The organism is Lactococcus sp. S47, from assembly GCF_016517475.1.
GTDB lineage: Bacteria > Bacillota > Bacilli > Lactobacillales > Streptococcaceae > Lactococcus > Lactococcus lactis.
In genome coordinates this window covers 1-57,671 of record NZ_JACVUB010000010.1, presented here as the reverse complement: position 1 = coordinate 57,671, position 57,671 = coordinate 1, and the positions used below count along the sequence as shown (strand labels likewise).

Genomic DNA, 57,671 nt, shown 5'->3' with positions numbered 1-57,671 from the left:
TACTGATTTCCACAAAAAACAACCGATTATTTTTGGAAAATAAAAAATGGAATTTGACGAATTAATCAAGCGATTAAATGCAGTTGCTGATGCAGGACTTTTTTACGGGAAAGATGTCTTTGATATTGAACGTTATCATGAAATCAAAGCGATTTTACCTCAACTTTTAAAGCATTCAACTACCTTGGCTAAAGAGGAGCTGACAGATCTCTTTCGTCCAAATAATTCTTATCCGACACCGATGATTGATGTGCGGGCTTTTATTCAAAATGAAGAAAAAGAGATACTCTTTGTTCGGGATAAAATTCAGGGAGACTGGGCCTTACCAGGTGGATATGGAGAGATTGGATTTACGCCAAGTGAAAATCTACTTAAGGAGTTGAAAGAGGAAGCTGGAGTTTCTGGAGAGATTGAGCGCTTATTAGCGATTTTCGATACAGACAAATGGCAATCGCAAGGAAAGCAATATTATAAATTTGTTTTTAAGTGTAAAGCTTTATCCATTGATTTTCTGGAAAATAGTGAAACTTCAGAAACGAAATTTATAAAACGCTCAGAGCTGACAAACTTGTCAGTAAAAAGAACGACCATGTCACAACTTAGTTTGCTTGAAAAATTGTCAAAAACCGGAAAACAATATATTGACTAGGATAATTTGACTTTCTTAAAGAAAGTATCGGAGAAAATAATGAACTTTGAAACAGTAATTGGGCTTGAAGTCCACGTTGAGTTAAGTACAAACTCAAAAATTTTCAGTCCCGCCTCAACAAAATTTGGTGGAGACCCTAATACAAATACAAATGTGATTGACTGGTCACTTCCTGGTGTTTTACCAGTCATGAATAAAGGGGTAATTGATAGCGGAATTAAAGCGGCTCTTGCTTTGAATATGGATATTCACAAATCAATGCATTTTGACCGCAAAAATTATTTCTATCCTGATAATCCCAAAGCTTACCAAATTTCACAATTTGATGAGCCAATTGGTTACAATGGTTCCATTGAAATTGAACTTGAAGATGGCCATAAAGCGACGATTCGCATTGAGCGCGCTCATTTAGAAGAAGATGCTGGGAAAAATACGCACGGAACGGATGGTTATTCTTATGTCGATTTGAATCGTCAAGGAGTACCATTGATTGAGATTGTCTCAGAAGCTGACATGCGCACTCCTGAGGAAGCTTATGCTTATCTGACAGCACTTAAAGAAGCCATTCTTTACACAGGAATTTCTGATGTGAAGATGGAAGAAGGTTCAATGCGTTGTGATGCCAATGTTTCGCTCCGTCCTTATGGTCAAGAAGCTTTTGGTGTGAAGACAGAAGTTAAAAACATGAACTCATTTAGCAATGTCAAAAAAGCTTTGGACTTTGAAGTCGACAGGCAAGCTAAGATTTTGCGCGCTGGTGGCGAAATTCGTCAAGAAACGCGTCGTTTTAATGACAAAACGGGGGAAACAATTTTGATGCGTGTTAAAGAAGGCGCTTCTGATTACCGTTACTTCCCAGAGCCAGATGTCCCTCGTTTTGAAATTTCTGACGAATGGATTGAGCAAATGCGTGAGAGCCTTCCAATGACGGCTAAAGCAAGACGTGCACATTATATTAATGATTTAGCTTTGTCTGATTATGATGCTCGTCAATTGACCGCAACTAAAGAAGTTTCTGATTTCTTTGATCAAGCGATTAAATTTGATACTGACCCTAAATTGGTGTCAAACTGGTTGCAAGGTGAAGTGGCTCAATATTTGAATAGTGAGAAAAAAGAACTTCATGAGATTGGCTTGACTCCAGAAAATCTGACAGAAATGATTCGTTTGATTTCAGATGGAACAATTTCTTCAAAAATTGCTAAAAAAGTCTTTATTGAATTAGCAAAAAATGGTGGTTCTGCCGAAGAATTTGTCAAGAAAGCTGGTTTGGTTCAAATTTCTGACCCTGCAGTGCTTTTGCCAATCATTCATGATGTATTTGCTAAGAATGAACAATCTGTAGCAGATTATCGTGGTGGGAAGCAAAATGCGGCGAAAGCTTTGGTTGGTCAATTGATGAAAGCAACTAAAGGACAAGCTAACCCAACGGTTGCGCAAAAACTTTTGTATCAAGAATTGGATAATTTCTAAGGATCAGCTTTATGAAACAGCTATCCTACATTTCGTTCGGTCATAAGTTAGTGGAAGACAGTAATATGAAAACTTTATTTTGTTTTGCCAGTTATAATAATAAAAATATCCGTCCTAATTTGAAACGGATATTTTTTATTATGATTGATAAGTATGGTAAAATGTTGGCAGAATGAGTTTGTCAGCAGATATATAAAACTCAGCTTTTAAAGGAGAACCATGCTTGAAATTAAAGATGCAACTTATTGGGCGGAGCAATTAAAATCAGGAAATCTTTCTGCCAAAGCGTTATTAGAAATGACAAATGACAAGATTCAAAAGCTCAATCCGCGTTACAATGCGATTATTGCTTATGATTTAGAAAAGGCAAAAGCAGATTTAGCTTTAACGAGTCAAGGTTTTTTTGCTGGTCTTCCTTTTGCTTTGAAAATGTTGGGACAAACTCATAAAGGATTGCCTGATACGGCTAGCTCTCACCTCTTTTCAGAGAATGTGGCATCAGAGGATGACAACTATGTTAAAGGACTCTTAGATGCTGGTTTCACGCCATTTGGACAAACGAATTCTCCAGAGTTTGGCTTTAAAAACATTTCTGATTCAAAACTCTACGGAGATACACGAAATGTCTGGAATGAAGCTTATTATTCGGGAGGGTCTTCTGGCGGAGCGGCGTCTGCCGTGGCTTCTGGGATGTTTGCAATTGCTGGAGCTTCAGATGGCGGTGGGTCGATTCGGATTCCAGCCTCATTTTCGGGCTTGATTGGACTTAAAATGACGAGAGGGCGGATGCCACAAGGGCCTGATTCTTACCGAGGATGGCAAGGAGCATCGATTTCTGGAGCTCTTGCTGTATCTGTGCGAGATACGGCTCGTTTTGTGCTTGAAATGCAAACCCTACAAGAAGCAGCACCTTATCAGGCAAAATTGTTGGACGAAAAAGAACTTATAGCGCTCACTGAAAGTACTGGCCAAGCTGTCAGCAATAATTTATCAAGAAAGTTGAAAATTGCTTATTCACTCCAAAGCCCGATTTCTGAAATTGAATTATCAAAAGACGCCATAAATGCATGCCTAAAGGCAGTAGAGTTTTTAGAGCGTCAAGGTCATGAATTGACAGAAGTTGATTTTCCCATAGAAGCTCGTCCTTTGATTCAGTCTTATTATCGTATGAATGCGGCTGAAACAGTGGCCATGTTAGAACCTTGGGAACGGGCTGCCGGACGAAAATTGACGAGTCAAGATGTTGAACTTTTGACTTATGCGCTTTTAGAAGCCGGAAGAAAAGCTCCGGTGTCTTCTTATATCAACGCTTTAGCTCAGTGGGATCTTGCGGCTAGAGATTTTACTGACAAAATTTATAAAGATTATGATTTATTTTTGACGGCAACAACTGCTAAAACAGCCCCTAAAATTGGTCAGGAATTAATGACAGCGGAAGTATTAAAAGAAATGTCAGAAATTAGCCAATATGAATTTGAACAACAAATAGAGATTATTGAAGCCGCTTTTGAGCGTTCATTAGCTTTTACACCTTATAACTTCATCAGTAATTTAACGGGTCAGCCTGCGCTTTCTCTGCCCGTTTATGTTAATGAAGAAACGAATCTGCCACTTGGAATTCAACTTTGGGGACCAAAAAATTCTGAAATTGAATTATTGAAAGTTGCTAAAGAATTTGAGGAAGCGGGTCAATTTATTTTACCCAAAGCTTATCAATGAGTTTGATGTTATTTTACTGACAGAAATTTTAAATCAAATCTATCAGTAAATTTAAAAGAAAAACCACCCTAAGTGGCGGTTTTATGCTAAATCCTGATTTTGTCTAAAACGTTTAATCATGCGGATGGTTGTTGGAATTAAGATAGAGGTTGAACCCAGCCAAGCGGCAGGATTACTTGAGATAATTACCGTATAATTGAGTAAAAGAACACCAATGATAGCGACTCCTGCCCGCATGAAAAGCTCTGCAAAGCCACACAATGTTGGAATCTTGGCATTACCTAAGCCTTGAATTGTTGAGCGGGTAACGAATAAAATGGCTAACAACCAATAGAAACTTCCGTTCACAAGATAATAGTGACTCGACATCTCAATAACGGCTGTTTGGCTACTTGAAATGAAAGCAGTGGTGAAATAGAAGTGAGCAAGGTTTAAGATAATGGCAAAGATAATTGACCAACCGACAGCAATTGTAAGAGCCCGTGTTAAGCCTTGATTAATTCGTTTGTACTGTTTAGCCCCATAATTTTGTGCTCCAAAGGTTGCCATGGCAAGGCCGATTGAAATCATCGGGAGCATCGCAAATTGGTCAATTTTAGAAACGATGGCTTGGGTAGCGACAGCATTTGTTCCCATTTTATTCAAAGCGACTTGGAGCGTGATAGAGCCGATGGCAATAATACTTGATTGAAAGCCCATTGGAATACCAAGTCTAGCATGGTGGACAATTTCGGCACGATCTAGCCGCCATAAATTTTTTGAAATTTGAAATTCGGGAACTTTTCGTTTGATGTGCCAAAAAAGAAATAATACCGAAATCATTTGGGCTAAAATTGTTGCTCCACTTGCTCCAGCAATTCCTAATTTTAAGACTAAAATAGCAAAATATTCAAAGGCAATATTTAAAATTGAGGCAGCAATCAAAGCATATAATGGCGTTTTAGAATCGCCCAAAGCCCTTAGAGCATTAGACAGATAAGCGTAGAGATTAGTGGCAATCATTCCGCCTAACATAATGCTTAGAAAGGTCTTGGCACCTTCAAAAATTTGGCTTGGGGTCTGCATAACTTGAAGCAAAGGTCCCACAAAAATAAGGGACAATATGCTGAGCAAAATAGAAATCGCAATTGTAAAGTAGAGGCCCGTGACATAGGATTTTTTTATGGCTAACTCATCTTTTGCCCCGAAACGTTGGGCCGTTAAAATTGTCAAACCAGCAGTCATTCCTTGAGCAAAACCGACAATTAAAAAGTTGATAGAGCCTGTCGCTCCAACGGAAGCCAATGCATCTTTTCCCAAGGTTTGACCGACAATCAGAGTATCTGCCGTGTTATAGAGGACCTGAAAAAAGTTACCCATAAGTAAGGGCAAAGTAAATGCAATAAGTCCTGTTAAAATATTTCCTTTAGTTAAATCTTTCATTTTTTCCCTAAATACACTAAGTTGATTTCTTTATTTTAGCCCATTTTAATCGTTTTTACAATAGTATTTTTGATAAAATATGAATTATTTGTAAAGGCTTACGAAAAAATAGTCTGTCAGTAAAATTGACAATAAAAAAATCACTGACAAAACTGTCAGTGATTTTTATTTAAAGCTGTAATTATTTTTGGATGTTAACAGCTTGAGGTCCACGAGGGCCATCTTCAACGTCAAAAGTAACTTTTTGACCTTCGTCAAGTGTTTTGAATCCATCAGTTTGGATAGCTGAGAAGTGAGCGAAAACGTCGTTTCCTTCTTCAGTAGTGATAAAGCCGAAGCCTTTAGTTGCGTTAAACCATTTAACAGTTCCTTGTGCCATTTTTGGTACTTCCTTATTTATAAATTTGTAAATCTAATTTCTTGAATAGGAATGAACCCAAAAGCACAGAACTAATCGTAAAACAAAAACTTACACTTTCATGTTATCATAGTTAATATGGAAAGTAAAGCAGAAAACCGTAAAAAAATATTACAAATGTTAAAAAAATTTTCAGACTACGAGAAAAGGCGTCAGAATAAGGATGTTTTAAAGCAGTTAACCGCTTCCTCAAAATGGAAATCTGCAAAAAAAATAGCGCTTTATATGTCAATGCCAATTGAATTTAATTTGACAGAACTTTTCGACCAATCTGACGACAAAGAAATTTTGATTCCTAAATGCTTACCTGAGCGTCAAATGATTTTTGCCAAGTATGATAAAGAAAATCTTGTTCGCTCAAAATTTGGCTTGCTTGAGCCAAAATCTGAAATTGCAGTTGAGCCTGATTTTATCCTTGTTCCAGGCTTAATTTGGAATGATGAGGGTTATCGAATCGGTTTTGGTGGTGGTTATTATGACCGGTATTTGGCTAATTTTGAGGGAACAACGGCCTCTGTACTTTATGATTTTCAAAAAATGGATTTTGAGGCGGAAAGCCATGACATCGCAGTACAAGAACTTTTTATAGGGAGAAAAAATAATGAATTTTAATGAAATTAAACGAGATTTTACACGTTATAAGGCAACTTATATCTTATCAATTATCACACTCTTAGTTTGGTTATGGCAATTTTTTACTTACGGAATATCGGCAACTTCAGCAATCAACTTGTTCAATAGTGGAGCCATACTTGGTCAAGTTATGCTGTTTGACCCAAGCCAAATGTGGCGTTTGTTTACGGCACTCTTTATCCATATTGGTTGGGCACACGTTTTATTAAATGTGGCGACGCTCTTTTTCATCGGTCGGCAAATTGAAAATGTTTTTGGTTGGCTACGTTTTACTCTGATTTATCTTTTGTCAGGAATTTTTGGTAATGCCATGGTTTTTCTTTTGACACCTAGAGTGGTTTCGGCAGGAGCATCTACTTCTATATTTGGCCTCTTTGCGGCAGTTGTTGGTTTAGCATTTTTTACAAAACATCCATTTTTACAACAAATCGGTCGAATGTTTACTGTGTTGATTGTTGCTAACTTGGTTATGAATCTCTTTTCTTTAGGAAATGTAAGCATTTGGGCACATATTGGCGGGGCAATTGGTGGACTGCTTTTGTCAGCAATTTTTGCTCCTAAGGCTTTCATTCCATCTATTCCCAAACAATACCGTATTTTTGCAACAGGCGCCTTTGTTATTCTCTTGGTTCTCTTTATCGGTTTACCATTTTTCAAGTAAAAATATGTTTTGCTTTTGAAAACATGAAAGTGCTTGCAAAGAATCTTTAATCTTGTTAGAATAAACTTAGTTAAAAAACTTGCTGAGGGAGAAAAAAAGATGAGAATTGATAAAATAGTTGATGCCCCGAGAGAATTTATCTTTGAAAAAATAATTGATTCGTGTCTATTTGACATTGAAAAAAATACAGGGAAACGTCCGAAAGTTAGAAGCTTAAATGGTTATGAATATAGTAAGAGCTTTGGGAAAAACCAAAGAGGAAGTATTAAAATTACAGAACTGACAGAACCAAGCATTTACGCTTTTACGACTAAAACAAATCGCAATACTTTTAGTACTCGCTGGGAATTGCATAAAATTGATGACCGAAGCACTCAGGTGGTCATTGAAGAGAACCAAACATCAAATGGTTTTATTCAAATGATTAACGACAAAGCCGTTGGTTTTTTCTTGGGACGTTTTAAAAAGCGCCAAATGGTTGCTGTTTTGGATAATGTCAATCGAGCTTACAATGGCGGTAGAGCAAGATAAGTAAAGTGTCAGACAATGAAAATTTTAAGACTTTCAAATTTACAAAGAAATAAGTTGTTTTCATGCGCTTTATTTTCAGTGATAAGCTAGGCGGAAAGATTATAATACTAAACTGAATTTTCAGTTTTACTGTTTGACTTTACTGACAGAATCAGCCTTGAATGATGATTTTGAATTGGAAAGAATTAAAAAGTACTGATTGCTCTTAAGAACAAGATACTGAAAGCTGTCAGTAATTTTGGGCTAAATATTTGGTCTCGAAGAAATTAAAATTTGGATTTGAAACAGCCGATTTTGGCTGTTTTTTTACTGGAAGATTAGAAAAATCAAAAAAGTAAACGTTAACAAAAATGTTTTCTTATTCCTACAGATTTGTGTTAAAATGAACTTATGAATGCGAATACAAAAAATAATAAAGAATTTTTAGATTTGGCAACTTATGCCTTTCATAAGCCTAAAACAAAGGAACGGGCAAAAGCTTTTGACAAATTACTTGAATTTTCAACTCCTTATGGCCACTACGAAAATCAAAAACTCACGTCAATGGTGATTGACTCACACTTTAATGTTTATTGGAAAAATCAAGAAGTCAAAACTTCTGGAATTGGTTATGTTGCCAGTTATCCTGAGTTTCGAGGCAATGGAGCCATTCGACAATTAATGACCAAAAGTTTGCGAGATAGTTATGAAAAAGGAGTGATTTTTTCATATTTAGCACCATTTTCATATGCTTTTTATGAAAAATTTGGTTATCATTATGCTTTTAATCAAAAACATTATCGACTAGCAGCTCAAGATTTTCCTAAAGGTAAGAGAAGTGCGGGCGAAATTAGTCGAGAAAAGTTTGAGTTTGATGATGAAAATGCTAGTGAATTTTCTGTCAGTAAAAATACAGCCCTTTTTAAAGTACTGACAGAAGTTCATCAAAAGGCTGATAATCAGGGCTCACTTATTCGCTCTCCAGAACTTTGGTCTTACTTTTTCAGTTTTAAATCACAACCTCACTGTGCGATTTATCGCGAAAATGGTAAGGCTTTGGGCTATCTTCTCTATGAATTTTCAGAAATGACATTTGTTATCAAAGAACTGATAACTTTGACTGACGAGGCAAAACAAGCATTTTATCGTTTTATTTCAAGCCATGCTGGTTCATTTTCGGAAATTAGTTGGCAAGCACCCTCAGATATTCTCCTTGAAGAAGAACTGACAGAGCCACAGCGAGCAGAAATTAAACTTGTTCCTTATATGCAGGCACGAATTGTTAACTTACAGGAATTTTTAAAAGTACACGGTCAGCCCGATTTTTCAGTTGAAATTACTGACGAAATTATTCCTGAAAACAATATTAGTCTCGGAGAAGGAAAAAGAGAAAAAATGACCATTGGCCAATTTACGGCAAAAATTTTAAAAGAGAATCAGGCGATTCTTCGTGAATATTTTTAAAAAAGTTACTGACAGCTTTGTCAGTAACTTTTTTGATAAAAATTAAAGAAATTAAAAAATTAGAATATTGTGGGAGGAGTAGTTTGTTTGTTACACTGATATTACTAACAAAAATTGGTATAGGTCAATTCGCCTTATTTTAAAGATTTTAACGAAAGAAAGCGTTAAACCTATCTAAAAATGAGAATTTATCGTTAATGTTTCAATTTAAGAAACATGTTTTTTTTAAGATGATATCGCTTGCAAAAATGAAATGAAAGCCTTATCATAGACTTAAGGTTTATTTCAGAAATAAAAAAAGGAAATAAACAAATAAGAAAAAGGAGAAAAAAATGGGAAAATTAGGGGTATCTATCTATCCAGAACGCTCAAATTTTGAGGCAGATAAAGCTTATCTTGATTTAGCGCATCAATATGGATTTAAGCGTGTCTTCACTTCTTTACTCGAAATTGATGGAGATAAAGAAGGGGTTCTTGCAGCTTTCAAAAAAGTTGTTGATTACGCCAATCAGTTAGGAATGGAAGTCATGGTGGATATCAATCCAGGTCTCTTTACACAACTTAACATTAGTTATGATGACCTCAGCTTTTTCCATGAAATGGGTGCAGATGGAGTTCGACTTGACATAGGATTCACAGGAGCCGAAGAAGCCAGAATGACCCGAAATCCTTACGGAATCAAAATTGAAATCAACATGAGTCAGGGAACAACCTATGTTGATTCAATAATGGATTACTCACCTGATACTGAAAAACTGTTGGGAAGTCACAATTTCTACCCACATCGTTACACAGGATTGGAATTTAACCATTATCTTAAATGTACAGAAAAATTCAAGGGCTATAATTTAAACACCATGGCCTTTGTCAATTCGCAAGCAGCAACATTTGGTCCTTGGCCAACTCAAGATGGCCTTTGTACTCTTGAAGACCACAGAAGCCTTGAAATTGCGACACAAGTTAAACATTACAAACTCCTCGGTGGAATTGATGATGTGACTATTGCCAATGCTTATGCGAGCGAAGAAGAACTTAAAGCGATGAGCCAAGCATTTAACGCAAGCATGCCTGAGATTAAAGTCGTTCCACGTGAAACAATCAGCGAAAATGAACGCAAATGTCTTTTTGAAGCGACACATAGCTACCGTGGTGATAAATCAGCTTATATGCTCCGTTCAACAATGACAAGAATCACTTATAAAGACCTTGAATTCCCCGCTCACGATACTGATAAAATTCAACGTGGCGATGTCATTATTGACAACGAAGGCTATGGTCAATATAAAGGTGAGACTCAAATCGCCTTACGTGAAATGGAAAATGATGGTCGAGTCAATGTCGTTGGACGTATCGCAGATGATGAATTATTCCTACTCGATTTCCTAAAACCATGGAGCTCATTTAAACTTATCGAGAGCAAAAAATAATCGATAATCTATGCCTGTCAGTACTGACAGAACCTTAATTATGTTCAAAAAGTTTTTTTGAAAGTTATTTATTATTATATTATAAAGGAGGAATTCCATGAACGGAATTACTGCGTGGATGGAGAAATATCTCGTCCCTGTTGCGGCAAAGATTGGGTCTCAAAAACACCTAGTTGCGCTGCGTGACTCATTTATCGGTATGTTGCCAGCAACACTTGCTGGTGCCTTAGCTGCCATGATTTCAGCTATCGTGACAACATTCCCGTCAGCTATCCAACAAATGATGTTGGGAGCAACAGCATTCTCAAAATTAGCACCAGAGAAAGTCTGGACACTTGCTAATACACCAATCATTGGTGATTTGAACAATATTTCAGCCCTTGTTAACCAAGGAACACTGACAGTTATTGGTCTTATCTTTGCCTTTTCTTGGGGTTACAATTTGGCCCGCGCTTACGGAGTCAATGACCTCGCTGGTGGTATCGTATCAGTTGCAACCTTATTTGCAGGTTTGCCAAACCAAATGGGTAAATTTACAGCAGCCCTTGGTACAGGTAAAGCTGGTGTAGCAGCAACTGACAAGCTTAATGGCGTTCTTGGTGATCAAGGACTTGCCGCTTGGAAACCACTCTTTGCCTCAGCTCACCTCGATGCTGGAGCTTACTTCACAGTTATTATTATGGGTGCCCTTGCAGTTATTATTTATGCAAAACTCATGCTTGCTGACATCACAATTAAGATGCCAGAATCAGTTCCACCTGCAGTAGCAAAAGCTTTCTTAGCAATCATTCCTACAATTGCAGCACTTTATATCGTTGGTCTAATCTACTACATTATTGGTAAATTGACAAATGACTCTGTCATTAACCTGATTACCCACTATATCGCAGAGCCATTCCAAATTCTGTCACAAAATATCTTCTCAGTACTGATTGTTACACTCTTTGTTTCAGTCTTCTGGTTCTTCGGTCTTCACGGACCAAACGTTTTGGCACCAGTACTCGATGGTATCTGGGGACCTCTTGGACTTAATAACCAAGCCCTCTACTTCCAAGTTCACTCACAAGGTATCCGTGACTTGATTGCTAAAGGTGCGGTTGATAAAGCACATGCCATTAATGGTGACTACGTTAACCTTTGGGTACGTGGTTCATGGGACGCCTTTGCATGGTTTGGTGGATCAGGTGGTACAATTACACTTGTTATTGCAATCATTCTCTTCTCTAAACGTAAAGACTACAAGATTGTTGGACGTCTCGGACTTGCACCTGGTATCTTCAACATCAACGAACCAGTCCTCTTCGGTCTGCCAGTTGTCTTGAATGCAATCTTCTTTATTCCATTTGCAGTCGCTCCATTGATTTCTGTAATCATTGCCTACACTGCAACAGCCCTTCACTTGGTTGACCCAGTTGTCAATGCTGTGCCATGGGTAACACCACCAATTATGAATGCCTTCATGGCAACCGGTTTTGACTGGCGGGCAATTGTCCTTACAATTATCAACTTGATCATTACCTTTGTTATCTGGGTACCATTCGTTATCGCAGCTAACAAGTTGGAAGAAACTGAACTCGACTAAATTTGAAATTAATGGTAGAGCAAGTAAGAAAACTTGCTCTACACATTTTTTGTTAAATCTGGTAAGATTTATAATATAAACCTTATCAGATGTGATAAAAAACACTCATAGAGGAGGAAATACTATGATACTCGTAAATTCTGCAATGATGCAAAAAGAAATTATTCAACTTTTAGAAGAAAATGGCTTTAAACATACAAAAAAACAAGGATTAAAACTTTTCTTTGAAACACCGACAGATGATGCAACGACTGACGCAGCAATGGCTAAACAGCTAATTAAAGGAAGCTCATTTGGAGCAGCTGTCTTCTTTAATGTGAGTGTTGTATGAGTACCTGGGGCATCGCTTTTATCAGTTTAGGTCTATTGCTTGTGGCTTATCATAACTGGCTTGGTTTAGCAATCGTTTTAATTGGCTTGGCAATGATTCTTATTGCACGCAGCCAAAAAAAGAAAGCCAACAAAATAGAAGCAGAAAATCAACAAGCACATAAAGATATAAAAATAAAATCAAGAAAATAAAGTTGTCTTTTAAGACAACTTTTTTAGGATAATCACGTAAAAATAAAAAAACAAATTCCAAAAGATAAAACAAAATAAAACGGTTACAAATGTTATAATATAGACTATAAACAAGTAATGGGGGAATAAAATGGAGCACAAAAAATTAAAAGCATTTCCAAATGATTTTCTATGGGGTTCAGCTTCGGCAGCCTATCAAGTTGAGGGAGCACCTTTTGAAGATGGCAAAAAAGCCAGTGTCTGGGATAATTTTGTCCGTATTCCAGGCAAGACTTTTAAAGGAACGAATGGGGATGTCGCTGTTGATCATTATCATCGCTATAAAGAAGATGTGGCTTTAATGAAAGAGTTGGGCCTTAAATCCTACCGTTTTTCAATTGCTTGGACGCGGATTTTACCTGACGGACGTGGCGAAGTCAATCAAGCAGGCTTGAAATTCTATGAAGATTTGATTGATGAGTTGATTGCTAATGAGATTGAACCAATTGTCACGATTTATCATTGGGATTTGCCCCAAGCCTTAGAAGATTTATATGGTGGTTGGGAATCACGAGAAATTATTGCAGATTTTGTTAACTATGCTGAAGTTTTGTTTAATGCTTTTAAAGGTAAAGTAAAATATTGGGTATCGCTTAATGAACAAAATATTTTTACAAGTCAAGGCTGGTCACTCGCGACTCACCCACCTGGAAAAAGAGATATGAAACTTTTTTATCAGGTCAATCATATTGCTAATCTGACAAATGCTGCGGTAATCAATAAATTTCATGAACTTGAAATGGATGGACAAATTGGCCCTTCGTTTGCCTATACGCCACAATATGCTAAGGATTCTGACCCACTCAATGTTTTAGCGGCTGAAAATGCAGAAGAGCTTTATAGTCACTTTTGGATGGATGTTTATCTTTACGGAGAATACCCAATTGCGGCAATGGCTTATTTACGTGAAAATGGGCTAGCACCTGAATTTGAAGCTGGGGATGCTGAACTTTTGAAATCAGCTAAACCTGATTTTCTAGGTATTAATTATTACCAGACAGCTACTAACGCATGGAATCCAGTTGACGGAGGAGTTGGAGTCGGTTCCTTTAATACAAGTGGTAAAAAAGGAACAACCAAAGAATCAGGAATTCCAGGCCTCCATAAAAAAATTCAAAATCCTTTTATTGACCGAACAAATTGGGATTGGGAAATTGACCCTGAAGGCCTGAGAATTGCACTTCGTCGTATCACTTCTCGTTATCGTATTCCAGTGATGATTACAGAAAATGGCTTGGGCGAATATGATAAAGTTGAAGACGGAAAAATTCATGATGATTATCGAATCAAATATCTAGAAAGTCATGTTAAAGCAATCAAAGAAGCGATGACGGATGGAGCAAAAGTCATTGGTTATCACACTTGGTCTTATACTGACCTCCTTTCTTGGTTAAATGGCTACCAAAAACGTTATGGCTTTGTCTATGTTGACCAAGATGAAACAATGGAAGGTTCATTGAAACGGATACCGAAGGATTCTTATTACTGGTATCAACATCTCATCGAAACAAATGCTGAAGAAGTCTAAATGAAAAGCGCTCTCTGAGTGCTTTTTTTATGATATAATAGAAAAAAACAAATGAGGTAAGAGATGAAAATTCGTGGATTTGAAGTGGTAACTAAATATAAAAATGCTGGAATTAATATACCAAAACGTTCAACTGAACATTCAGCAGGTTATGACATTGAAGCAGCTGAAACCGTTAGTTTTGCGCCAGGGGAAATTAAATTAATTCCAACAGGTTTGAAGGCCTATATGCAGTCAGATGAAGTACTTTATATGTATGACCGTTCATCAAATCCTCGTAAAAAAGGCTTGGTTTTAATCAATTCAGTAGGTGTTATTGACAAGGATTACTATAATAATCCTGATAATGAAGGGCATATGTTCATGCAAATGCGTAATTTCACTGATGAAGAAGTCGTAATTGAAAAAGGGGAGCGCGTGGTTCAGGGAGTCTTCATGCCTTTCTTGGTCGCTGATGGTGATGAAAATCAAGAAAAAGAAGAACGGACTGGTGGATTTGGGTCAACAGGAGCTTAATCCAAATTAAAGTAATTTAAGAAGCGCAATAGCGCTTTTTATTTTTGCGAACGGAAGCTTTTAAAGCCTATTCATATTACCTGTGTTATAAATCTTAAGTTTGTCCCAAGCAAACTGCTAGGGCATCTGTAGAATCTTTATTGCTCTGAGGAAGATACTATAGCAATCTTAAGTTTCACTTGCTTATAAATAGGCGAAAGCTAGTAAGACGAAATATTGTTTAGCCTTAGTAGCTATGCTATAATAGTATTATGAATAAACTGCGTATCCTCCATTTGAATGATTTACACTCTCACTTGGAACGTTTCCCTGTGATTGAGCGTTTTTTTGCGGAAAAATCACATGAAGAAGTTGAAAGTTTGTCTTTCGACTTGGGTGACAATGTGGATCGGGTTCATCCTTTGACGGAGGCAACAGAGGGACAATTTAATGTTGAATTGATGAATCGTTTAGATTTGACGGCGGCGACAATAGGTAATAATGAGGGCTTAGGACTGACACATGAGATGCTTTCTCATCTCTATGATGAAGCTAATTTTCCTGTTCTCTTGTCAAATTTGACGACAAATTTTGCACAATCTGAGCCTTTGATAGTCACGACTTCATTTGGCTTACGAATTGGATTAATTGGTTTGACAGCCCCTTATGTTCTTGCTTATCCACAGGCGGGCTGGGAATTGTCAGACCCTTTTGTGGTTTTAGATGAACTTTTACCAAAACTGGATTGTGATTTTACCATTTTACTTTCTCATTTGGGTAAGAATGTTGATGAGCAAATTGCGAAGGACTATGATGAGATTGACTTGATTATTGGAGCTCATACACATCATTTATTTGAACATGGTGCTCAAGTTAATCAAACCCTTCTTGCAGCTGCTGGACGCTACGGCGAATATGTGGGGCAAATTGATTTAACTTTTAATGAAAATAATCAATTAGTTGATGCACAAATTGAAGCTATAGCAACCAATACGCTTCCTCAAAGAAAATCGGATTTGGTAGAAACCAATGGTTGGGAACTGAGAGGGCATAAACTCTTAGAGGGAACAGTCGTTGCTGATTTACCTAAAGCCTTACCTAATGTTTTACCTGATTTCAAGGGAAGTCATTATTTGGCAAAAATCTTTGCGGATTATGGAAATACAAAACTTTGTCTCATGAATTCCGGTTTGTTGGTGACAGATGAATTACCAAATCATTTAACTTTAGATGATTTACATGAATTTTTACCCCATTCGATTCGTTTAGTTCGTTTCACATTTACAGGTGAAGAACTTAGACAAGTTTTGCTTGAAATTATGGATGTTTCGGATTTCCTTGCCACCCAAAAAATTCAAGGAATGGGTTTTCGTGGAAAAACATTTGGTTCTCTTATATTTCATGGGATTGAGCCACGCGAAGGTGATTTTTACATAAAAAATTCGGAAAATCAGTCACTTGAAAAAATTTCTGATGAAGAGAGTTATCAAATTGTTTTACCTGACCAATATTTGTTTGCTTGGTATTTCCCTTTATTGAAAAAATTGGGAAAATCAGAAATTTTATTCCCTTATTTCTTACGGGAAATTGTAGCAGAACATTTTAAAAATAAATAGAAATAGAAAAATTAATGGCTAAAGTAATAGACGAAAGTAAGTTAAATTATAATAAATATCCTGGCGAACATGTTATGGCAGTAGGGGAAGTTGTTCAAGTTGGACAACGAACTTTTCATATTGTTCATAATTATCGTGAGGCTTTTGATGCGGAAAAATTAGAACAACGTTTTTCTGATGTTTTAGATAAGTATGATTATATTGTGGGAGATTGGGGCTTTGAGCAATTACGTTTGAAGGGTTTTTTCTCAACCAGTCGTAGAAAAATGTTGGCAGACAATAAAATTGATCATCTTGAAGATTATGTCAATGAATATTGTAATTATGGTTGTGCTTATTTTGTTTTACGGCGGATTCGGACAAAAGATGAAGCTTTTGTTTCTGAGAAACTTTTTACCGAAAAAGAGTTGAAGCAAGGATTTGATAAGCCACGTCGTAAGAGAAATCGCAATCGAAATCGGGTGCGTGATGAGCAAAAAGTTAATGCTAAAGAAGACAAACGTTCAGAAAATTCATTAGAAGCTCGAAAAGATTTTAAAATTCGTGAAAAATCTACTGACAGAAAACCAAAAGTTACTGACAAAAATAAAAAAGTTTCTGTCAGTAAAAAATCTCAAGAGAGAAAAACAGACAATAAAAAACAAAATCCAGCTAAAGATTCTGATAAAAAATTTACAATGAAAAAACGGAATCCTCGTAAAAAAGTTGAGCAAACAGAGACTAAAAAGCAAGAGAATCAAGGCTTTGTCATTCGTAATCGTAAAAAGGATTGAGGATTTTGTAAAAGTTATTTGACGGTCAGCCAACTTGTCAAAGACTAAAAATTATCGTAGAATTAACATTTATGGACTTCTAAGTGATTTAGTTTTTCATAAATAAATGATAATAATTTAAATTGATTTTATGAGTGTATTCAAGGGATATGAAAAATTGCACGATTAAAATTTGAGATACTTAAGGGAAATAATGACAGAGAATATAATAACAGAAACGCGTCCTTCAATTTATGGATTGACACGTGACCAATTAATTGAATGGGCAATTGAAAATGGAGAAAAGAAATTCCGAGCAACTCAGGTTTGGGATTGGCTTTACCGTAAACGTGTTCAATCTTTTGAAGAAATGAGCAATTTATCAGCTGCTTTTATTGATAAACTTAACGAGCATTTTATTTTGAATCCATTAGAACAAGTTGTTGTTCAAGAATCTGCTGACGGAACAGTGAAATATCTATTTATGCTTCCTGACAAGATGATGATTGAAACAGTTTTGATGCGTCAATCTTATGGTTTGTCTGTTTGTGTTACAACTCAAGTAGGTTGTAATATGGGTTGTACTTTCTGTGCTTCTGGGATTTTGAAAAAAGAACGTGATGTGACTGCTGGGGAAATTGTCAGCCAAATCATGCTCGTTCAAAAATACTTTGATGAACGTGGTTTAGATGAACGTGTTTCACACGTGGTAGTTATGGGAATTGGTGAACCTTTTGATAATTACGAACATCTAATGAACTTCTTGCGTGTTATTAATGATGATAATGGGCTGGCAATTGGGGCCCGTCACATCACAGTTTCGACTTGTGGATTTATGCCAGCAAAAATTAAAGAATTTGCGCATGAAAATCTACAAATCAATTTAGCAATTTCACTTCATGCTCCAAATAATGAGTTGCGTACTTCATTGATGCGTATTACTCGTAACGCACCACTTGAAAAACTTTTTGAAGCGATTGACTATTACACAGAAACAACCAATCGACGTGTGACTTACGAATATATTATGCTTTCTGGTGAAAATGACAGCCCAGAAATTGCTCAACAATTGGCTGACTTAATAAAACCTAGAAATAAATTGTCTTATGTTAACTTGATTCCATACAATCCAGTTGCAGAACATATTAAATATGAACGTTCAACAAAAGATAATACGGCAAAATTTTATGATGTTTTGAAGAAAAATGGCATTAACTGTGTCGTTCGTCAAGAGCATGGAACAGATATTGATGCAGCTTGTGGACAATTACGTTCAAAACAAATTAAGAAAAATAAGGCCAAATTAGCCTAATAGAAAAACTGCTGGCCAGGCAGTTTTTTTATTTCCACTTTTGTCAGTAAAATATTTCGGAAATAACCTGTATTTAATAAAAAAAATAAATATAATGAATAAATATGCTATGCAAAAGTGACAAAAATTTGCTAAAATATAAACAAAGAAAAAACGGGTGTCTGCTCTACTAGACTTAGAAATTGATGCAAACAATTTCAGAGAAACTATTCAGCTACATCTCATAAGAGGAATAGAGGAGTATCATGGATTACGTAAAGCTCAATAAATCACGACACAAAGTAAAAAACTTTGACGGTAAAAAAATTCCCACAGTGGATGTTAAACAAATTATTTCTGCAGCAAGTTTAGCTCCTTCTGCCCACAATATTCAAAGTTGGCATTTTGTCATTGTAGAATCAGAAGAAAAAAGGGAAGCATTACTTTCTGAAGTTGATCCTGGCAATCACGAACAAATCAAACAAGCTGGTGCAGTCATCGTCCTCTTTAGCGATACAGATTTAGTTGAACGTTCTCGTGATATTGCTAGATTAGGAGCTGGAGAGTTGGATGATGAACAACTTCTGCGCTTCAATAGTCGTTATCCACAAATGTATGAAGGATTTGAAGAACTTCATGAAAGTAATTATCTTTCTATCAATATTGGTTTGGTTACAATGAATCTTGTTTTGGCTATTAAAAATTACGGTTATGAGAGCAACATCATCATGGGCTTTAATCGAACTCAAAAAGTGAATGAACTTTTAGAAGTTGAAAAACGTTATCGCCCAGAACTAATTATTCCGCTTGGAAATTCAGAAGACAAAGGAAAACCAAGTTACCGCCTACCTCAAAGTCAAATTATGGAAATTCGATAAAAAAGGAGTTCATCTGAACTTCTTTTTACTTATGAAAAAAAGCCATTATGTTCGCAACATTGGGTCTATTTTGCTAAAATGGAGTAAGATATTTGATAAGTCATTATCAAAAGAAATGAATGAATTATCGAGAGGAAAGAGAAAAAACATTGCTCACATTTTGGCAGGATTATCCCGAAATTCAGAATAAATTAAAGGATGTTCAAGCGCTCATGATTGAGCGTTTAAAAATTAATAATCAAGAGATAGAAGCAGCACTAGAGAAATTTGCATCACGTGGCGGGAAAATGGTTCGTCCTGCGCTTTTTTTGCTGTTCGCTGGGATTGTCCCTAATGGCTCTAAAGATGAAGAGAAGCTCATTAAAATCGCTGCATCATTAGAGATGCTTCATTCAGCAACATTGATTCACGATGATATTATCGACGACTCTCCTTTAAGACGTGGTTTACCGTCAATAGAGTCACAATTTGGCAAAGATGTAGCTGTTTATGCTGGAGATTTTGTTTATACTGTTTATTTTGAATTATTGATTGAAACCATGAATGGGACAAGTTTTGTCGCTAAAAATGCTCAATCAATGAAAAAAATTCTTCAGGGTGAATTGACTCAAATGCAATCTGCTTTTGACAAAGATAATACAGCGAGACGCTATATGAAAGCAATTAGCGGAAAAACAGCTGAATTACTGAGTCTTAGCTGTTTAGAAGGCGTTTATTTTGCTGGTGGGGATAAAAAATTACAACATTCTGCCCGTAAAATTGGTCGAGCAATTGGTCTTGCTTTTCAAGTTTATGATGACATTTTAAATTTTACAGTAGGACTTGATGAAGCTGATAAACCTATTTTGACAGATTTCCGTCAAGGGATTTATACATTACCTTTACTCTTGGCTCGTGAAGTAAATGATGAAGCGATTGCTCCTTATTTAGAAGCGCCAGAAAATTTGTCAAGACAAGAATGTTTAGATTTAGCAGAATTAGTGACAGAATCAGGTGGGATAGCAGGAGCGCTCCTTGTTGCTGGAAGATTAACAGAACTGGCTTTGAATGAAATTCGGAAATTACCAGAGTCGCCAAATCGGCAGATTTTAGAAGAAGCAACACAAATTTTATTGGAAAGAAATTATTGAAAACCTGTCACTGACAGGCTTTTTCATAGAAAATTTTACTGACAGCTATTAGAAAATTTTTCTGTCATTAACTTTTTTATCTCAAAATTTCTGTCAGTAACTTTTGAGATAAAGCTTTTAAAGCTAGTATTTCTCTAGTTTGATTTTAAAAGTTTTGATTTAAAATGTGATAAAATAAGAAATAGTTTTTATAGACGAATTGATAAATAAAAAGAGGAAATAATGAATTTTAAAATATTTGCTGAACTAATTGAATTGAAAGCTAAAACTGCTTCAATTTTTCCATTTTTACTAGGGCTTGCTTACTCGCTTTATCATTATCAGTCAGTCAATTTGTCAGCACTTGCCATTTATTTTGTGGCAATGTTTATGTTCAACTGTTTTGTTGATATTTGGGACAACTATAATGATTATCATAAAGCAGTAGATACAGATGATTATCAAAAAAATACAAATATTATCGGACGCGAGAACTTATCAATGGGACTCATCAAAAGTTTATTGGCCTTTTTCTTTTTTGGTAGTCTGATTTTAGGAATTATTGTCGCTTTAATGACTGGTTGGGCAGTCTTTTGGTTGGGACTACTCTGCTATGCTGTTGGAGTTTTCTATGCTGGAGGGCCAAAACCACTCTCATCACTTCCACTTGGGGAACTTTTATCAGGTTTGACAATGGGTTATGTCATTTTTCTGATTTGCCTTTATATCAATAGTTCTCAGAATTTTGTTTGGTCATTTGCGAATCTGGCAACAACTTTCTTGATTGCTTTACCTAATACATTATTGATTGCAAATCTGATGTTAGCCAATAACACCTGCGATTTAGAAGAAGATGAAGCCAATCACCGCTACACAATCGTGCATTATATTGGAAAAAAGGCAGCACTTATTTGGTGGACTACAGCTTTAATTTTGGCTTTTGTTGCCATTGTTGTTGCAGTAATTTTAGGATTACTTTCTCCAATTATGCTTTTAATTCTGTTAATTGCACCATTGATGATAAAATTTGCTCGACCATATTTGCAAAAACAAGTAAAAAAAGAAACATTTATTTCATCAGTTAAAATCTTAATGGTTTTTCAACTTGTACAAGTCCTACTATTCTTTGTTAGTTTAATTAAATTTTAAAAAAGAAAAACTCCAAATGAATTAATTTGGAGTTTTATTATTGATTGTTTTAGATTGATTTGTTTTTTCAGTTAGTGGTCTTGCACCATTAACCAGAGCGATTAAAGCAAAGACTGGACCACCGATATAAGGAAGTAATAACCAGCAAAGATTTCCTAAGTGGAAATCAAAGAAAACAATTAAAAAGATATATAGGGCGATTCCTAGAAGAAATAAAAGATAAATAGGTAATGCTTTATTTGCAATTTCTGCTCGACTGTCAGCACTAGTAGATATTTTTGAAAAAAGGAGCATCGTTGGTAAAATCAAAATTCCATAAATCATTGAAACTAGGGCAAAAATTCTACGGAAAGTTGAACTTTGAGCAAGAGTAGGTAACTTACGGGTTGTAAGTTGTGGACTACGTTCTTGAATAGCGGCAATGAATTTTTCTCTTTGAGTCCAACCCGTGTAAAATAATGCGAAAGCGAGTGTACCAAAAATAAACCATTCGTAGAGAATTGTCAGAGGGTTGGTTTGTTGTGAAGATAAACTACCCGAACTGGCCATGATTGCCATGAAATCATTCATAGCATGTACCACAATCGCAAAAATCAAATTGCTTGTTTTCATGTAAACCACAGCTGCGAAAAGTCCAAAAGCCATAACTCCAAGAACTTGAATGATAGTATTTCCTAAAGGTTGATTACGAATATTGACCAAATGCATGAGTCCAAATAGTATACTTGAAATAAATAAAGGAACAATAATCTTATCTTTAGAATTTTTAACTAAAATACCAAAAATCAAACCTCTAAAAGAGAGTTCTTCAGCAAAACCAATTAATAAAGTAGCTCCAATGGCTAGAAAAATATACGAAGCGGGGGCATGTTTTCCTATTGCAAGAACTAAACCTGCCAAAAACATGACTAAAGGAAGAATGAGTATTCCTAATGCTTTTTTCCAGTTATATCCTTTAAATAGCAATTTTTGATGCCAGAAAAAATGATTGAGTAGCAGTAAGATGATGATAATTGGAATTTCTTGAATAATAATAGAGGTTAGTGAAGCAAAATGTCCGAGGCTGCGTAACCAATTGATAAGACCAAGAGCCTTGAGAATAGGATTGAGTGCCAGTAAGTAGGCAAGCCAGACCAAGAAAACACTAAAGACGCTGATGTATTTTTTCATAGAAGACCTTTCTTGAGTTAAAAAATAGTTGTCAGTGAGCCTTTGTGAAAAAACTTTGACAGATTTTGCATAATATTTCAGTTATATTTTGATTATAGTTATAAATTTTCTTCTTGTCAATTATAAACAAAGGGTAAGTGATAAGCAGATCAAGATTATTAAGTAAAAAGTACTGACAAATTTATCGGTATTCTAAAACATTCAAAATAAGCTTAAAAAAATACTGACAGACTTGTTATGGTAGTAAATTTAACCATAATAAATCTGTCAGTAACTTTTTTTAATTACAACAATCATGTTTAACATCTGTTTTTTTAGTTGAATGAGATTCAGATGAAAGGGGCAGAGCCGCTGCTCCCTTGACCGGACAAGTGTTAACATTGCAATCTTCGCAAGCCCCTTTGCTACGAACAGTTTTAAAAATGGCAAATCCAGTAATAATGAGGATGACAGCCAAAATGACAATACTAGCTAAGTTCATAAGTAAGACCTTTCCCTTTTCTGAAAATGAAATATAAACCAACCGACAATACAATTAATGCTAATAAACTAAAAACATCAAAGTTTTGTGAGCTAAACAAACTACCCAATTGATAAATAATGAAACTCATGCTATAAGCAACTAAAGTTTGAAAACCAACCGCTCGTAAAGTCCAACGAACATCGCCCATTTCTTTATAAATTGTTGAGATTGCAGCAACACATGGCGCGCAAAGCAGATTGAAAACAAGGAGAGAATAAGCGGAAAGAGGAGTATAGGTGGCTTGAACAGCAGACCAGAGTTGGTGACTGTCAGAAGAATTATGAGCGAAAAGGACACCCATTGTTCCGACAATTGTTTCTTTTGCAATTAGTCCAGTAATTGTAGCGACTGTTGCACGCCACTCGCCAAAACCAAGAGGAGCAAAGATAACAGCAACAACTTTACCAACATCAGCAAGAATGGATTGACTCGCATCAACATGTGCCAAGGTCCAATTATAATTTGAAGTGAACCAAATCAAAACATTCATAGCGAAAATGATCGTACCAGCCCGCTTGACGAAAGAAAACGCACGGTCGAAAGCATATTTTAAAACAGTCATCGCATAAGGTAAATGATAGGCAGGAAGTTCCATGATGAAAGCCGAAGTATCACCAGAAAACATCCTTGTTTTTTTCAAAATAATACCGGATAGAATAATCATGGACATTCCCAAAAAGTAAGCACTAGGAGCAACCCAAGAAGCATGAGGGAAAAAAGCACCAGAAACTAATGCGATAATAGGGAGTTTGGCAGAACAAGGCATAAAAGTTGTGACCATAATTGTAATTTTTCGGTCACGCTCTTGCTCAATCGTTCTCGTCGCCATAATTCCAGGCACGCCACAGCCGGAAGCAATAAGCATGGGAATAAAAGACTTACCAGAAAGGCCAAAGCGTCTAAAAATTCGGTCCATGACAAAGGCTACCCGAGCCATATATCCAGAATCTTCCAGAATTCCTAAAAGTAAAAATAGCACAAAAATCTGTGGAACAAAACCTAAAATTGCCCCAATTCCGGCAACGACACCATTTAAAACTAAATCTTGAACCCAAGGAGTAACAGCTAAAGCATTCATTCCATTGGCAATTAAATCAGGAAGCCATTGACCAAAGAAGACATCATTGAGCCAATCGGTCGCTGCTGTTCCGACAGTTTGAATAGAAATAAAATAGACCAACCACATGATGAAGACAAAAATAGGAAGTCCCAACCATTTATGGGTAATAATCTGATCGATTCGATCTGTCAGATTAATTTTACCAGTTTCAGTCTGAGTAACGCAAAGTTGAACAATATGACCAATTAAATCATAACGTTCATTAACGATAATCGATTCACGGTCATCTGCCATTAATTTTTCGGTGATAGAAACAATTTCCTCAATTTCAGCCAGTTGTTTTGCTGATAAGCCAGCTTGAGAATTGTCAGTATGAACTTGCTGGCTTAGCGCTTTATCTGTTTCTCCAGCTAATAAAAGTTTGTCGCCTTCGAAAACTTTTATTTGTTCAAAACGATTGGTAAAACCAGTTACTTTACCAATTTCCGAGAGCGCCCCTTCAAGTCGATGGTCATAATCTAAAGGCTGACTTTCATGACTTTTAAGTGCTACTTTAACAACTTCATCTAAACCTTTATTTTTAATGGCCGAGGTTGTAACAACAGGAATTCCAAGGCTATAAGAAAGTTTTTCAATGTCGATTTTTTTTCCTTGACCAGCCAAAAGGTCGCTCATATTAAGCGCTAAAACCATAGGGATTCCAAGTTCCATCAGCTGTAAAGTCAAATAAAGTGAACGCTCTAAATTCGTTGAATCCACAATATTAATGAGGGCATCCGGTGGTGTTTTTGTCAAAAAATCTCTGGCAACTTGCTCATCAAGTGAATAAGGAGAAAGAGAATAAAGACCGGGCAAATCTTGGATACAAATACTTTTATCTTTTCGATAAAATCCAGATTTCTTTTCAACAGTGACCCCCGGCCAATTACCAACTTGCTGATTTGATCCGGTTAGTTGATTAAAAATACTCGTTTTTCCACTATTGGGGTTTCCGAGTAGTGCAATTATTTTCATATTATTAAAATTTCTTCTTAAATTTCGTTAGACTTTGTTAAGTGTTCTAGGACAATTTCTTTACAAAAATAACGATAAAAATAGGTCAACAATTTTGCTTACTATCGTTCAAGAACGACTTTGATTTTTTCAGCATCCGTCTTTCTCAAAGAGAGAGAATAGCCTCGAAGCCTAAGTTCAAGAGGGTCGCCAAGTGGTGCTAATTTTTGCAGATGAACACTTGTTCCTCGCGTAATGCCCATGTCCATCAAGCGGCGCCTGATATCAGACGTTGCGTCAATCATACGAACGACACCAGTTTGCCCAACTTGCAAGTGAGCTAAACCAATGATATCCTCGCTAGAACGTTCTTCTTTTACAAAAATTTGCTCTAAAAATTCAGAACTTAAAGCAAGGCGAGTTTCATCAATTTTGACAATTGCATTCTCGCCGTCAGTAGAAATTAGTGTTATTTTTTTATCGGAAATCATGCCTAAATCACGCAGTTTAGCTTGGTTTTTCCCAATAATTTTATGAATATAATAAATTTGCCCAATATGGGTATTGTTAAGAGTTTTCATTTTACCTCCCGGAATCAAATGATTACAGAAAATGTCAAGTACGTTTTACATTTATGATTATATCAAAATTTAAAGTACGATACAAGAATTTTCTGAAAAATAACAGTAACTTTTAATATTTAAGAAATGGAATTCCTAAAATCTTTAAGTACTTTCAATGGAAATCAATAGCGATTTTTGATAGGATGAATCATATCAGATGAGGACTTGTTTTTGACAAAAAAGTGCTTATTGACAGCCTAAATGTAAAGGTGTCAAGCCCTTTGTCAACCAAGTTTACACTAGTGTCAAAAAAGTTGACAGTCAATGGTCACATGTAGGAAAGGAAAATTGCTGATGGAAAAAGAAGAACTTAAAAAGAAATTAAGCCCACTTGCTTATCGTGTTACCCAAGAAAATGGGACAGAGGCCCCTTTTGCTAATGAGTTTGATGATTTCTTTGAAAAAGGATTGTATGTTGATGTTGTGAGTGGTGAAGCCCTATTTACAAGTTTAGATAAATATCAATCAGGCTGCGGTTGGCCAGCCTTTACACAACCGATTGATAAAGGAGTTGTCAAAGAAAAACGAGATAAATCTCTATTTATGGAACGTACAGAAGTTCGTTCTAGTAATGCTGACAGTCATTTGGGTCATGTTTTTACTGACGGCCCCCTAGATAAGGGAGGCTTGCGTTATTGTATTAATTCTGCCGCTTTGCGTTTCGTTCCTTTTGACCAATTAGAAGCAGAGGGTTATGGAGAGTACGTAAAATACTTTTCATAATTCTATACACTCAATAAAAAAGTTACTGACAGAAATTTTAATCGATGAAAAATGATTCTGTCAGTAACTTTTTATAAAGCAAAAGAAAAATTCTGATGTTAACATCAGAATTTTTTTTATTTCAATATTTTACTCAACTGAGAAGAGATATGGGTAAACCGGTTGTTTTCCTTCGTGGATTTCAACTTCAATTTCAGGATATTTTTTCTCAAGTTCTTTAGCAATTTTGTCAGCATTGGCTTTTTTGCCTTCTTCACCAATATAAATCGCCACAATCTCACTATCTTCATCAATCATTTGGTCAAAGACAGCAAAGATTGCATCATTCATTTTTCGTGTTGAAACAACAATTTTGTTATTCAACATTCCAAGTGTATCTTTTTTATGAATTTCGATACCATCGACATTTGTATCACGAATGGCTGTTGTTACTGAACCAGATTTAACGTCAAGAAGTGCATCAGTCATAGCGGCTTTATTTTCTTCAATTGAACGTGTAGGGTCAAAGCTCAAGAGTGCTGTAAATCCTTGAGGAACAGTGGCAGATTCAATCACTTCAACAGGAATTTCAGCAACTTCAGCAGCAGATTTTGCAGCCATAAAGATATTCTTGTTATTAGGTAAGATAATTACTTTTTCTGCGTTAACAGCTTCAATAGCAGTCAAAATATCTTCTGTCGAAGGATTCATTGTTTGACCACCAGAAACAACATGATTAACACCCATTTCACGGAAAATATCAGCTAAACCTTCACCAGCAGCAATAGCAATTAAGCCCCAGTCTTTTTTAGAAGTAGAAGTTGAAACATTTGTTGATTTTGCTTCTTTTTCAGCGACTCCTTCATTTTGCAGGCGCATATTGTCAACTTTAACTTTTACAAGACGTCCATATTTAAGTCCTTCTTGCATAACTAAACCAGGATCTTCTGTATGAACGTGGACTTTAACGACTTCCTCATCATCAACAACAAGAAGTGAATTCCCAATTCCTGCAAGATAAGCTTGGAAGTTATCGTGGTCGTAACTTTCACGAGAAGTTGGACCTTTACCGAGTTCAACCATGATTTCTGTACAATAACCAAATTTGATGTCCGCTGTTGAAGCATTGGCAACACTTTCGTGTTCAACATTAACCATACGGTCCATTGCGCCAAGTTCGGCAACAGGTGTTTCTGGTACGAATTCACCATTAAGCGCCATTAAAAAGCCTTCATAGATATAAACCAAACCTTGACCACCAGAGTCAACAACTCCAACTTCTTTAAGAACTGGGAGCATATCAGGAGTCATGGCAAGTGCTTTTTTAGCTCCTTCAAGTGCTGCTTCCATAATTTTAACAGCATCATCAGTTTCGTCAGTTTTGCGTTTTGCTAACTCAGCAGCACCACGAGAAACAGTTAAAATTGTCCCCTCAACAGGTTTCATAACTGCCTTATAGGCTACTTCGACCCCATTTTGAAGTGCAGCTGCAAGATGGATTCCATCAATTTCTTCGTAATCTTTAACATATTGAGCGAAACCACGGAAAAGTTGGCTTAAAATAACACCAGAATTTCCACGAGCCCCCATAAGAAGACCTTTTGAAAGAATTTGAGCCACTTGACCAACAGTATCAGCTGGTTTAGAAGCAACATCTTTTGCCCCATTTGTAATGGTCATGCCCATGTTTGTTCCTGTATCTCCATCGGGAACAGGGAAAACATTAAGCGAGTTAACATATTCGGCTTGTTCGTTCAAACGGCTTGCCGCTGCTTGAACCATTTCTTGAAATTTACTTGCATTAATATTTGACACTAATCTTCAACCACCTTCACATTTTGTACATATACGTTTACGCTACTGGCTGTGATGCCAAGTTGATTTTCGAGATTGAAACGAACACGTTCTTGAATATTTTTTGCAACTTCGCTAATTTTTACACCATAAGAAATGACAACATAAACATCGATAGAAGTTTCGTTGTCAGCAGTTGTAACGACAACTCCTTTAGAATAGTTTTCTTGACGCAAAACACTGCGAACATTATCTTTAACAGCAGATTTACTGGTCATGCCGACTACGCCGAAAATTTCAGTTGTAGATGCACCTACAACCGTTGCAATGACTTCGGTAGCAATATCGACATTCCCGTGTTGGTTGTTGATAGTAACACTCATTTTCATAGCTGTACCGTCGTCAATAATTTACAAATTTTTGTAAATAAAGAAAAATTGACTGACAAACGGCACTTTCCTCCATATTATTTAAATATCATTACTCATTTTATCATACTTTTATAAAATAAAACAGCTCTTTTGAACTGCTTTTTGAAATTTACCATTTGTCAGCGCTGACAGAGTTTGTTGGTAACAATTTTATTTACTGACAGAGCTGTCAGTAAATAAAAAATCCCGTCAGATGACAGGATATTTTTGTGTTTTGCAAAAAACAAAAATTATACGCGTTCTACGCCTGCTGGCAATTTCTTCAAAGCTTTAGCTGAAGCCCATACAGTTTTGAGTTCACCGTTTTCAAGAATTGTAACTTTTTGAAGATTTGGTTTAACTACACGTTTAGTTTGATTCATCGCGTGTGAACGGTTGTTACTTGAAACAGTCTTACGACCAGTAAAATAACATTCTTTAGACATGATATTTACCTCCCATTAGATTTTTATGTGCTTAAAAACAACATACTTGTTGATTATAACATTTTTCAAATAAAAAAATCAAGCTTTTGACTATTTTTGGCTGTTTTTTTTCACGCTTTCTGATAAAATGAGATTATGGAAAATTTAATCGAAGAACTTACTGCTAAAAATAAAGAATACATTCATTCGGTAACGAAACAACTGATTTTAGTTGGGAAATCAGATGAAGAAGTTAAAGAAATCTTGAATGACATTCTTCCGCAAATTATTGAAGGTCAAAAATCAGGAATTATTGCTCGTAAATTATTGGGAGCGCCAACTGAATTTGTTGCTCAATATCAACCCAAAGTTGCTGATAGACCTGTCAGTGAAAAAAATGAAAATCCAGTTTTGATGTGGCTTGATAGTAGCCTACTCTTTTTAGGATTTATTTCTCTTTTAAATGGAGTAACCGCACTTATCACTTCTAAGGCTCCGGTTTATGGCTTGATTACAACAATCTTGTCAGCGGCAGTTGCTGGTTTGGTAATGTATATGATGTATCGTTACTTTTATCGTCCTAAAGCGGATAACAGTCGTAGGACTTGGAATTGGAAAGGTTTTGCAGCAACCACTTTGTCAGTTCTCCTTTGGATTGCGGTAACCATCTTCTCTGGTCTTTTGCCAACATCAGTTAATTTGCAACTTCCCGCAATTGCTTTAGTTATTGTTGGACTTGTAGCCTTTGGAGTTCGTTGGCTCTTGAAACGTCAATTTAACATTCAATCTGCTTTGGTTGCTCAACCAAGAAGATAAAAAAGAAAGTCTCTGATTTTAGAGATTTTTTATTTATATAGGTAGAATCTTTTCATTAGCGTTTTAAAATAGTATCAGAAATGCCTATTTATCAACCTTTTATCCTCAAAATGACCACGGAGGGTTGTGTATTGATAAAAATTTTGTGTTATAATGTATATTGATTAATTATGATTATGGAGGTCCTTTGATGAAAGGGATTATTTTAGCAGGAGGGTCTGGAACACGACTTTACCCACTCACACGTGCTGCCTCAAAACAATTGATGCCTATTTACGATAAACCAATGATTTATTACCCATTGTCAACTTTGATGTTGGCTGGGATTAAAGACATTTTGATTATCTCGACACCAACAGATACCCCACGTTTTAAAGAGTTACTTCAAGACGGTTCTGAGTTTGGGATTAATCTGCAATATGCGGTACAACCATCACCAGATGGATTGGCTCAAGCTTTTATTATTGGTGAAGAATTTATTGGTGATGATTCAGTTGCGCTTATTTTAGGTGATAATATTTATCACGGACCTGGAATGTCTAAAATGCTCCAAAATGCAGCTGCAAAAGAAAAAGGAGCCACTGTTTTTGGTTATCATGTTCCTGACCCAGAACGTTTTGGTGTCGTTGAATTTGATGAAAACATGAATGCTGTTTCTATTGAAGAAAAACCAGAAGAACCTAAATCAAATTATGCAGTAACTGGTTTATACTTCTACGATAATGATGTTATTGAAATTGCCAAAAACATTGAACCTTCACCTCGTGGAGAGCTTGAAATTACTGACGTAAATAAAGCTTATCTTGAACGTGGCGATTTATCAGTTGAATTAATGGGCCGTGGTTTTGCTTGGTTAGATACTGGAACACATGAATCTCTCCTTGAAGCCGCACAATATATTGAAACAGTTCAACGGATGCAAAATATGCAAGTGGCAAACTTGGAAGAAATTGCTTATCGTATGGGTTATATTACAGCTGACGATGTTCTTAAATTGGCTCAACCGCTTAAGAAAAATGAGTATGGTCAATACTTGCTTCGTTTGATTGGAAAAGACTAAAAAGTCATTATTAAAGTAAAGTTGTCAAAGTACAAGAAGGACAATCAATGCTAAAAAATATTTGGGAATGGTTTTTGTGGTTTACTGGTGTGACTGACGCAGGTTGGTCAGCGTGGTGGGGCGGATTTTTCAGCTGTTTGCCACTTTTTGGTGTCTTTGCTGTTGTTTGGCGAAGACTAAAATGTCATGCACCAGGTTGTCATCGAATTGGACTTCATCGCACAGCTGATGGACTTTATGTTCTTTGTCGAAAACATCATCCAGATGTACCTAATAACCTAACGCTCGAACACATTCAAAAATCACACGTCAATGCAAAAGCGAAAAAAGATAAGTGACTGAATGAAGTTAGCGTTGTTCTTGAATGAACTTTGAAAATAGTGATTAGAAAGAAAAATATGACTGATAATTTTTTTGAAAAAACATTGGCTGCACGAGAAATCAGCCAAATTCCTGGAATGTTAGAATTTGATATCCCAGTTCATGGTGATAATCGTGGATGGTTTAAAGAAAATTTCCAAAAAGAAAAAATGATGCCACTTGGCTTTCCAGAAAGCTTCTTTGCCGAAGAAAAATTACAAAACAATGTAAGTTTTTCTCGTAAAAATGTTTTGCGTGGTCTCCACGCTGAACCTTGGGATAAGTATATTTCTGTCGCTGATGGCGGAAGTGTTTTAGGCGCATGGGTTGATTTACGTGAAGGAGAAAATTTCGGCCATGTTTATCAAACTGTGATTGATGCAAGTAAAGGAATTTTTGTTCCACGTGGTGTGGCTAATGGATTCCAAGTTTTGTCTGACACAGTTTCTTATAGCTATTTAGTTAATGATTACTGGGCACTTGAACTTAAACCTAAATACGCTTTTGTGAATTATGCTGACCCAACTTTGGGAATTAAGTGGGAAGATGTTGAAAATGCTGAAGTTTCTGAAGCTGATAAAAATCATCCATTATTAAAAGATGTAAAAGCTTTGAAGGCTGATGAACTCTAATGTTTGCTTTACATTTACGAACTAAAAAACGTTTAGAATTTTGGCAAGTTGAAAAAAATACTGACAGACCAAGCTGGGCCAATCAGGCATTTACTGACGGGGGCTTTTCTTGGAATGATAAATCGCTGTCAGTAAAAAATGTCGGTGGTTTACTCAAAATGACAGTCCCTATTGGCGATTATTTGGTCTTCAATGGAAAATATTTAAAAGCTGTGCCAAAAGCAAAATTTGTCAGAGAGTATCGAGTGGATTAATTTTCAAGATTTACTAATAAATAATCGAAAAAGGAAAAAACATGACTGAATTTAAAAATATCGTTGTAACAGGTGGAGCAGGATTTATTGGCTCAAACTTTGTACACTATGTTTATAACAATCATCCAGACGTGCATATCACAGTTTTGGATAAATTAACTTATGCAGGAAATGTTAATAACATTAACATGTTATTTGACAGTGGACGTGTCGAACTTGTTGTTGGCGACATCGCAGACCCTGAAATTGTTGATCAAGTGGCTTCTAAAGCAGACGCAATTGTTCACTATGCAGCTGAAAGCCATAATGATAATTCTTTGAAATCTCAAGATGAATTTATCCAAACAAACTTTATCGGAACTTATACTTTGATTCAAGCGGCTCGTAAATATGATTTACGCTTCCACCATGTTTCTACTGATGAAGTTTATGGTGATTTGCCTTATCGCGAAGATTTGCCAGGTCATGGCGAAGGTGAAGGTGAAAAATTTACTGACAAAACACCTTACAATCCATCAAGCCCTTACTCTTCAACTAAAGCGGCTTCTGATTTGATTGTTCGTGCTTGGGTCCGTTCATTTGGGCTTAAAGCAACAATTTCAAACTGCTCAAATAACTACGGACCTTTCCAACACATCGAAAAATTTATTCCTCGTCAAATTACTAATATTCTTTCAGGAATCAAACCAAAACTTTACGGTGATGGTAAAAACGTTCGTGACTGGATTCATACAGAAGACCATTCATCAGGTGTTTGGACAATTTTGACTAAAGGTCGTATGGGTGAAACTTATCTTATCGGTGCAGACGGTGAAAAAAATAACAAAGAAGTTCTTGAAGATATTTTGACTCGTATGGGCAAAGATAAAGACGATTATGACCGTGTAACTGACCGTGCTGGACATGACCTTCGTTACGCGATTGATAATAGTAAATTACGTACAGAACTTGGTTGGACTCCAAAACATACTGACTTTGAATCTGGTTTGCAAGCGACAATCGACTGGTATCGTGAAAACGAAAACTGGTGGAAAGCTGAAAAAGAAGCTGTTGAAGCAAAATATGCTGAGACACAAAAAGTTTTGGATAAATAAAATAAATTCCAATTATATTATCTAAAAGTTACTGACAGTAATAATGAAAAAATCTGTCAGTAAAAAATTAAAGATTGGAGAACAAATGATTTTAATAACAGGTGGAAATGGACAACTTGGAACAGAGTTGCGTCATTTACTTGATGAACGTGGCATAGCTTATACAGCAACAGATGCTAAAGAACTCGATATTACTGACGGCGTCGCTGTTGATAAATTCTTTGATGAAAATAAACCTGAACTTGTCTATCATTGTGCGGCTTATACAGCTGTTGATAAAGCTGAAGACGAAGGTCGTGAACTTGATGAAAAAATCAATGTTGATGGAACTAAAAATGTAGCCGAAGCGGCAGCACGTGTTGGGGCAACACTTGTTTATATTTCAACTGACTATGTTTTTGGCGGAACTTTGCCAATTGGCCAAGAGTGGCCAGTTGATGCACCAAAAGCTCCTGAATCTGAATATGGACGGACGAAACATCTTGGTGAAGAAGCAGTTGTGGCTTCTGGTGTAAAACATTACATCATCCGTACTGCTTGGGTTTTTGGTTCTTATGGACCAAACTTTGTCTTCACAATGCAAAACTTGGCGACACGTTTTCCAGAATTAACCGTTGTTAATGATCAACACGGCAGACCAACTTGGACACGTACACTTGCTGAATTTATGGTTTATTTGGTTAATGAAAAAGCTGATTTTGGTTTTTATCATCTAACAAACGATGCTGCGCCTGGTGAAGATGTGACTTGGTTTGATTTTGCCAAAGAAATCTTGAAAGACACAGATGTGCTTGTTAAACCTGTGGATTCAAGCAAATTCCCGGCAAAAGCAAAACGTCCATTTAATTCAACAATGAGTCTTGAAAAAGCAAAAGCGACAGGTTTTGTCATTCCAACATGGCAAGAAGCTTTAGCAAGTATGCTTGAAAAAGGCGATTTGCGTGAAAATAAAGATGGCGTAAAAGGCGAAATTAACAAAAAATAATGACACTGTCATTAAAATAAACTAATTGAAAATTCTGTCAGCGACCTGCAAAAGCTCGTCAGTACTGACAGAATTCTCATTTTGAGAGGCTGAAATAATCACTAAATAAATTTTAGTGAGTAAAAGGAACAACATGAAAAAACACGTTTTTATCATTGGTAGCCGTGGCTTACCAGCGAAATATGGAGGGTTTGAAACATTTGTTGAAGAACTCGTCAAACATCAAAATAATAAAAATATAAAATATCATGTAGCTTGTCAAAGTGAGAATTCAGACATGGCACTACCTGGAGAACATTTTGAGTATCTTGGAGCAGATTGTTTTGTAATTAAGTTACCCAAAATTGGTTCAGCACGTGTGATTGCTTATGATATTTTAGCCATTAATGCGGCACTTAAATATTGTAAAAAAGAAGAAATCAAAGCGCCTATTTTTTATATTCTTGGGAATACAGCAGGTGGATTTATTGGCCATTATGCTAATAAAATCCATAAACTTGGTGGAAAATTATTTGTCAATCCTGATGGATTGGAATGGAAAAGAACCAAGTGGGCAGCACCAATTCGTTCTTATTTGAAATTTGCTGAGAAAAAAATGGTGCGATATGCTGATTTGATTATTTCAGATAACGCAGGAATTAAAGAATATTTAACAAGTGAATATGGACAAGTTGAATCAGAAGTGATTGCTTATGGAACAGAAAAGTTCAAGTCCGATTTGACAGAATCAGAAACTCTGGTAAAATATAAAGTTAATGATTATTATTTGATTGTAGGGCGTTTTGTGCCTGAAAATAATTATGAAACGCTAATTAGAGCCTTCATGAAAAGTTCAACAAAACGAGACCTTGTGATTATTACTAATCATGAAGGCAATGCTTACTTCAAAGAATTGCGCGAAAAAACGCAATTCGACAAGGATGCACGAATTAAATTTGTTGGAACAGTCTATAATCAAAACGAATTGAGATATATTCGTGAACATGCCTTTGCTTATTTACATGGTCATGAGGTAGGGGGGACAAATCCTGGATTGCTTGAGGCCATGTGGTCAACAGCGGTCAATGTTGTTTTAGGAGTCAATTTCAACCGGACGACAGCAGGCGATTCCGTCATTTATTTTGACAAGGAAAATTTACTGACAACTTTGTCAGAAGTTGAAAATTTGACCCCAGATGAAGGTCAAAGATTACACGAAAAAGCTCAGGCAATTATCGAAGAAAAATATACTTGGGAGCATATTTGTGCTCAATATGAGGACCTTTTCGCTCCAAAGTTTACTGATGAGTCTGAGCCTTTAAGAAAAATGGAGAACCTAGCCAGAGGCGGAGATGAGAGTTAATATTTTAATGTCAACCTACAACGGCGAGAAGTTCGTCGCTGATCAGATTGAGAGTATTCAAAAACAAACTTATACTGACTGGAATTTAATCATTCGTGACGATGGTTCAATTGATAGAACCTGCAAAATTGTTGATGATTTTGTCAGTAAAGACAACAGAATTAAATTAATTCGAGCTGAAAATGTTGGGGTGATTAAATCCTTTCATGAGCTTGTAACAGATAATAACAATGCTGACTTCTATTTTTTTGCTGACCAAGATGATTATTGGTTGCCAGAGAAGCTGTCAGTAATGCTAGAAGAAACTAAGAAACATGATAATAGTAAACCGGTCATGTATTATACAGATTTGAAAGTTACTGACAGAAACCTTAATGTGACTTCGGAATCCATGATACGTGGTCAGTCTGACCATGCAAATACAAAACTTGTTCAAGAATTGACTGAAAATACGGTCACAGGTGGAGCGAGTATGATTAATCATGAGCTTGCACAACTTTGGCAAAGCACAAATGATATTATTATGCATGATTGGTATTTGGCAATTGTAGCAGCTGCACTCGGTGAGTTGGTTTATATTGACCAACCTACTCATCTTTATCGTCAGCACGATTCTAATGTTTTGGGAGCAAGAACCCTCTCAAAACGGATAAAAAAATGGATACACCCAAACTTATGGTTTGAAAAATATTGGTGGCTCATTACAGCCAGTCAAAAACAAGCTCAAAAATTACTGACAGAAAATTTGTCACTAATGTCGGAAGCTGATAGAGCACTTGTCAGTGATTATGTCAATATTTTAAAACAACCCAAAGCAGAGCGTCGACAAATTCTTGATCGATACAATTTACGTAAAAATAAAAATTATCATACAAGAATCTTTCGCACACTTATCATCACAAAATTTGCATATAAAGGAAAAAAATAAATGAATTTCTTCAGCCGTAGAAATCAAATTCTACTTAAAGAGCTTGTTAAAACTGACTTTAAATTAAGGTATCAAGGATCTGTTATTGGATACTTATGGTCAGTTTTGAAACCTATTTTACTCTTTGTAATTATGTACTTAGTGTTTGTACGTTTTATGAGATTTGGAGCGAGTACCCCCCACTTTGCTGTAGCACTTTTACTAGGGATTACGGTTTGGAATTTCTTTGGTGAAGCGACAAATGTTGGAATGTTATCCATTGTCAGTAGAGTCGATTTATTAAGAAAGGTCAATTTTTCGAAACCTGTCATTATCTTCTCGGTAGTTATAAATGCTTTGATTAATCTTATTATTTCTCTTATTGTTGTTTTGGGATTTGCAATTATCAATGGTGTTTCTTTTAGTTGGAATATCATTTTTGTTGTCCCTTTACTTATTGAATTGATTCTGTTTACTACCGGATTAGCTTTTATTTTATCAACATTATTTGTATATTTCCGTGATTTAGGACCAATTTGGGAAGTAATAATGCAAGCAGGATTTTATGGAACCCCAATTATCTACCCAATCACACAAATTTCCACAAACCATTTATTTGTTGCAAAAATTCTCATGCTTAATCCAATGGCTCAAATTATTCAGGATTTGCGCTATATCTTGACTTTTAGTAACAATACAAATCCAACACTTTGGCAACTTTGGGATCACTCTTGGGTTATTATACTTCCATATCTTATACCAATTTTCGTTTTTGCTTTTGGATATTGGTTTTTCATGAAGCATGCGAACAAGTTTGCTGAAATTATTTAATAAGGAGCTAAAAAATGTCTGAAATTGCAGTAAAAATAGATCATGTCAGTAAATATTTTCGACTCCCTACCGAAAGTTCAACAAGTCTTCGTACTACCTTAATCAATAGGCTCCGTGGAGTCAAGGGATATAAAGAACAACACGTATTAAAAGATATAAACTTTGAAGTAGAAAAAGGGGATTTTTTTGGTATCGTAGGTCGAAATGGTTCCGGAAAATCAACACTTTTAAAAATTATTTCACAAATATATACGCCAGAAAAAGGAAATGTGACTGTTAATGGCAAGCTAGTCAGTTTTATTGAACTTGGTGTAGGGTTTAATCCAGAACTTACTGGACGTGAAAATGTATTTCTTAATGGAGCTATGCTAGGCTTTTCTCCAGAAGAAATTGGTGAAATGTATGATGAAATTGTTGAATTTGCTGAACTTAGTGAATTTATGAATCAAAAATTAAAAAATTATTCCAGTGGAATGCAAGTTCGACTGGCATTTTCTGTTGCTATAAAGGCAAAAGGAGATATTCTTGTTCTCGACGAGGTCTTGGCTGTTGGGGATGAAGCTTTTCAACGCAAATGTAATGAATTTTTTGTTGAAACCAAAAAAGATAAGTCGAAAACAGTTATTTTAGTGACGCATGATATGAGCGCTGTTCAACGTTATTGTAATAAAGCAGTTTATATTTCGGATGGCTTTGCAGCTGAAAATACAGATGTTCAACATGTAACAAATTTGTACTCAGCTGATAATTTGAAAGTAACTCAGCATGCTGAACATGATGCTTTAGCTGATAGAGTTTGGTTAACTACTGATTCTAAGACTTTATTAACAAAAACAAGTGACAAGTTATCTTTTACTGTACATTTTGAAGCAAACTCAGAGCAGACCAAAGCAGAAAAAAGACTTTATCTATCATATTTTCTTTATGATGCTACCCGAGGGGGAGCGGCTTATGAATCCCCAGCACAAGAAGTTAAAATTGGCGAGAGTGTTTCTGCAGAAATTCCGATGGAAAATTTTCATAATACAGAGTTTCAGTTAGGGGCGACGCTTCGTAAAGATCCATCCGATTGGGAAAATGATAACCCATTATCTCAAACTGAGGTTATAGCGGTGACTCAACCTGGTGAGGATATTCGATTTATCTATCGTAACCCTGAAGATAAAGAGGCAGCTAGTCTTCTGAAAACGCTCTGAAACAATAAAAGGAAAGGAGGTAGAAACAGTGCCAACAAATCTTGAACGAATGAAATATGTTTTAACTAAAAATCCGGGACTATTGGTTAAAGCGCCAGGCAAAATCTTGCGGAAGACTCAGAAACATTTTCATCCATTAAAAAGTTTACAGCTGCAAATAAATAAAAATAAACGTAAAAAGACTCGTCGATTAAATAATTATGAAAATCCTAAACGGGTATTAATTTATGTAATTTATGAAGATCAACCTCAACTACAATCTTACAAATTATTTTTCTTAAAAGCTCTCGCAGACCTTTCTGATAAAGTTTTAATTGTTTTAAATAGCACTCTTGCTGATACTGATGTTAAAAAGTTAGAAGAATTTGGTCAGGTAATCAGTAGAGAGAATACAGGTTATGATACAGCTGCGTTTCGCCATGGAATCTTACTTTTAAAAGATGAATTAGCGAACTTTGATGAACTACTTTTGGTTAATGATACCAATGTTGGCCCAATGAAGGATCTATCAGCAGTTTTTCAAAAAATGTCTACTCAAAAATTAGATTTTTGGGGGATATCTTATGGTGAAAAACAAGCAGATTTCACAGGTTTTAATCCCTATGGTGCAATCCATGAACACCTCCAATCCTATTTTTTAGTAATTGAAAAAAACATGTTCCAAACCCCTGAGTTTTTACAGTATTGGGAAAATTTATCTGATACAGATTCTCGGAATAAAGCAATTGGAAAACATGAAACGGTTTTCACCAAATATTTTTCGGATTTAGGTTTTATTCATGGGGCAGTTGCTGGGAATAATGAAGATTCTGCTATGTATATCCATCCATTAACAATGCTCAAAAAATTTGATGTTCCGCTAGTTAAGTACACAGCGTTTTCAAATGATACAGATGATAAGTTTGCATGGCAAGGGTTAGAAAGAAAAACAGAAGTACCTGATTTAATTAATTATATTAAAAATGAAACAGAGTTTCCAAAAGAAATTCTTGATGAAGTAATTAACACCATTAAACATACTCCTCATCCTGAACACATTTTAATAATAGATGGAGTTGAAAATCAAATTCCGCAATGTACTAGATATCGTGTCATTAATAAAGCCGAGCAGCTCCGAAGTTTCGGTCATGATGTTTGGACTGTTAATGCAAGTGATTTTCAAATGGGCTACGCAGAATACGCGAGTCAGATTATCATTTATCGTACCCCTTATAGTGAACAATTTAAGAAATTGGTTGAACTAGCTCATAAATATAACAAACCTGTTTTCTATGATATTGATGACTTGGTCTATGATACTAGTTATACAGATCAACTAGAATACGTAAAAACATTAGGCAAACAAGAGAAAGAAGCCTATGACTCGGGTGTAAGAAGTTATGGTAAATTAATGAAGTTATGTGATGCTTTTATTACCTCAACAACTGATTTAAAAAATGAGTTATCAAAATTAGGAAAACCAGTTTATCTTAACCGTAATTTAGCAAGCGAAGAGCTAATATCAATCAGCAAACAAGCCATCACTAAAAATATCAAAGATAAGAAAAAAATAAAAATTGGATATTTTTCAGGTTCAATTACACATAATGAAAACTTTGATTTAATTAGGTCTGCTATTCTAAAGATTTTAAAAGAGTTCCCTCAAACAGAACTACATTTAGTAGGCCATTTGACAATTCCTGATGAAATGAAACGCTACAAAGAGCAACTTGTCATTCATGATTTCGTAGATTGGACTCTTTTGCCTTCTTTGGTTTCAGATATGGATATTAATCTTGCGCCACTAGTTGATACCGTGTTTAACCGAGCAAAATCTGAAATTAAATGGTTAGAAGCATCTTTAGTAGGTGTCGCTACAGTAGCGAGTGATATAGGAAGTTTTTCTGATATCATAACCAATGGAACCACAGGAGTTCTAGTAGCTGATGGCATGTGGTATGAACAGTTGAGGGATTTAGTTAATAATAAAACTAAATTGGAAGTTTTAGGTATTAATGCTAAAAGAAAAGCCATTAGTACTTGTAAAACAACGAAACATAAGGATGAATTTATAGAGGCAATTCATGGCTAAGTTAAAAAATATCAAAATTACTACTCTTTTTGTCAGTTTTTCATTATTTTTTGGTTTGATAGCAGCTATAATTATGCCGGTTGCTTCCGTACCTGATGAAACTTATCATTTTAATATAAGTTTTAATGAGTTTCTTAGCAATAAAGAGATGGAGAAAAATGTTGCAAATACCCCATCTAAGCAACGACTTTTAGGGGCTGAAGACTTATTTGCTATTCGAGATACATCAGTCGCTGGTAGTGCAGATGATTTATTTAAACTTAGCTTTACACGTAAAGTGGAAGTTTTAGAACAGTCCCATTTTCGAATTAAATTTAATAAAGAGAGCCTGCTACATCTTCCCCAAGCTTTGGGAGTTTTACTTGGATACCTGATCTACCCAAGTTATGGTTTAATGTTTTTTTTAGGAAGAGTATTTAACTTACTTTTTTATATAGGATTGATTTATATTGCAATTAAAAAAGCGGCTTTCGGGAAGCTCCCTATAAGCGTAATTGCTCTCTTTCCTATTACTATTCAGCAAGCAGCCTCACTCTCTTATGATACAACACTTTTTGTAACTGTATTTCTTGTATTTTCATTAATGACAAGAATTTGGTCAGGACAACATAAAATTTCTTGGAAGTGGGTAATCTACTTTCCTTTAATTTTATTAGGGTTTTATTTGACGAAAAAATCTGCATTAATTTTATTATCCCTACTGTTGACACTCCCCACAACATTCTTTAATAATAAAAAAATCCAGACTTTGAGTCATCGTTTTTGGAGCTTTTGGAATAAGCGCAAATGGTTAGTCCTACTTGTATTAGTTATTGGAAGTTTTGTAATATTTCGTTTTCTCTTTCAATCTCACGGAGGTTTTGTGAGATGGGCACACATTATGTTTAATACTTATTTTGCAACGTGGATGAACGGAAATTTAGATCCTATAATTGTATCAGGTATGGTAGGAGCCTTTAGTGCGTTCAGTTATCGTTTACCAGAATGGCTCATTATCCTGACTTTTGTTATTTTGTCATGGCTGATGCTAAGTGATAAAAAAGTAAAAATAGATAATCGAGTAATTTTCATCAGTAGTTGTATTTTTGTCTTTAATATACTTCTTACTGGAACTATGATGTATCTTGGCTGGACTGGTGGGAAAGGGAACGTGAGTATTGGTGAGCAAGGACGATATTATACACCATTTCTAATTTATTTACTTCCGCTTTTCATGAAAATTTCTGAGAAAGTAAAAGTAGAAATAACTGGAACTTATCGAAAATTAATGGCTTTTGGATTATGTTTTGTAAATTTATCACTATTCATTATATTGACGATTGTGTTCTGGTTTTCAAAAGGTTAATTTATGAAAAACATTTTATTTGTTTCCCCAACGGGTACACTAGATAATGGGGCAGAAATTTCGATATTTGAGTTGCAAAAGCAGCTTAAATCACAAGGCTTTAACGTTGTAAACGTGACTCAAGCCTCAGGAGATAAACCCTATATAGAAGCTTTTGAAAAAGCTGGTATTAAAAATTATATGTTAAATGCGGTAAAGTGGTGGTGGGAAGATGCACCTGGTCCTATCCAAGGAACTGAAAGGGAACTTTATCACTATTATCGCGAACATCTTAATAAAATTAAAAAAATTGTTGACGAAGAAAAAATTGATTTAATAGTTACAAATTCTGTAAACATGTTCCAAGGAGCTTTAGTCGCAGCAATTAAAAAAATTCCACATTTTTGGATTATTCACGAATTTCCAGAAGGTGAATTTTCATATTATTTAGACAAACTGGATTTTATTAATGAATACTCAACAGAAATTTTTGCTGTTCAAGGACGCCTCCAAGAAAAACTACAAAATTTAATCCCCAATCGTAAAATCTATGGTTTTTATCCTTATACCCAAACCACAAATGAAAATTTACGAGAAGGAGATAAAACTCGTCTTATATCAGTAGGGAGATTAACAGAACGTAAAAATCAACTGGAATTAATTGAAGCTTTTCATAGATTAGATGATCCAGAAGTTGAATTAGTACTAATCGGAAACTTTGATAAAGATTATAAAGAAAAAGTTGTCAACTTTATTAAAGAAAATAAAATTAAAAACATAACTCTCGCTGGTCCCAAAGCTCAACCATGGTCAATGGTAACAGACAAAGATATTTTCATTGGTCCATCAAAAATGGAAACCTTTGGATTAGTTTATGTAGAGGCTTTACTACATGGAGTTCCCAGCATTGTTTCAAGTAACCCAGGTCATCTGTCAGCATATGATATTTTTGGGTTTGGGCAATTTTATGATAGTGGCAACGTGAATCAACTAACAAAATTAATTTCAAATACCTTGAATGCTTTTGATTTAGAAAAACAAAAGTCTTTATCAGTTTTGAAGGATATTAAAGCAATTTATTCAGTAGAAAATGCTTATCAAGAAGTTATAAAACTTTTAGAAGTAAATTACGATTTAAATAATCAGAGTATTAGGCATTTGGAAAAAATATTGACAACTAATGATAATAACTCTGAAAGTTTTATTGCGAAAGCTAAATACATGATTAAAAACGTGCTCATTAAAATGAGGATATTACGATGAAGTTGACAATCTGTCTAGTTGCATATAGTACAAAATATACTGAAACTGTAAGTTACAAGCAACTAAATAATATGAAAAGTTCTATTAAAGAATCTCTAAATGTTATTATCTTTGATAATGGTTCAATTGATTTTTCAAGTGAAAAAAAACCAAATGACTTTTCGTCTATTGTATATTATTATAATCAAGATAATGAAGAACGTGGGACACGAATAGCCTACCAATATGCTTTACGAGAAACAAAAGATGAGTGGTTTATGCTGTTAGACGATGATACAAGGATAACGGAAACCTATATATACAAAGTATTTGAAGACTTAGGGCGCTCACAAGTCAGTGCTATTTGTCCACAAATTTTTGATAAAGAAATCCAAATATCTCCTACATCTAGTGAAACAATAAAGAATTTGAAGTATCCTAAAAAAGCTGGCAACTACGATGAAGATATTACTGGTATTTCTAGTGGGCTTGTCTTATCAAAATTATTCATGACAAAAATAGGAGGATTTACTAAAGAATTTCCCCTTGACTATCTAGACCATTGGATTTTTTGGCAATTAAGAAAACATCGTCAAATTATTCAAGTGATTGATGAGAAGATTTATCATCAACTTTCAGTACAACGTCTAGAAGAATTATCAAAATCAAGATTTATCAAAATTTTTACAGCAGAATACTACTACTATAAAAACTATCAGCCCGAGCATCTCTACTCAATTAGAAAGAAATATGTTAGAATGATAGTTAAAGGTTGGCTTAAGGGGGATACTTTCCCTGCAAAAGCACTCATAAAAATAATACTAGGAAAGAAATAAAATGGTAGAACCAAAAATATTATTAATTATACCAGCTTATAATGAATCCGAGGGAATTACGCAAGTTGTTCAAAAGGTTGAACAATATCGCATAAAATCAAAATATATGATTGATTATATTGTTATCAATGATGGTTCTACGGACAACGAAGAAGAAATACTTAGAAAAAATGAAATTAATCATGTTGAATTGATTCAAAATCTAGGTATTGGAGGAGCAGTGCAGACAGGATATAAGTATGCATTGGAAAAGGGCTATGACATTGCTATCCAGTATGATGGAGATGGACAACATGATATTGAAAGCCTTCCCTGTCTGATTGAACCATTGTTGAGCGGAGTAGCAGATTTCACAGTGGGTTCACGTTTCCTAGAAGATAGTAATTCAGAATTTCAGTCCTCAACTACAAGGCAGGTAGGAATTAGAATATTATCTGCTTTAATATTCATGACTTCAAAAATAAGAATAAAAGACGTTACAAGTGGATATAGAGCAGCAAATAAGAAAGTCATTTCACAGTTTGTGGGTCGCTATCCAAGTCAATATCCTGAACCTGAGAGTTATATGCATTTATTTGCAAAAAACATTCGTGTAAAAGAGGTGGGAGTGCGTATGTTTGAAAGAGAAACCGGGACATCTAGCATTAATTTATTTAAAGGAATGAGCTATATGATAAGTGTATCTCTTGCTATACTTTTTTCTGCAATTATGGGAGGTAAGAAATCATGATGCCATTACCATTAAGGATTTTAGCCATTATATTGGCCGTTCTCTTTTTCATCTATACCATCCGACTTATTCGCAAAAATCTTGCTGAAGTTCGGCACATGTTGAAATGGTTTATTCTTGCACTAGTTATATTATTTGGTGCAATTTTTTCAGAATTTGCGGCAAAAATCGCTTATGCTTTAGGGGTGACAACATTAACTTCCTTTGCACTTTTTGTGTTGGTTGGAATGCTTCTTGTTATTTCAATACGCTATCAAATCTCTCTAATAGCAGCAGAAAAGCAAATTAAAACACTGATTCAAGAAGTTTCGTTATTGCGTAAAGATATGAAAGACACAGAACTAGGCAATAATGAAACAAAGAAAAAAGTAAGCCACATAAATAAAACTTTGGAGTAAAATAATCAAGTGAGTAAAATTTTAACAGTAACAATACCTTCGTATAACACAGAAAAGTACATCGATGAATGTCTACCATACCTTATTGATGAACGGATTATCTCAGATATTGAGATTTTAATCGTTAGTGATGGGTCAAAGGACAATACAGTATCTGTTGCACAAAAATGGGCAGATAAATATCCTGACTCAATTCGTGTAATTGATAAAGAAAACGGAGGACACGGTTCAACTATAAATCGTGGGATCTTAGAAGCAACTGGTAAATATTTTAAAGTAGTAGACGGAGACGATTGGGTTGTAACAGAAAATTTTGTCAAGCTGGTTGAATTCCTTAAAAAATCTGATGTAGATCTTATTAATAATCCCTATTTTGAACATGATGAGGTAACAGCAGAAAAAAAACTTATGATGGAATTAAAAATTTCGGCAAATCATATTATGGATCATGAGGAGATTATCGGAGAAATCAAAATTCCGCCCATGCATACAATTACATATAGAACTTCAATTTTGAAAGATAATGATATAAAAATTGATGAAAAAATGTTTTATGTTGACGTTGAGTATATTTGTTATCCATTACCTTTTGTAAAGAAATCAGTTTATTTGGATTATCCAGTTTATGTCTACCGTACAAACTCAGGGACACAATCCATGGCAATTGGTAACATGGTAAAAAATAGAACGATGCATTTAAAAATGACAAAACATATTTGGAATTTCATAAAAAATCTTCCTAAAAATTCATCAAATTCAGTGAAAAAAGTGTTAATTCAGCGCTTCTCAGAATTGATTTTTGCTCAATATGTAATTAACCTTTCAATCCCTGATAAAGTTGAGAGAAAAACTGAAACGAGTGATTTTACATCATATTTAAAGACTGAAGGAATTCTAGAAATTCCAGAAGTTCTAAACTTGTCTAAGCTGGTGATTCGTACTAATGGTGGCGTGATCGTACCAGGGGTAAAGCTGAGAAATATGCTGCAAAATCAGAAAGCTTGGAGAGGTGTAGAGCGAGCTTTACTGACAACTTTAAAAAGAATGAGAAATTAAATATTTATCTTAATATGTTTAATTCTCGTGTTTTAGAGTGACTAAGATTTGCTGCTCTAAAAGACTCGTGTAGTATTAGAGTTATGCGGAAAAAGATAAATAAAGTAGATAAGCAAAGGATTATTAGTCAGCTTGTTGGATTTAGATATAAAATCAAGGAAATGGAAATAAAATGGCGAATCTGAAACCTTTAGTCAGTGTGATTATCCCAATATATAATGTTGAAAAATATTTGGATGATTGTTTAGAATCTATTATTAATCAAACCTACAAAGATCTGGAAATTATTTTGATTAATGATGGATCAACAGATCGTTCATTGGATATAGCTGAGACTTATGTTAATAAGGATAAGAGAGTTAAACTTATTAATCAAAAGGGGCAAGGCGTTGCAATGGCCAGAAATAATGGGCTAGATAAGATGGATGGCCAATATATTATGTTTTTGGATTCTGATGACAAGATTTCGAAGGATGCTATAGAAATTTTATTACGGCCAATCAAGGGGAAAACGCATGTTTTTTCAATGGCAAGGTATTCTACTCAAGATACTTTGAGTGACCATCATGAGAATATAGAGATAGTTTCTATAAAGGGTGAAATGATAAATAGGATAAAAGCTGTGCAATCATCAGGTTATCCCTCTTTTAGCCCTTGGGGAAAATTATATAGTCGTGATATTTTTGAAAATATTCGCTTTCCTAATTTGGCAATACATGAGGATACTTCCATCATATTACCTGTTATAGAGCAAGCTGATGAAATTGTACTTGTAAATCAGCCACTGTGGTACTATCGACAAGTTGTTTCAAGCCTAACGAATATAAAAATTTCTCAAAAAAATTATGATATTTTTGAAAAAAATAGCATACAAATAGAGTTTGCAAAAGAAAAATATCCAGAGATACTAAATTATGTTTATAAATTATGTATGAATGAAAATGATTTTATTATGATGAAGTGTATCCGTGATGGTTCAAATTTTTCAATGATTCTTTTTAATAAGCTTTTCCAACAAAATCAGGAATTTGCAACGATTAGCAAACAAAGAAGAGCTTTATATTGGAATATCAACTTATATAAAGGTTATTTAAAATTGTCAATCTTACTTTATAATAATGAATTTATCAGGGGATTAGCAAAAAAAATACTTACATGAAAGAGTAGAATAGGAATGAAAAAAATAACAGTCGTAATGCCTGTTTATAATACAGAAATCTATCTAGAAAAATCTATACAAAGCGTTTTATCACAAGATATAGGACAGGAAAACTTTATTCTTATTGCTATAAATGATGGATCAACAGACAAATCACTTGAAATTCTTCACTCATATGAGAAGAAATACCCTAATTGTATTAAAGTCGTTAATCAAGAGAATCAAGGCGTAGGTAAGGCAAGGAATGTTGGTATTGAGTTGGCAGATTCAAAATACATTTCATTTCTTGATTCAGATGATTATTATGAAGTTGATTTTTTGAGTAAACATGTTAAAAAGGCTGAGGAAACAGATGCTGATGTTATCATTTCGGGATTCCGTAGAATTACAAGTGAAGGTAAAGTTCTGAGAATATATTCGCCTAGCTCACCTCAGAGGTATACGAAGTACTCAACTATGTCCTCGTGTAATCGAATCTATCGTTTAGACTTTTTGAAAAGAAAAAAGATATTATTTTTTGAAAATACGTTTGTTGAAGATACTCCATTTTGTTTATCCATTATTGCTCAGGGGGCGGAGTATGGATTTATAGATTATATTGGTTATAATTGGTTATTCAATCCTGTGTCATTTTCAAGTACCAAGCTAAAAGTAGGAAATGAAGAAAATACTGACAAAGCAGTTGAGATGCTAGAAATATTTTTAGACGTTGGAGCTATTAAATTAACAAATTCTCCAGAATTTTCCTACTTCATGTTTAAAGCTATCTCCCATCAACTACTTAGACAGGGGAAACAGGCAAGTCGAGAAGGATTTCTTACTCAATTTTATAAAGAAAAAAAATTACTTGAAAATAGACTTCCAAGTGCTTTGAAACTAACTTCAATTATTAAAGGATCCAAAGGAGATGAAATAAAAGTGAGATTAGTTGTAACTACTTTCTTTAGTATCTATAAACTAGGTCTTATGTCTTTATTTGCCAGAATTTATACAAAAGGAGATAAGATTTGAATAAAGTTTCATTAGATGAAATAAAAAAACTTGAACTTGAACTATTAGATCTAGTAGACAAGGTATGTCGTGAAAATGATATTGAATACTCTCTAGGTGGAGGATCATTACTTGGTAGTGTGAGACATAAAGGGTTCATCCCTTGGGATGACGATATAGATATTATGCTAACTCGTAAAAATTACGACAAACTTATAAAGCTTCTTAGCCATCAAGAGGAAGCGGAGTTATGGCATTATTCAATTAAAGAGACTTTTCAACCCTATGCGAAACTCTGTAATAAAAAAACTTACCAAGCTAAGTCTGGTTTCGACTTTCTTTGGCCCAAGATTGGTGTAAATATTGATATTTTCCCGATGGACTCTATGCCCTCCAAAGAAGAGGAGAGAGTTAAATTCATGCATGAAGCACAGCATAAAGCGGAAATTTTATATTCAACATCCTTTCCAGCATTTGTAAGTGGTTCAAAGTGGTACTACTCTTTTGCTCGTCTTTTTCTCCGAGGACCAAAATATCTTAAATATCATGGAAAAAATAGGCAAGTGGCAAGAGATGTGGATGATTTCATGTCAAGATATCAGTTAGATTCTAGTGCAAATCAAATTGGATTTCTTGCAAGTCGTTATTTCGATAAAGAACATTTTCAAATTGAAATATTTGAAGAGTATGAAGAAGTTAAATTTGAGAATCTAACTGTGAGAAAAATTGTTGATCATGATAGTTATTTGCGTCAAATTCATGGAGATTATATGCAACTTCCTCCTGAAAGTCAGCGAATAAATCATGATTATGTTACTTTTTATTGGAAAGAAGTTTAAAAATGAATATTGGGTTAATATTTGCGGGCGGTACAGGATCACGAATGAATTCTAAAGATAAGCCTAAGCAATTTTTGGAAGTTCATGGGAAACCAATTATTGTACATACCATTGACTTATTTGAAGAAACAGATGAAGTGGATGCAGTAGTTGTTGTAATATTGTCTGAGTATTTAGATTATATGGCTGAATTAGTTAAGAAATTCAACTTAAAAAAAGTTAAAGCAATTGTACCAGGTGGTGAAACTGGACAACTATCAATATTTAACGGTCTTGAAGCGGCAGAAAAAATATCAGAAGGCAAAGAATCTGTTGTTTTGATACATGATGGGGTGCGTCCGTTAATTAACAGTAAAGTTATTCGTGATAATATTGAATGTGTTAAGAAAAATGGTTCAGCTATAACAACAGCACCTGCAAAAGAGACAATTGTACTTGTTAATGGCTCTCAGGAGGTTTCAGAAGTTGTGGATAGAACACGTTCTTTTACTGCTAAAGCTCCTCAAAGTTTTAATCTTTCAGATATTTTAAAAGTTGAGCGTGATGCAATTTCGAAAGGTATTACTGATGCAATTGATTCAAGCACACTTATGGGGATGTATAATAAAACCTTACATATTGTAGAAGGACCATATGAAAATATAAAAATTACAACACCAGATGATTTTTATATGTTCAAAGCACTGTGTGATGCACGCGAAATAGGTCAGATTTATGGAGTATAATCAATGATTACATTTGAAAACAAAATTGTTCAAGAAGATTTAAAAAAAATTGTAAGTTCATCTTATATTAATTTTGAAAAACTAAGAGGAAAAACTGTACTAATTACAGGTGTTTCTGGAATGCTAGCTACTTATTTAGCTTATGTTATTTATTATTTAGATGTTCACAAAAATTTTCAAACAAAAATTATTGGTACTGCTCGAAACATGGAAAAAGCAAATGCTAAATTTCAAAGCTTATCAAAAGAATATTTTGAACTTGTTCAGCATGATGTTACTCAACCCTTTGATTATGAAAAAGATATAGATTATATTATACATGCGGCAAGTAACGCTAGTCCGAAATTTATTTCAACAGATCCTGTAGGAATTATCAAAGCTAATACTTTGGGAACAATGAATTTATTGGAGTTGGCAAGAACAAAAAGAATTCAAAATTTTCTTTTCTTATCAACACGCGAAATTTATGGAAAATCAATTAAAAATCTATTAACAGAACAAGATTATGGGGGATTTGATATCCTTTCTCCAAGAGCCTGTTATCCCGAAAGTAAACGAATGGCAGAAACGTTATTGGAAAGCTATTCTGTACAATATGAGATTCCATATACTGTAGCTCGAATTGCTCACTCTTATGGTCCAGGTATGGAAATAAATAATGATGGACGTATCATGAGTGATTTGATTTCGAATGTTGTTAATCATGAAGATATCATTCTAAAATCTGAAGGGACTGCTGAAAGAGCCTTTTGTTATATATCAGATGCAACTACAGCACTCTTAACAGTTTTGTTAAATGGTGATTCTGGACAAGCATATAATGTTGCAAATGAAGACGAACCTATTCAAATACGAGATTTGGCACAAAAATTAGTATCACTTTTACCTGATGAAAAATTAAAAGTTAAGTTTGATATTCCTACTTCTCAAAGTACAGCTTATAGTACAGACGGTAGAACAGTGATGGATATGTCTAAAATAGAAAAATTGGGTTGGAACAGATTAGTTGATCTCGACTCGGGCTTGAAAAAGACAATAGAAAGTTTTGAATAATGAAAACAGCAGTACTGATGGCAACATATAACGGAGAGAAATTTATTGAAAAGCAATTAGATTCTATAAAAAATCAAGTGCTTGCTCCTGATTATGTTATCATACGTGATGATGGTTCAACGGATGGAACGGTTCAATTTGTTAAAGATTACATAGCAACTAATGACTTAGTTGGATGGAATATCATTAAAAATCAAAAGAACTTAGGTTGGCGCTTGAATTTTCGCCAATTGTTGATTGACTCGCAAAATACCGATGCAGATGTTATTTTTTTATCAGACCAAGATGATGTTTGGAATTTGGGAAAAAATAAACGACAATTAGAGATATTAGCTAAGCATCAAGAAATTGAGGTGTTGAGTGCTGATACTGAATTTACTGTGAGTACTAGTGAAGCGACAGTTCCAACTAATTATATCTTTAAGAACAATGATCAAGAACTTTCAGAATTTCCTGTTGAACATTTTTATAAGGCTGGTTTTCGTCAAGGTATGACCTTGGCGATAAAAAAAGAATTTATCAGTAGATTCTTAAAATATTGGAAAGAAGATTATAACCTACTCCCTCATGACGCTCTTATTGAGTGTCTAGCTGGATTATTAGGAGTTGGTTATAACCTGAACGAATGTGTTGCAGTTCATAATCGCCATGAGTCAAATGCAAGCGGCAAAGCAGTCGTAACGCTTAAATCACCAAAAAAGCTTCATATCCAGGAGCTTTATGCAAAATATCAAGGATATTATGAAATAGTTTATAAAGTTCTTCAAGATAATAAATCCTCTTTAGCTCATGAAGAACAAAAATACTATGAGTTCACTAAAAGAAGAGTAGAAAATGCACAATCTGGAAGTATTTGGAAGGTGATAATGCAGCAATTCAAAGATTGGAAAAATTATGAGCATCGTTCAAGTCAAATCAGAGATATAATCTTTGGATTTAAGAAAGAAATGAAATGAGAGAAAATAAAAAAATTAATTTTGTTATGCCAGCAAATTATAATCATGCAGTTGGTGGCTTTAAGATAGTCTATCAATATGCAAATTGGTTGGTAGATCAGGGGTTTGATGTTTCTATCAGTTACAGTTACTCTCCAAGTGACGGTAAAAGTTATTCTTTTCTAAAACGTATGGTAGATTCACACATATATAAATTTTCTAAAAGAGAAACGAAGGTAACTTGGTTTTCTTTGAAAAATGAAATTAAATCATACTACAATTGCATCCTTTCTAAAGACTTTCCTGATGCAGATATTGTATTTGCAACTGGAGCTAAAACTGCCTCTCTTGTTCATAAGCTTCCCAAAGAGAAAGGAAAGAAATTCTACTTTATTCAAAATTATGAAGCCGAAGGCTTTGGAAATAAAAAAGAGTTTGTTCAAAATACTTACAATTTAGGATTAACAAATGTTGTTATTTCCAAAGAATTACGACAAAAAGTATTGGAAGCGGGGGCACCAGATCCTAAATATCTTCCAAACTTCTATAATCATGATGAATTTTTTCTTGAAAATCCTATAGAAAATCGGAAAAATATTATTTGTCTTTTAAATCATACTCAAGAAACAAAACGTACAAAACTTGGGTTAGAAATTTTGAGAGAAGTAAAACAAACTATTCCTAATCTTGAAGTTCATTTATTTGGTGCATATGATCCTATTGAGGAGCTAGAAGATTGGATTCATTTTACTAAAAATGCCACATCAAAACAGCTCCGGGAAGAAATTTATGGTTCTTCTAAAATCTATCTTCTTCCAAGTGTTTTAGAAGGCTGGGTTTTAACGGGTATGGAAGCTATGGCATCAGGAGCATTAGTTGTTGCAAGTCGTATAGGTGGCATAGTAGATTATGCTAATGATGCTAATAGCATTTTAGTTGAACCTGATAATAAAAAAGAATTTGTCGATAATATTATAGAAATGCTTAAAGATGACGGGAAACGTATCGCTGTAACTCACAAGGGAAATGAAGATGTAAAACAGTATGTAATAGATAAATCTGGAGAACGGCTAATAAAAATAATAAATGGTGAAATTTAGAGGATAATTTGATGAAGTTAATAAAAAATATGATGTATAATACAGTTTATCAAGTTTTAATATTAATTTTACCTTTGATAACTGCGCCGTATGTTTCAAGAACATTGGGAACTACAGGAGTGGGTATTTATTCATCCACAGCCGCCTGGCTTGGGTATTTTGTACTTGCTGGTGGACTGGGTATTACATTGTATGGTAATCGTGAGATAGCCTATCATCAAAAGGATAAAGAGGCAAGAAGCCGCATATTTTATGAGCTATTAAGCTTAAAGTTCATTACTGTAGCTGTTGCACTTGTTGCATATTTAATTTTTATTTTCTTTCAAAATAAATGGGAAATATATTTTTTACTTCAAGGAATTACTTTGGTAGCTGTTGCTTTTGATGTTTCTTGGTTTTTTATGGGGCTTGAAAACTTCAAGGTTATAGTTGTTCGTAATACAATTATCAGATTACTCTTAACCGTTGCTATTTTTGTTTTTGTCAGGACACCGAATGATTTATGGCTTTATATTTTATTACTTGCTCTTTCAACATTGATAGGCAATATAACTGTTTGGCCTTTTTTACGAAGAGAGTTAATGAAAATTCCAGTTCGTTCCCTCAATATTTTTCAACATCTACGTCCAGTAACAATGTTATTGCTTCCACAAGTATCTATTACAATTTACACTTCACTTAATAAAAATTTACTTCAAATATTTTCTGGACTTGATAGCGTAGCATACTTTACACAAACCTATATGATCATTATATTGGGAGCGACACTTGTTTCAAGTTTTAACTCCGCATTTTTACCTCATTTATCAGGATTATTTTCATCTGGTGAGAGTGAAAAAGTAAAACCGCTTATTTTAAAATCAATAGATTTAGGAAACTGTATTTCTATCTTATGCATTTCTGGTATTATAGGTGTCAGTCAAACTTTTGCTGTCTTTTATTTTGGTAAAAACTTTGCTCCAGTAGGTTCTTTGCTTGCTGTTGGTTCATTAACTATATTTTTCTTGGCACTAACAAATGCCCTAAGTACACAGTATTTGTTAGCGGCAAAAAAAATGCATGAATATATGATGTCAACGGTTGTCGGTCTTATAGTGAATGTACTCTTCAATCTTACTTTAATTCCTATTTTAGGAACAATGGGTGCTATAATAGCGACAATATTGACAGAAGTTAGTGTAGCAACATATATTTTATGGAAGTTGAGGGATTTGTTTACAGTTAAGGAAGTTTTTCATGGTCTTTGGAAGTATATTATTGGTGGAGCTTTTGTTTTTGTATTCTTGGATTTTGTTAATAAGAATTTTCCAATTAGTATATTAAATTATTTAATTCAAACGATTATCGCAGTATTAATTTATATAATAACTTTATACATATTACGTGCACCAGCTAATTCGTTAGTTAGTCCGTATATCAAAAAAATTATAAAAAGATAAGCTATCCCAAATATTGAAAGTCATTATGAAAAAAAAAATAAATACAAAATTTTTGATTTTAATCTGCTCCTTTATATTAATATTTTTAGTGACAGAAAATAAAATTATTGCCAATACTTTGCCACCAGAACAAACGAATGTTGAATTACAAGTTACTAATAATGGTATGCCCGTAATTCATACTTCTTATAGTGCTATGAACATTGATCGTGCTTATCAAGAAATAAAAAGTGGAAATATAAGTAAGAAAGCTAGAAGCTCTGCAGCCTGGATATTAGCATCTCAAAATACAAATAGTACCACTAATAATGGTGTAATTGCTTTAAGTAATGGTCAAAAAATTGGTCAAGGTATTACTCATACAGATGAGGAAATGAGCTCAATAATTTCAGGCCTAATTAATGTTGATAATTTATCGCTAATCAGTGAAATTAATCAGTCAAATACCACAGTTCCCTTTTTGAATCCAGAACATGTTATTTATAAGTTCACAAACAGCAAAGGTTTAGCCAAAGCCAATATTATGAAAGGCTATACGTTAATTCTTGATAATAATAACAACTTTGTTAAACTTACGAATATACAAAAATCTTCTGAAAAAGTTGTGATAGATCTTGTAAATGTGGATGATAAAATAAAGTTTACGGCGGATAATAAGTTAAGCGCTTTGGCTTCAAACTTTGGTCAGTATGTTGTTGGTACTAATCAAAAATTTAGTTTCAATCTTTCTATTAATAAAAATATGTGGCAGCAATCAGGAAATATTAATTTGGTTTTACCACCAAAATCAAATCTTTCCTTTGATTCGATAGAAGTTTTAAAAAACTCAGAGGCAGCAACAATAGTGACGAATCCAACTTTAAACGATACACTGGTATTCAATTCTTCTGAACCAGTGATTGCTGCCAATATCACATTAAATCCAACCCAAAGTGATATATTATTGCGTGTCACGGTACATGTAAATCTTGAAGGAAATAACGTAAGTACAAATAAACCGATTCATACATCATTGCAAGCGATCTCTGTAAATAAGGATGGTAGTTCAAGTGTGGCTTCAACTCCTAATTTAATTATCGCAGGTATAAATTTTGCAATGACTACAAAAAATGCTACGGCGTTTGCTGAAGGTGGAAAATTTATACTAGCTAAAACAGATGGTAGTGCTTATAAGATATATGGCAAAAATAAAAAATGGAATAAGTTTGATAACCTGGATATAGCACAGGCTTCAGATCCCCTAATTTTAGAAGGTGGAAATCGATATATATTGGGAAGTGATCAGCCTCAAAAAATTCCCCTGAGCGTTTTAAGATTTAATTTTAATGAGAAAGAAAATGAAAAAATCAATAATAGCTTAATACAGATTCTAGGTCTAGCACAAGGAGACGATTATTTTCTTTATCGTATTGATACGAATACTGATTTGTCAGATTCTAATAAAATTTTTAAGTTTTCTATTTTTAGCCGAAGCTATTTTTCTTCAAATAATTCCTTAATGGTTGATAATTCAATAACTAATCCAAGTAATGTCCTGATTGGTCTTACGGGAGAAATTCCTGATTATGCTCCAGGTGTTAATGAATATAGTAATTTAACATTAGATGGGAGTAGACAAGGGCGAAATACTATTCCAATTTATATCTTTGTAGCTATTAGTTTTTTTGGTGGACTAATTTTAGCTGTGGTAATTTTATTGGTAAAGTATAGAAGATTATAAGGAGTGGATATGAAAAAGAGAAAAGAAAAAAAATCTGTTTCCTCTTCTGTAGTTGGGGAAAAAAGTAAAGTCCACAAGGTTTATCTTATTATTAGTGTCTTACTCGGTATGATCCTTGCAATAGGAATGCCCTTTTTCAATGAACCAGATGGTCAATATCATTATGTAGTAAGTTCAAACATGGCAAATTTGTCAAATGACATTTCGGCTTATGGTGAACCTGAAATAGGAACTGGAATTGATCGACAAATTAAAGCATATCAACAGGGAGATTATTTTCAAACTTACTATTTAACTAAAATAGTTGAAATGCCAATGAGTAAGCAACCAAGAGAAGGATTAACAGAGAATCCAAATTTAAAATCCTATAACTTTTGGGGTCATTTAATTCCTTCTATAGGAGTATGGCTGGGACATAAAATTTATCCGTCAATTGGTGTTATGATAACAACGGCTCGCTTATTTTCAGTACTCATTAACTCATTATTAATGTTTTTTATAATTAAGTTTGTTAAAAAAGGGAAAATGATTTTTGTAGCCTTATCTCTAACTCCGGTTACTTTGAATTCGTTTGCAAGTTTATCTTATGATTCTCTGAGTTTTATATTAGTTGCTTGGTTAATGGCTATAATTATTAATAGTTTAGTTGATCAAAAGATTAACTGGTGGAGATGGGTAGAGTTGGGGGTGGCTTCAATTTCTATTTATTTTGGAGCAAAGACTAACTTTAAAGTTTTGTTACTTTTCATACCAGTATTAATAATAATGTTTATTTTCCCAAGAATATACAGTAAGATATCTTTGTTTCTTAGTTACTTATGGAGAAATAAAAGAGGAATATCTATAACTTTATTAGTGGGAATTGGACTCTTGCTTTCAATTTTACTCTTTTTATTAAGTTTGAAACATGGTGGGATTTTTTATAGTATTTATAGATTTATAATTAATTATTCTGTCAATTTACGAGATTACTTATCGGTAAGTTCTGTATTCTATAATTTATTAGGTTCACCATATCCTAATATCAATTATACGCCTGCTTGGGTAAGTATGATTTGGTACATTGTATTGTTCACTACGCTACTTTCCGAAGATAAATTTATTAAAAATAAATTTATCTCATTGACAAGTTTTATCATCTTTTTATTAGGAGTTATGGCTGTTTATTATGTCTATATGACATATACTCCCACTGGAGCACCAGTTGGAAATGCAACTATATTAGGCCAGATGCAGGGCTTACAGGGGAGATACTTTACTCCTACTTTGTTTTTACTTCTATTCATCACTTGCCAAGAAAAATTTAAAATTAAAATTAATGGTTCAAAAGGTGTACTATTGTTTGTAGCTGGTACTGCGGTACTTACAAATCTTTTACTTCTGTTTTCTACACTTTTTGGTGTATATTATTTGTAAAGATAAAAACTATGAAAATTTATATTAGAACTTTTTAATCACAACTTATATGTGATATCATGATAATAGGAGAAAAAATGAAATTTAATAAAAAAAATTATGATTATCTTATTGTTGGAGCAGG

General features: G+C 34.5%; 58 protein-coding genes (1 of these 58 running past the window's edge). 49 read left to right on the top strand and 9 right to left on the bottom strand.

The window, feature by feature from the left end; translation table 11 throughout:
- The 4 genes from gatA to IAE52_RS10160 all read left to right on the top strand — a co-directional run.
- Nucleotides 1-43: the 3' portion of an Asp-tRNA(Asn)/Glu-tRNA(Gln) amidotransferase subunit GatA gene (gene gatA / locus IAE52_RS10175; RefSeq protein WP_031559095.1), read on the top strand. 1,418 nt of this gene lie to the left of the window's left edge; the window shows 43 of its 1,461 coding nt (coding positions 1,419-1,461); the start codon falls outside the window, past its left edge; its stop codon occupies nt 41-43.
- A gap of 3 nt (nt 44-46) precedes the next feature.
- Entirely contained in the window at nt 47-649 is a 603-nt protein-coding gene (locus IAE52_RS10170; RefSeq protein WP_109990584.1) for an NUDIX hydrolase N-terminal domain-containing protein, read from the top strand.
- A gap of 39 nt (nt 650-688) precedes the next feature.
- The gene (gene gatB / locus IAE52_RS10165; RefSeq protein WP_003129725.1) at nt 689-2,122 is read left to right on the top strand and encodes an Asp-tRNA(Asn)/Glu-tRNA(Gln) amidotransferase subunit GatB; all 1,434 of its coding nucleotides are present in this window, start codon (nt 689-691) and stop codon (nt 2,120-2,122) included.
- 219 nt (nt 2,123-2,341) lie between these two features.
- Nucleotides 2,342-3,841 carry an amidase family protein gene (locus IAE52_RS10160; RefSeq protein ID WP_033899165.1) on the top strand — a complete coding sequence of 500 codons (1,500 nt, stop codon included), beginning with the start codon at nt 2,342-2,344 and terminating at the stop codon, nt 3,839-3,841.
- 81 nt (nt 3,842-3,922) lie between these two features.
- Here the strand turns inward: IAE52_RS10160 and IAE52_RS10155 are convergent, their stop codons facing one another.
- Complete coding sequence (locus IAE52_RS10155; RefSeq protein ID WP_010905168.1) at nt 3,923-5,263, bottom strand: MATE family efflux transporter; 1,341 nt, start codon at nt 5,261-5,263, stop codon at nt 3,923-3,925.
- Nucleotides 5,264-5,444: 181 nt separating this feature from the next.
- Nucleotides 5,445-5,642 carry a cold-shock protein gene (locus tag IAE52_RS10150; protein WP_003129735.1) on the bottom strand — a complete coding sequence of 66 codons (198 nt, stop codon included), beginning with the start codon at nt 5,640-5,642 and terminating at the stop codon, nt 5,445-5,447.
- Between the two features lie 117 nt (nt 5,643-5,759).
- On the opposite strand from IAE52_RS10150, the gene IAE52_RS10145 reads away from it, so the two are divergent.
- The 16 genes from IAE52_RS10145 (at nt 5,760) to IAE52_RS10070 (ending at nt 21,337) form a co-directional block, all read left to right on the top strand.
- Nucleotides 5,760-6,293: a 5-formyltetrahydrofolate cyclo-ligase gene (locus IAE52_RS10145; protein ID WP_029344716.1), complete on the top strand. Its 534-nt coding sequence runs from the start codon at nt 5,760-5,762 to the stop codon at nt 6,291-6,293.
- A complete protein-coding gene (locus tag IAE52_RS10140; RefSeq protein WP_003129738.1) occupies nt 6,283-6,975 on the top strand; it encodes a rhomboid family intramembrane serine protease in 693 nt (230 codons plus the stop codon). The genes IAE52_RS10145 and IAE52_RS10140 overlap by 11 nt, the downstream gene beginning before the upstream one ends.
- Before the next feature lie 99 nt (nt 6,976-7,074).
- Complete coding sequence (locus IAE52_RS10135; protein WP_012897013.1) at nt 7,075-7,506, top strand: DUF3284 domain-containing protein; 432 nt, start codon at nt 7,075-7,077, stop codon at nt 7,504-7,506.
- Nucleotides 7,507-7,896: 390 nt separating this feature from the next.
- Nucleotides 7,897-8,949, top strand: coding sequence for an enhanced intracellular survival protein Eis (gene eis / locus IAE52_RS10130; protein ID WP_109990585.1), 1,053 nt, complete (start codon nt 7,897-7,899; stop codon nt 8,947-8,949).
- A 332-nt stretch (nt 8,950-9,281) separates the two neighbouring features.
- On the top strand, nt 9,282-10,376 hold the full coding sequence (locus IAE52_RS10125) for a DUF871 domain-containing protein (protein ID WP_010905172.1): 1,095 nt from the start codon (nt 9,282-9,284) through the stop codon (nt 10,374-10,376).
- A gap of 97 nt (nt 10,377-10,473) precedes the next feature.
- Nucleotides 10,474-11,958: a PTS sugar transporter subunit IIC gene (locus tag IAE52_RS10120; protein ID WP_012897016.1), complete on the top strand. Its 1,485-nt coding sequence runs from the start codon at nt 10,474-10,476 to the stop codon at nt 11,956-11,958.
- A gap of 124 nt (nt 11,959-12,082) precedes the next feature.
- Nucleotides 12,083-12,289, top strand: coding sequence for a hypothetical protein (locus IAE52_RS10115; protein WP_010905174.1), 207 nt, complete (start codon nt 12,083-12,085; stop codon nt 12,287-12,289).
- Nucleotides 12,286-12,480 (top strand): hypothetical protein, encoded by a 195-nt coding sequence (locus tag IAE52_RS10110; protein ID WP_012897017.1) that lies wholly within the window; start codon nt 12,286-12,288, stop codon nt 12,478-12,480. Before IAE52_RS10115 ends, IAE52_RS10110 begins: the two co-directional genes overlap by 4 nt.
- A gap of 130 nt (nt 12,481-12,610) precedes the next feature.
- A complete protein-coding gene (locus tag IAE52_RS10105; protein WP_010905175.1) occupies nt 12,611-14,047 on the top strand; it encodes a glycoside hydrolase family 1 protein in 1,437 nt (478 codons plus the stop codon).
- A 63-nt stretch (nt 14,048-14,110) separates the two neighbouring features.
- Nucleotides 14,111-14,563: a dUTP diphosphatase gene (locus IAE52_RS10100; protein ID WP_003129749.1), complete on the top strand. Its 453-nt coding sequence runs from the start codon at nt 14,111-14,113 to the stop codon at nt 14,561-14,563.
- 251 nt (nt 14,564-14,814) lie between these two features.
- Nucleotides 14,815-16,158: a bifunctional UDP-sugar hydrolase/5'-nucleotidase gene (locus IAE52_RS10095; RefSeq protein ID WP_033899152.1), complete on the top strand. Its 1,344-nt coding sequence runs from the start codon at nt 14,815-14,817 to the stop codon at nt 16,156-16,158.
- A gap of 14 nt (nt 16,159-16,172) precedes the next feature.
- Entirely contained in the window at nt 16,173-16,931 is a 759-nt protein-coding gene (locus IAE52_RS10090; protein WP_012897022.1) for a YutD family protein, read from the top strand.
- 193 nt (nt 16,932-17,124) lie between these two features.
- The gene (rlmN, locus tag IAE52_RS10085; RefSeq protein ID WP_012897023.1) at nt 17,125-18,222 is read left to right on the top strand and encodes a 23S rRNA (adenine(2503)-C(2))-methyltransferase RlmN; all 1,098 of its coding nucleotides are present in this window, start codon (nt 17,125-17,127) and stop codon (nt 18,220-18,222) included.
- A 245-nt stretch (nt 18,223-18,467) separates the two neighbouring features.
- Nucleotides 18,468-19,079 (top strand): nitroreductase family protein, encoded by a 612-nt coding sequence (locus IAE52_RS10080; protein ID WP_003129755.1) that lies wholly within the window; start codon nt 18,468-18,470, stop codon nt 19,077-19,079.
- Nucleotides 19,080-19,228: 149 nt separating this feature from the next.
- Nucleotides 19,229-20,209, top strand: a complete 981-nt coding sequence (locus IAE52_RS10075; protein WP_109991403.1) for a polyprenyl synthetase family protein — start codon at nt 19,229-19,231, stop codon at nt 20,207-20,209.
- 222 nt (nt 20,210-20,431) lie between these two features.
- Nucleotides 20,432-21,337 carry a prenyltransferase gene (locus tag IAE52_RS10070; protein ID WP_003129757.1) on the top strand — a complete coding sequence of 302 codons (906 nt, stop codon included), beginning with the start codon at nt 20,432-20,434 and terminating at the stop codon, nt 21,335-21,337.
- A 21-nt stretch (nt 21,338-21,358) separates the two neighbouring features.
- Here the strand turns inward: IAE52_RS10070 and IAE52_RS10065 are convergent, their stop codons facing one another.
- The 4 genes from IAE52_RS10065 to IAE52_RS10050 form a co-directional block, all read right to left on the bottom strand.
- Nucleotides 21,359-22,507: a CPBP family intramembrane glutamic endopeptidase gene (locus tag IAE52_RS10065; protein WP_109990586.1), complete on the bottom strand. Its 1,149-nt coding sequence runs from the start codon at nt 22,505-22,507 to the stop codon at nt 21,359-21,361.
- Between the two features lie 280 nt (nt 22,508-22,787).
- Nucleotides 22,788-22,988, bottom strand: coding sequence for a hypothetical protein (locus IAE52_RS10060; protein ID WP_081213320.1), 201 nt, complete (start codon nt 22,986-22,988; stop codon nt 22,788-22,790).
- On the bottom strand, nt 22,975-25,104 hold the full coding sequence (gene feoB, locus IAE52_RS10055; RefSeq protein ID WP_033899146.1) for a ferrous iron transport protein B: 2,130 nt from the start codon (nt 25,102-25,104) through the stop codon (nt 22,975-22,977). Before feoB ends, IAE52_RS10060 begins: the two co-directional genes overlap by 14 nt.
- A 101-nt stretch (nt 25,105-25,205) precedes the next feature.
- Nucleotides 25,206-25,664, bottom strand: coding sequence for a ferrous iron transport protein A (locus tag IAE52_RS10050; protein WP_003129762.1), 459 nt, complete (start codon nt 25,662-25,664; stop codon nt 25,206-25,208).
- Between the two features lie 336 nt (nt 25,665-26,000).
- Here IAE52_RS10050 and msrB point away from each other — a divergent pair, with 336 nt between their 5' ends.
- Nucleotides 26,001-26,429 carry a peptide-methionine (R)-S-oxide reductase MsrB gene (gene msrB / locus IAE52_RS10045; RefSeq protein WP_012897028.1) on the top strand — a complete coding sequence of 143 codons (429 nt, stop codon included), beginning with the start codon at nt 26,001-26,003 and terminating at the stop codon, nt 26,427-26,429.
- Nucleotides 26,430-26,558: 129 nt separating this feature from the next.
- Here msrB and IAE52_RS10040 read toward each other — a convergent pair whose 3' ends face one another.
- From IAE52_RS10040 to rpmB, 3 genes are all read right to left on the bottom strand, one after another.
- Entirely contained in the window at nt 26,559-28,223 is a 1,665-nt protein-coding gene (locus IAE52_RS10040) for a DAK2 domain-containing protein (protein ID WP_003129765.1), read from the bottom strand.
- Nucleotides 28,223-28,585: an Asp23/Gls24 family envelope stress response protein gene (locus IAE52_RS10035; RefSeq protein ID WP_025016601.1), complete on the bottom strand. Its 363-nt coding sequence runs from the start codon at nt 28,583-28,585 to the stop codon at nt 28,223-28,225. Before IAE52_RS10035 ends, IAE52_RS10040 begins: the two co-directional genes overlap by 1 nt.
- Before the next feature lie 278 nt (nt 28,586-28,863).
- Nucleotides 28,864-29,058 carry a 50S ribosomal protein L28 gene (rpmB, locus tag IAE52_RS10030; protein WP_003129776.1) on the bottom strand — a complete coding sequence of 65 codons (195 nt, stop codon included), beginning with the start codon at nt 29,056-29,058 and terminating at the stop codon, nt 28,864-28,866.
- Between the two features lie 135 nt (nt 29,059-29,193).
- On the opposite strand from rpmB, the gene IAE52_RS10025 reads away from it, so the two are divergent.
- The 28 genes from IAE52_RS10025 (at nt 29,194) to IAE52_RS09890 (ending at nt 57,547) form a co-directional block, all read left to right on the top strand.
- Nucleotides 29,194-29,853, top strand: a complete 660-nt coding sequence (locus IAE52_RS10025; RefSeq protein WP_012897029.1) for a DUF1129 domain-containing protein — start codon at nt 29,194-29,196, stop codon at nt 29,851-29,853.
- A 190-nt stretch (nt 29,854-30,043) separates the two neighbouring features.
- Nucleotides 30,044-30,913, top strand: coding sequence for a glucose-1-phosphate thymidylyltransferase RfbA (gene rfbA / locus IAE52_RS10020; RefSeq protein WP_010905191.1), 870 nt, complete (start codon nt 30,044-30,046; stop codon nt 30,911-30,913).
- 47 nt (nt 30,914-30,960) lie between these two features.
- Entirely contained in the window at nt 30,961-31,251 is a 291-nt protein-coding gene (locus IAE52_RS10015; RefSeq protein ID WP_003129779.1) for a hypothetical protein, read from the top strand.
- 60 nt (nt 31,252-31,311) lie between these two features.
- Nucleotides 31,312-31,905 carry a dTDP-4-dehydrorhamnose 3,5-epimerase family protein gene (locus IAE52_RS10010; RefSeq protein ID WP_010905193.1) on the top strand — a complete coding sequence of 198 codons (594 nt, stop codon included), beginning with the start codon at nt 31,312-31,314 and terminating at the stop codon, nt 31,903-31,905.
- Nucleotides 31,905-32,159, top strand: a complete 255-nt coding sequence (locus IAE52_RS10005; protein WP_003129781.1) for a hypothetical protein — start codon at nt 31,905-31,907, stop codon at nt 32,157-32,159. Before IAE52_RS10010 ends, IAE52_RS10005 begins: the two co-directional genes overlap by 1 nt.
- A gap of 41 nt (nt 32,160-32,200) precedes the next feature.
- Nucleotides 32,201-33,253: a dTDP-glucose 4,6-dehydratase gene (rfbB, locus tag IAE52_RS10000; protein ID WP_033899140.1), complete on the top strand. Its 1,053-nt coding sequence runs from the start codon at nt 32,201-32,203 to the stop codon at nt 33,251-33,253.
- 85 nt (nt 33,254-33,338) lie between these two features.
- Nucleotides 33,339-34,238, top strand: coding sequence for a dTDP-4-dehydrorhamnose reductase (rfbD, locus tag IAE52_RS09995; protein ID WP_025016599.1), 900 nt, complete (start codon nt 33,339-33,341; stop codon nt 34,236-34,238).
- A 133-nt stretch (nt 34,239-34,371) separates the two neighbouring features.
- The gene (gene cps2T / locus IAE52_RS09990; RefSeq protein WP_033899138.1) at nt 34,372-35,580 is read left to right on the top strand and encodes a beta 1-4 rhamnosyltransferase Cps2T; all 1,209 of its coding nucleotides are present in this window, start codon (nt 34,372-34,374) and stop codon (nt 35,578-35,580) included.
- The gene (locus IAE52_RS09985) at nt 35,570-36,508 is read left to right on the top strand and encodes a glycosyltransferase family 2 protein (protein WP_109990587.1); all 939 of its coding nucleotides are present in this window, start codon (nt 35,570-35,572) and stop codon (nt 36,506-36,508) included. Before cps2T ends, IAE52_RS09985 begins: the two co-directional genes overlap by 11 nt.
- Nucleotides 36,509-37,318 carry an ABC transporter permease gene (locus IAE52_RS09980; RefSeq protein ID WP_023163671.1) on the top strand — a complete coding sequence of 270 codons (810 nt, stop codon included), beginning with the start codon at nt 36,509-36,511 and terminating at the stop codon, nt 37,316-37,318. It begins immediately after the preceding gene.
- A gap of 14 nt (nt 37,319-37,332) precedes the next feature.
- Nucleotides 37,333-38,514, top strand: coding sequence for an ABC transporter ATP-binding protein (locus IAE52_RS09975; RefSeq protein WP_023163672.1), 1,182 nt, complete (start codon nt 37,333-37,335; stop codon nt 38,512-38,514).
- Between the two features lie 28 nt (nt 38,515-38,542).
- Nucleotides 38,543-40,585, top strand: coding sequence for a rhamnan synthesis F family protein (locus IAE52_RS09970; RefSeq protein WP_239449836.1), 2,043 nt, complete (start codon nt 38,543-38,545; stop codon nt 40,583-40,585).
- The gene (locus tag IAE52_RS09965; protein WP_033899129.1) at nt 40,578-41,930 is read left to right on the top strand and encodes a DUF2142 domain-containing protein; all 1,353 of its coding nucleotides are present in this window, start codon (nt 40,578-40,580) and stop codon (nt 41,928-41,930) included. The genes IAE52_RS09970 and IAE52_RS09965 overlap by 8 nt, the downstream gene beginning before the upstream one ends.
- Before the next feature lie 3 nt (nt 41,931-41,933).
- On the top strand, nt 41,934-43,172 hold the full coding sequence (locus tag IAE52_RS09960) for a glycosyltransferase family 4 protein (RefSeq protein ID WP_033899125.1): 1,239 nt from the start codon (nt 41,934-41,936) through the stop codon (nt 43,170-43,172).
- A 71-nt stretch (nt 43,173-43,243) separates the two neighbouring features.
- Nucleotides 43,244-43,987, top strand: coding sequence for a glycosyltransferase (locus tag IAE52_RS09955; protein WP_230584876.1), 744 nt, complete (start codon nt 43,244-43,246; stop codon nt 43,985-43,987).
- 1 nt (nt 43,988) lies between these two features.
- Complete coding sequence (locus IAE52_RS09950; RefSeq protein WP_023190028.1) at nt 43,989-44,717, top strand: glycosyltransferase family 2 protein; 729 nt, start codon at nt 43,989-43,991, stop codon at nt 44,715-44,717.
- The gene (locus tag IAE52_RS09945; RefSeq protein ID WP_033899195.1) at nt 44,717-45,115 is read left to right on the top strand and encodes a DUF2304 domain-containing protein; all 399 of its coding nucleotides are present in this window, start codon (nt 44,717-44,719) and stop codon (nt 45,113-45,115) included. Before IAE52_RS09950 ends, IAE52_RS09945 begins: the two co-directional genes overlap by 1 nt.
- Nucleotides 45,116-45,124: 9 nt before the next feature.
- Complete coding sequence (locus tag IAE52_RS09940) at nt 45,125-46,171, top strand: glycosyltransferase family 2 protein (protein WP_109990588.1); 1,047 nt, start codon at nt 45,125-45,127, stop codon at nt 46,169-46,171.
- A 172-nt stretch (nt 46,172-46,343) separates the two neighbouring features.
- Nucleotides 46,344-47,330, top strand: a complete 987-nt coding sequence (locus IAE52_RS09935) for a glycosyltransferase family 2 protein (RefSeq protein WP_033899115.1) — start codon at nt 46,344-46,346, stop codon at nt 47,328-47,330.
- Between the two features lie 15 nt (nt 47,331-47,345).
- On the top strand, nt 47,346-48,341 hold the full coding sequence (locus tag IAE52_RS09930) for a glycosyltransferase family 2 protein (RefSeq protein WP_023190024.1): 996 nt from the start codon (nt 47,346-47,348) through the stop codon (nt 48,339-48,341).
- Nucleotides 48,338-49,159: a phosphorylcholine transferase LicD gene (locus IAE52_RS09925; protein ID WP_058211808.1), complete on the top strand. Its 822-nt coding sequence runs from the start codon at nt 48,338-48,340 to the stop codon at nt 49,157-49,159. The genes IAE52_RS09930 and IAE52_RS09925 overlap by 4 nt, the downstream gene beginning before the upstream one ends.
- 2 nt (nt 49,160-49,161) lie before the next feature.
- Nucleotides 49,162-49,884, top strand: a complete 723-nt coding sequence (locus IAE52_RS09920) for a 2-C-methyl-D-erythritol 4-phosphate cytidylyltransferase (RefSeq protein WP_023190022.1) — start codon at nt 49,162-49,164, stop codon at nt 49,882-49,884.
- 3 nt (nt 49,885-49,887) lie between these two features.
- The gene (locus IAE52_RS09915) at nt 49,888-50,937 is read left to right on the top strand and encodes an NAD-dependent epimerase/dehydratase family protein (RefSeq protein WP_023190021.1); all 1,050 of its coding nucleotides are present in this window, start codon (nt 49,888-49,890) and stop codon (nt 50,935-50,937) included.
- Nucleotides 50,937-51,893, top strand: a complete 957-nt coding sequence (locus IAE52_RS09910) for a glycosyltransferase (protein WP_023190020.1) — start codon at nt 50,937-50,939, stop codon at nt 51,891-51,893. The genes IAE52_RS09915 and IAE52_RS09910 overlap by 1 nt, the downstream gene beginning before the upstream one ends.
- Nucleotides 51,890-52,972 (top strand): glycosyltransferase family 4 protein, encoded by a 1,083-nt coding sequence (locus IAE52_RS09905; RefSeq protein ID WP_109990589.1) that lies wholly within the window; start codon nt 51,890-51,892, stop codon nt 52,970-52,972. Before IAE52_RS09910 ends, IAE52_RS09905 begins: the two co-directional genes overlap by 4 nt.
- 11 nt (nt 52,973-52,983) lie before the next feature.
- Nucleotides 52,984-54,411, top strand: coding sequence for an oligosaccharide flippase family protein (locus IAE52_RS09900; RefSeq protein ID WP_023190018.1), 1,428 nt, complete (start codon nt 52,984-52,986; stop codon nt 54,409-54,411).
- 25 nt (nt 54,412-54,436) lie between these two features.
- Nucleotides 54,437-56,131 (top strand): hypothetical protein, encoded by a 1,695-nt coding sequence (locus IAE52_RS09895; RefSeq protein ID WP_033899102.1) that lies wholly within the window; start codon nt 54,437-54,439, stop codon nt 56,129-56,131.
- 9 nt (nt 56,132-56,140) lie between these two features.
- Nucleotides 56,141-57,547, top strand: a complete 1,407-nt coding sequence (locus IAE52_RS09890; protein WP_052062129.1) for a DUF2142 domain-containing protein — start codon at nt 56,141-56,143, stop codon at nt 57,545-57,547.
- Nucleotides 57,548-57,671 lie beyond the last annotated feature (124 nt).

Excerpts from the sequence above, each read along its gene's own strand:
- IAE52_RS10170 (WP_109990584.1), top strand. The coding sequence starts at position 47 with ATGGAATTTGACGAATTAATCAAGCGATTAAATGCAGTTGCTGATGCA.
- gatB (WP_003129725.1), top strand. The coding sequence starts at position 689 with ATGAACTTTGAAACAGTAATTGGGCTTGAAGTCCACGTTGAGTTAAGT.
- IAE52_RS10160 (WP_033899165.1), top strand. The coding sequence starts at position 2,342 with ATGCTTGAAATTAAAGATGCAACTTATTGGGCGGAGCAATTAAAATCA.
- IAE52_RS10155 (WP_010905168.1), bottom strand. The coding sequence starts at position 5,263 with ATGAAAGATTTAACTAAAGGAAATATTTTAACAGGACTTATTGCATTT.
- IAE52_RS10150 (WP_003129735.1), bottom strand. The coding sequence starts at position 5,642 with ATGGCACAAGGAACTGTTAAATGGTTTAACGCAACTAAAGGCTTCGGC.
- IAE52_RS10145 (WP_029344716.1), top strand. The coding sequence starts at position 5,760 with ATGGAAAGTAAAGCAGAAAACCGTAAAAAAATATTACAAATGTTAAAA.
- IAE52_RS10140 (WP_003129738.1), top strand. The coding sequence starts at position 6,283 with ATGAATTTTAATGAAATTAAACGAGATTTTACACGTTATAAGGCAACT.
- IAE52_RS10135 (WP_012897013.1), top strand. The coding sequence starts at position 7,075 with ATGAGAATTGATAAAATAGTTGATGCCCCGAGAGAATTTATCTTTGAA.
- eis (WP_109990585.1), top strand. The coding sequence starts at position 7,897 with ATGAATGCGAATACAAAAAATAATAAAGAATTTTTAGATTTGGCAACT.
- IAE52_RS10125 (WP_010905172.1), top strand. The coding sequence starts at position 9,282 with ATGGGAAAATTAGGGGTATCTATCTATCCAGAACGCTCAAATTTTGAG.
- IAE52_RS10120 (WP_012897016.1), top strand. The coding sequence starts at position 10,474 with ATGAACGGAATTACTGCGTGGATGGAGAAATATCTCGTCCCTGTTGCG.
- IAE52_RS10115 (WP_010905174.1), top strand. The coding sequence starts at position 12,083 with ATGATACTCGTAAATTCTGCAATGATGCAAAAAGAAATTATTCAACTT.
- IAE52_RS10110 (WP_012897017.1), top strand. The coding sequence starts at position 12,286 with ATGAGTACCTGGGGCATCGCTTTTATCAGTTTAGGTCTATTGCTTGTG.
- IAE52_RS10105 (WP_010905175.1), top strand. The coding sequence starts at position 12,611 with ATGGAGCACAAAAAATTAAAAGCATTTCCAAATGATTTTCTATGGGGT.
- IAE52_RS10100 (WP_003129749.1), top strand. The coding sequence starts at position 14,111 with ATGAAAATTCGTGGATTTGAAGTGGTAACTAAATATAAAAATGCTGGA.
- IAE52_RS10095 (WP_033899152.1), top strand. The coding sequence starts at position 14,815 with ATGAATAAACTGCGTATCCTCCATTTGAATGATTTACACTCTCACTTG.
- IAE52_RS10090 (WP_012897022.1), top strand. The coding sequence starts at position 16,173 with ATGGCTAAAGTAATAGACGAAAGTAAGTTAAATTATAATAAATATCCT.
- rlmN (WP_012897023.1), top strand. The coding sequence starts at position 17,125 with ATGACAGAGAATATAATAACAGAAACGCGTCCTTCAATTTATGGATTG.
- IAE52_RS10080 (WP_003129755.1), top strand. The coding sequence starts at position 18,468 with ATGGATTACGTAAAGCTCAATAAATCACGACACAAAGTAAAAAACTTT.
- IAE52_RS10070 (WP_003129757.1), top strand. The coding sequence starts at position 20,432 with ATGAATTTTAAAATATTTGCTGAACTAATTGAATTGAAAGCTAAAACT.
- IAE52_RS10065 (WP_109990586.1), bottom strand. The coding sequence starts at position 22,507 with ATGAAAAAATACATCAGCGTCTTTAGTGTTTTCTTGGTCTGGCTTGCC.
- IAE52_RS10060 (WP_081213320.1), bottom strand. The coding sequence starts at position 22,988 with ATGAACTTAGCTAGTATTGTCATTTTGGCTGTCATCCTCATTATTACT.
- feoB (WP_033899146.1), bottom strand. The coding sequence starts at position 25,104 with ATGAAAATAATTGCACTACTCGGAAACCCCAATAGTGGAAAAACGAGT.
- IAE52_RS10050 (WP_003129762.1), bottom strand. The coding sequence starts at position 25,664 with ATGAAAACTCTTAACAATACCCATATTGGGCAAATTTATTATATTCAT.
- msrB (WP_012897028.1), top strand. The coding sequence starts at position 26,001 with ATGGAAAAAGAAGAACTTAAAAAGAAATTAAGCCCACTTGCTTATCGT.
- IAE52_RS10035 (WP_025016601.1), bottom strand. The coding sequence starts at position 28,585 with ATGAGTGTTACTATCAACAACCAACACGGGAATGTCGATATTGCTACC.
- rpmB (WP_003129776.1), bottom strand. The coding sequence starts at position 29,058 with ATGTCTAAAGAATGTTATTTTACTGGTCGTAAGACTGTTTCAAGTAAC.
- IAE52_RS10025 (WP_012897029.1), top strand. The coding sequence starts at position 29,194 with ATGGAAAATTTAATCGAAGAACTTACTGCTAAAAATAAAGAATACATT.
- rfbA (WP_010905191.1), top strand. The coding sequence starts at position 30,044 with ATGAAAGGGATTATTTTAGCAGGAGGGTCTGGAACACGACTTTACCCA.
- IAE52_RS10015 (WP_003129779.1), top strand. The coding sequence starts at position 30,961 with ATGCTAAAAAATATTTGGGAATGGTTTTTGTGGTTTACTGGTGTGACT.
- IAE52_RS10010 (WP_010905193.1), top strand. The coding sequence starts at position 31,312 with ATGACTGATAATTTTTTTGAAAAAACATTGGCTGCACGAGAAATCAGC.
- IAE52_RS10005 (WP_003129781.1), top strand. The coding sequence starts at position 31,905 with ATGTTTGCTTTACATTTACGAACTAAAAAACGTTTAGAATTTTGGCAA.
- rfbB (WP_033899140.1), top strand. The coding sequence starts at position 32,201 with ATGACTGAATTTAAAAATATCGTTGTAACAGGTGGAGCAGGATTTATT.
- rfbD (WP_025016599.1), top strand. The coding sequence starts at position 33,339 with ATGATTTTAATAACAGGTGGAAATGGACAACTTGGAACAGAGTTGCGT.
- cps2T (WP_033899138.1), top strand. The coding sequence starts at position 34,372 with ATGAAAAAACACGTTTTTATCATTGGTAGCCGTGGCTTACCAGCGAAA.
- IAE52_RS09985 (WP_109990587.1), top strand. The coding sequence starts at position 35,570 with ATGAGAGTTAATATTTTAATGTCAACCTACAACGGCGAGAAGTTCGTC.
- IAE52_RS09980 (WP_023163671.1), top strand. The coding sequence starts at position 36,509 with ATGAATTTCTTCAGCCGTAGAAATCAAATTCTACTTAAAGAGCTTGTT.
- IAE52_RS09975 (WP_023163672.1), top strand. The coding sequence starts at position 37,333 with ATGTCTGAAATTGCAGTAAAAATAGATCATGTCAGTAAATATTTTCGA.
- IAE52_RS09965 (WP_033899129.1), top strand. The coding sequence starts at position 40,578 with ATGGCTAAGTTAAAAAATATCAAAATTACTACTCTTTTTGTCAGTTTT.
- IAE52_RS09960 (WP_033899125.1), top strand. The coding sequence starts at position 41,934 with ATGAAAAACATTTTATTTGTTTCCCCAACGGGTACACTAGATAATGGG.
- IAE52_RS09955 (WP_230584876.1), top strand. The coding sequence starts at position 43,244 with ATGAAAAGTTCTATTAAAGAATCTCTAAATGTTATTATCTTTGATAAT.
- IAE52_RS09950 (WP_023190028.1), top strand. The coding sequence starts at position 43,989 with ATGGTAGAACCAAAAATATTATTAATTATACCAGCTTATAATGAATCC.
- IAE52_RS09945 (WP_033899195.1), top strand. The coding sequence starts at position 44,717 with ATGCCATTACCATTAAGGATTTTAGCCATTATATTGGCCGTTCTCTTT.
- IAE52_RS09935 (WP_033899115.1), top strand. The coding sequence starts at position 46,344 with ATGGCGAATCTGAAACCTTTAGTCAGTGTGATTATCCCAATATATAAT.
- IAE52_RS09930 (WP_023190024.1), top strand. The coding sequence starts at position 47,346 with ATGAAAAAAATAACAGTCGTAATGCCTGTTTATAATACAGAAATCTAT.
- IAE52_RS09920 (WP_023190022.1), top strand. The coding sequence starts at position 49,162 with ATGAATATTGGGTTAATATTTGCGGGCGGTACAGGATCACGAATGAAT.
- IAE52_RS09915 (WP_023190021.1), top strand. The coding sequence starts at position 49,888 with ATGATTACATTTGAAAACAAAATTGTTCAAGAAGATTTAAAAAAAATT.
- IAE52_RS09910 (WP_023190020.1), top strand. The coding sequence starts at position 50,937 with ATGAAAACAGCAGTACTGATGGCAACATATAACGGAGAGAAATTTATT.
- IAE52_RS09905 (WP_109990589.1), top strand. The coding sequence starts at position 51,890 with ATGAGAGAAAATAAAAAAATTAATTTTGTTATGCCAGCAAATTATAAT.
- IAE52_RS09900 (WP_023190018.1), top strand. The coding sequence starts at position 52,984 with ATGAAGTTAATAAAAAATATGATGTATAATACAGTTTATCAAGTTTTA.
- IAE52_RS09895 (WP_033899102.1), top strand. The coding sequence starts at position 54,437 with ATGAAAAAAAAAATAAATACAAAATTTTTGATTTTAATCTGCTCCTTT.
- IAE52_RS09890 (WP_052062129.1), top strand. The coding sequence starts at position 56,141 with ATGAAAAAGAGAAAAGAAAAAAAATCTGTTTCCTCTTCTGTAGTTGGG.